Genomic DNA, 55,130 nt, shown 5'->3' on the forward strand with positions numbered 1-55,130 from the left:
TGCCATCCTGTCGAAGGCGGGCAGCTTCGACCAGTTGGGATTGGAGGCCATCTTCCGTTCGCGTTCGGGGCTTTCCAGCCCGGCAACCGCGGCGGGGCTGATGGATTGCCGGAAAAAGGGATCCCTGGTGATCGGATTGGGCGCGCCAAAGGCGTGGACGGCCTCTTCGCGGCTCAGCGTGGGCGCCACCTGCCAGGTGCCGTGGGCCTTCATCGCAGCGATCAGCCCGGCGTCGATCGGCTGATCGCGCACGCTGTGGACGAAGCCGTCTATGCCCTGCGCCACCAGCCGTTTTGCGTCCTCCAGATAGAAGACATGGGCCAGCACGCGCATGCCCCGCGCATGGCCTTCGTCGATGATCGTCTTCGAAAGCTCCGGCGGCATCTTGGGCATCGAATGCAGTTCGTCATCCAGCCACAGCTTGATGAAATCCACATGCTTGGCCACCTGCGCATCCACCTCCCGGCGCGCCTCCTCTGCGGTGGCGATCGGATGGTTGATGCCGGGAACCCCGCCATAGCCGCCCTTGAACACGAGGCCTTGGCCGGCGGTATAGACGCGCGCCATCGTCGGCCGCCCCGTGCGCTGCGCATCGCGGATCGCGAAGATCGCATCGCCATCCGTGCCCATCGATTGCACGGTGGTCACGCCATAGGAGGCGTAGGTCTTCAGATCCTTCTCGACATTGTCGGTCGTGAAGTTGGCGGCCTGCTGGTCCAGATCGCGCACCGTGCCGATATGGACGTGCAGGTCGATCAGGCCCGGCATCACATATTTGCCCGTCAGGTTGATGGCGGTGGCGCCGGCCTTCTTCGGCACGGCGCCGGCCTTGCCCAGCCAGATGATGCGGCCGTCGTCGATCACCATCACCATGCCGGGTCGGGGCGCCGCGCCGGTGCCGTCGATCAGCGTGAAGCCGCTGAGGATCGTCGTTTCGGCGTGCGCGGCCGGTGCCGTCGCGATGCCCGCCGCCAGCGCGGCCACGCCCGCCGCCAGGCTCCACCGCCGTGTCATGCGCCGCATCATCCACTCCCTTGTCATTGTATCAGTCCGCGCGAGACGAGGTTGCGCATCAGTGCTCCGATGCCCACGGTCCACGGCGGGGCATCCTCGCAGGCCACCACGCGATTGACGAGCGCGCCCAGCTTCGGCGTGGCGATGCGCACGATATCGCCCCTTTTGTGGGTGAAGCCGCGGCCGGCCTCCGAACGATCCTCGATCGGGGCGAACATCGTGCCCAGCAGCAGCACGAATCCGTCCGGATATTGATGGCTCGCGCCGATCGTCTGGCCGATCAGATCCAGTGGATCACGGCTGATCATGCCCATGCTGGATGAGCCTTCGAGCCGGAAATTGTCCGGCCCCTCTATCTCCAGCGAGATCACGGATCGGCGGATATCGTCCAGCGTGAACCGATCGTCGAACAGGCGAATGAACGGGCCGAGCGCGCAGGAGGCGTTATTGTCCTTGGCCTTGCCCAGCAGCAGGGCGCTGCGCCCCTCGATATCGCGCAGGTTCACGTCGTTGGCGAGCGTGGCGCCCCGCGCGTGCCCGCGCGGATCGCACATGATGGCCACTTCGGGTTCGGGATTGTTCCATTCGGAATCGCCGCGCACCCCGATGTCCGCGCCTGCGCCCACCGAGGAAAGGACGGGCGCCTTGGTGAAGATCTCCGCATCCTTGCCGATCGCCACCTCCAGATATTGCGACCACATGCCGTCCGCGATCAGGAGGGCCTTGAGCTGCATCGCGCTTTCGGAGCCGGGCTTCACGGCGCGGATGTCACCGCCCAGCCGCGCCTGGAAATCCTCGCGAATGCGGTCCGCCTCCAGCGCGTCGCCGCGCGCCCGCTCCTCGATCACGCGCTCGATGGCGGAAATGGCGAAGGTGACGCCCGATGCCTTGATGCATTGCAGATCGATGGGCGAAAGCAGGCGCGTTTCCATGCCTCCCTCCCAATCCGGGCGGAAGACGAGCGCGTCGATCGCGCCAAGCGATCGTCCGCGCGGGGGCAGTTCGCCGGGCGCGAGGCGATCGATCAGATCCGATATGGTTGGCGCGAAACGGGACAGATCCTCGATCTCGCCGTCCCGCAACACGATCGGCGTCGGCCCCTCCCGCGTCTCGATGCGGCCGAGAAGGATGGCATCGGCGTGGTCGACGGGAAGCAACTGGCGCATCGGCGATTCCGGCTCAACGGGGGCGGGAAGGGCGGCTGGCGGCGGCCTGCCGTCGCGCGCGGGCCGGCGGCCTGCGCACGGTGGCGCGGGGCGCCGGGCTCAACGGAAGCAATATGGCCCTCGCGCGCATCGCATCCCTCCTGTCGCACTCTCTTTTTGATTCATGCATACAATGTGTCGACATTGCATGCATTGAGCGGAGGGCCGCTTTTGTCAAGCCGGGCGCTGCGATTCCGGCATTTTACGGGGTGATCGGCCGGATGGCCTAACGAGCGGGATGATCGGGGCGTTCCGGGAGCCGCCGGCTCGCAGCCTTCGCATTCGGGGGAGGGGCGGTACGCCGTCTCAGGCGGCGCGCTCCTCGGCTGCCGGTTCGTCGCCCAGTATCGCCCGCGCCACGGCTTCGGCCACCTTGATGCCGTCCACGCCCGCCGAAAGGATGCCGCCCGCATAGCCGGCTCCTTCGCCCGCCGGAAACAGGCCGGCCGTGTTGAGGCTCTGGAAATCGCGGCCGCGCGTGATGCGTATGGGGGAGGAGGTGCGCGTCTCCACGCCCGTCAGCGTCGCATCGGGATGATCGTAATTCGCGATCTGCCGGCCGAAGACGGGCAAGGCCTCGCGAAAGGCGTCCAGCACGAAATCGGGCAGGCAGGCGGCCAGATCGGTGGGCGTCACGCCCGGCTTGTAGGAGGGCGTCACCTGGCCCAGCGCGGTCGAGGCGCGGCCCGCGAGCAGATCACCCACCAGTTGCACCGGCGCCGAATAACTGGAGCCGCCCGCCGTGAAGGCCAGGCTTTCCAGCCTGCGTTGCAGATCGATCCCCGCCAGAGGGTGGCCGGGATAATCGCGCTCCGGCTCGATCCCCACCACCAGCCCCGAATTGGCGTTGAATTCGGCGCGTGAATATTGGCTCATGCCATTGGTGACGACGCGCCCCGGCTCGGATGTGGCCGCCACCACGCGGCCGCCGGGGCACATGCAGAAGCTGTAGACGGTCCGCCCGTTCGCGCAGTGATGGGATAGGCTGTAGGCGGCCGCGCCCAGATCGGGGTGGCCCGCGCAAGAGCCGAAGCGCGCGCGATCGATCCAGCTTTGCGGATGCTCGATCCGCACGCCGATGGAGAAGGGCTTGGCCTCGATGTGCACGCCACGCTCGTAAAGCTTAGCGAAGGTATCGCGCGCGCTGTGCCCCACCGCCAGCACGACATGTGCGGCCTCCAGGAAGCTGCCGTCGCTCAGGTGCAGCCCGCGCAGGCGCCGCGTGCCGCCGGGGCCGCTTTCCACCTCGAAATCCTCGACGCGCGTGCCGAAGCGATATTCGCCGCCCAGTTCCTGGATGGTCTCGCGCATGCTTTCCACCATCGTCACGAGGCGGAAGGTGCCGATATGCGGATGTGCCTCGGTCAGGATTTCGGGGGGCGCGCCGGCCTTCACGAACTCGGTCAGCACCTTGCGGCCCAGAAAGCGCGGATCCTTGATCTGGCTGTAGAGCTTGCCATCGGAAAAGGTGCCCGCGCCGCCCTCGCCGAACTGCACGTTGCTCTCGGGCTCCAGCACGGCGCGGCGCCACAGGCCCCACGTATCCTTCGTGCGCTCGCGCACCACCTTGCCGCGCTCCAGGATGATCGGACGAAAGCCCATCTGCGCGAGGATCAGCCCTGCGAAGAGGCCGCAGGGTCCGGCGCCGATCACCACGGGGCTGGGGGTGTTTGCGGGCGCATGGCCGATCGGGCGGTAGGCGTCGTCCGGTGTCGGGCGGATGTGCGGCTGGCCGGCGAAGCGGGCGAGGGTCGCGGCCTCGTCGGCCAGCGTTACGTCGACCGAATAGACCATCTGGATCGCGGACTTGCGCCGCGCATCATTGGCGCGCCGCGCGATCTTCCAGTCGATCAGATCGGTGGGCGCGATCCCCAGCCGCGTGAGGATGGCCTCTGGCAGCGCCTCGGGCGGATGATCCAGCGGCAGCTTGATTTCGGACAGGCGAAGCATGGCGTTCCTCTAGGCCGAAACCATGCTTCTGCGAAGGTGCGGCCCAAAGCCGGGGGTGCCCCCCGCTTCGCGCCGCGCGCTTCGCCCGTGGCACCCGCGCCGGATTGCGCTTCCTCCCGAACATCGGAACCCGTAAGGCGGCGCGCGATGGGGCGCGGCGCGGTTTGCCGCACAACCCTGACATACGAGGCAAAGAATGAAGAACAGCGCGACCGACATCATGCAGGAGATCCTGTTCTCCGCCGTCATGGAAGCCGTCGCCGCGCTGAAGACGGCATCGAAGGGCATGCCCAATTCGCTGCTGCGCGATATCAACGCGATGGGCCCGAACACCGCCTTTGCCGATCTGCCAAAGGAAGTGCAGGCCAGCATCGCCGCCACCGTGCGCACCGCCTTCAACCGGCTGCTGAAGGAAGGCTATTCCGTGGCACCCACGGCGACCGCCGCGCCAGCGCGCCCGGCCGGCCCGCGCCCGGATGGGCCGCGCGGCCCCCGGCCGGATGGCCCGCGAGGCCCGCGCCCGTCGGGTCCGCGCTCCGATCGTCCGCGCGGTCCGCGTCCGCCCTCCGACGGGCCGCGTCCGGCATCGCCCGGCGGCCGCACCGGCCCGCGCCGCCCGCAGCGCTGAATCGGCGCAACGCAGCCAAGAACGCCGACGTGGCACTCCGGATTCCTGCGTAGGCGGGAAGGCTGGCCCTGTGCGGCGCCGCTATCCGGCATCCTTTGCATTTGCGCTTGTTCGCATAGGAAAAACTGCGCACACCCTCCGCCGTTCGCCAGAATGTGGGGGTGAAGAATGAATCGCGTGAAGAAAATCCGTTCCGGCCTCTTTCTCGGCATCGCCGCGCTTGCCGGCGGCGCTGCCGGCGCCCAGGCTGTCGATGTCGCCGCGTTGAAGACGCGCGCCGTGGCCGGCGTGGATGCGCGCGCCAAGCTCGCCCAGGTCATCACGGATAGCGTGTTCAGCTTTGCCGAGCTTGGCATGCACGAGGAGGAAACCTCCAAATATCTGACGGCCCTGCTGGAGAAGAACGGCTTCACGATCGAGCGTGGCGTGGCCGGCATGCCCACCGCCTGGGTCGCGAAATGGACGAACGGCACGGGTGGCCCGGAAATCGCGCTCGGCTCGGATCTCGATTGTATCCCCAAGGCATCGCAGAAGCCGGGCGTTCCCTATCGCGATCCGCTCGTCGCCGGCGCGCCGGGCCATGGCGAGGGGCATAATTCGGGGCAGGCCGTGAACATCGTCGCGGCCCTCGCCGTGAAGGAGATCATGACGAAGGAGAAGATCCCCGGCACGCTCGTCATGTGGCCGGGCGTCGCGGAGGAGCTTCTCGCGGGCAAGGCCTTCATGGTACGTGCGGGCGTGTTCAAGAATACCGACGCCGTTCTCTTCACGCATGTCGGCAGCAATCTCGGCACGCGCTGGGGCTATTCGGGGGGCACCGGCCTCGTCTCCGTCGAATATACGTTCACGGGCGAGGCGGCCCATTCCGCCGTGGCGCCGTGGCGCGGACGTTCGGCGCTGGACGGCGTCGAGCTGATGGATGTGGGCTGGAATTTCAAGCGCGAGCATCTCCGGCCGGAGCAGCGCTCGCATTATGTGATCAGCGATGGCGGCGATCAGCCGAACGTGGTGCCGCCCACGGCCTCCGTCTGGTATTATTTCCGCGAACAGACGTTCGACAATATCAAGAACTTGTACGAGACGGGCAACACGATCGCGCAGGGCGCGGCCACCATGTCCTTCACCACCGTCAGCCATCGCCTGCTCGGTTCGGCGGCGCCCGGCCATTTCAACCGGCCGATCGCGGAGGATGCGGAACAGAATATCAAGGCGGTCGGCCTGCCCAAGTGGACCGATGAGGAACAGGCCTTCGCCAAACTCGTCCAGAAGAATATCGGCGCGCCGCAGGATGGCCTCGATACCCAGCTGGGCGAGCTGCGCCCGCCGCCCGCCAATCCCGGCAGCGGGCCGTCCGACGATATTGGCGACGTTTCGTGGAACGTGCCGACGATCGTCGTCTCCTATCCCGCGAACATCCCGAACCTGCCCGGCCACAATTGGGCCAATGCGATCGCGATGGCCACGCCCATCGCGCACAAGGGCGTGGTTGCGGGTGCCAAGGTGATCGCGATGACGACGCTGGATCTGCTGACCAAGCCGGAGCTGCGCACCGCCGCGAAGGATTATTTCACCAATGTCCAGACCAAGACGCAGAAATATGTTCCGATGCTCGCCGCCACCGACAAGCCGCCGGTGGAGCTCAATGCGGATATCATGGCCCGCTACGCGCCGCAGCTGAAGCAATATTATTATAACCCGGCGAAATACGGCACCTATCTGGAGCAGCTCGGCATCAAGTGGCCGATGATGGACACGCCCCCGGGCAAGGGCCCAGCGCCCAAAAGCTGAGGCGCGGTTCCCGCACATATCCGTTCCGTCGTTCCTGCTCTCGCGGGGATGACGGGACATTACCTCCCACTATCCCCAGCATGCTTCGGGATAGCGGGAGAGGGATCGGTCTCCCGCATCCCCTCCGGGACTGTCCTAGCGCGGCCAACCTGTGCAAAGGGGCCGCGATGCGAATCCCCGCGCCCTTTGCTTTCGCCGCCGCGCCTTTGCCCGGGCCTCGCGCGCATGTGTGCCCGAACGCACGCGTGAGCGTTCGCGCCTGTGCCCGCGCGACGCGCGCCTGCCCCTATGAGGCGCGACGTTCGTGTGACTTTTGACGCCACCGCATTTCCGAGAAACGAGGTTCCTGCCATGCTGATTGCGCTCTTCCCCGGCGACGGGATCGGTCCCGAGGTCATCGCCCAGGCGCGGCGCGTGCTGGATGCGGTCGTCGGTGATCGCCTGTCCTATGAGGAAGGGCATGTCGGCTATGTCGCCTATGAAGCGGCCGGCCATCCGCTTCCGGAGGAGACGCTCGCCATCGCGCGCAAGGCCGATGCCGTGCTGTTCGGCGCGATCGGCGATCCGCGTGGCGATAGCCTCTCGCGCGATCTCCGCCCCGAGCAGGCGATCCTCGGGTTGCGCAAGGAGCTCACCCTCTTCGCCAATCTCCGCCCGGCCAAGCTTTTCCCGGAGCTGGCCGATGCCTCCGCGCTCCGCCCCGAAGTCGCCTCCGCGATCGATCTGGTGATCGTGCGCGAAACGAATGGCGACGTGTATTTCGGTGAGAAGGGCATGCGGAAGACAGCCACGGGCCGCCGCGAGGGCTATGACATCATGTCCTATGATGAGGACGAGGTCGCCCGCATCGCCCGCGTCGGCTTCGAAACGGCGCGCGCCCGGCGTGGCAAGCTGTGCTCGGTGGACAAGGCCAATGTGCTGGAGACCTCGCAATTGTGGCGCGATGTCGTGATCGAGGTTTCGGCCGAGTATCCGGACGTGTCGCTCAGCCACATGTATGTCGACAATGCCGCGATGCAGCTGGTGCGCAATCCCGGCCAGTTCGACGTGATCGTCACCGGCAATCTCTTCGGCGACATCCTTTCGGATCAGGCCAGCATGTGCGCGGGCTCGATCGGCATGCTGCCCTCCGCGACGCTCGATGTGAACAAGAAGGGCCTGTACGAGCCGATCCACGGCTCCGCGCCGGACATTGCCGGGCAGGGCAAGGCCAATCCGCTCGCGACGATCCTCTCGGCCGCGATGATGCTGCGTTACTCGCTGGGCCTCCCGGCCGAGGCGGACCGGATCGAGGCGGCGGTGGCGGCCGCGCTGGCCGCGGGCGCCCGATCGCCCGATCTCGGCGGCACGCACACCACGGTTCAGATGGGCGACGCGGTTCTCGCCGCGTTCTGATGGCGCAGGCGGCGGGCGCGGATCTGCCGCTGATGGCGGCATGGCTGGCGGCCCGTTCCCTTTCGCGCGGCCTGCCCGCGCCGGTGCCCGATCGGGGCGGCATCCGGGTTGATACCGGGCATGCGGACGAACGCCGTCGCTATGTGTTCGCCGCGCCCTGCGAAGGCCTGCGTGAGCTGGGGCGGGAGCTTGACGAGCCGTTCGTGCCGCTCAAGCTCTGCTGTCCGGCGGAAGAGTTGCTCGCGCTGCTGCCGCGGCGCTGGACGATCAGTTCGAACAGCTGGGTGATGGGACGGGGCGGCTTTCCGGGCGCTCCGCCCGCTTCCGCGATGGCGGCAGACCGGGATGGCGAGCCGGGCGCGGGCCTGCCGCCCGGCTACACGCTGATCGTGGAAGGGCAGGCCCCCGTCTGGTTCGCCCGCATCGTCGCGGAAGACGGTATGCTCGCCGCCAGCGGCTATGCCGCCCAAGCCGCCAGCGGCCTTGTCGCCGAAAGCGAAGCCGTTTTCATCTATGATCGCATCAAGGTCGATCCGGCCCATGGCCGGCGTGGTCTCGGCCGGGCGCTGATGGCGGCGCTGGCGCTCCGCCGCGATCCCGCCCTGCGCGAGGTGCTTACCGCCACCGCCGCCGGCCGCGCCCTCTATCTCCAGCTCGGCTGGCGTGATCTCGCGCCATATTCGACAGCGGTGATCGTTGCCTGATGGCGTGCCGCCATGCGCCCGCGTCGGCGGACGCTGAAAAGGCTCATTCGCTGGCGAATAATTCCTTCTCGATCGCGCTCACCAGCGCATCGTCATCCGGCGCCGTATCCGGCGCGAAGCGCGCGACCGGCTCGCCATCCCGGCCGATCACGAACTTCTCGAAATTCCATAGCACTTCGGGCTGCGGATTCGGCGTCATGCCATAGCCTTCCAGTCGCGCCCGCATGCCGGCATCGTTCCGCGCCGCCGGAATGGCGGCCGTCAGCTCGCGATACAGGGGATGCTTGTCCGGCCCCACCACGCCGATCTTCGAGAACATCGGAAAGGCCACGCCATAATTGGTCGTGCAGAAATCGAGGATCTCGCTGTCCGTGCCCGGTTCCTGCGCCGCGAAATCGTTGGCCGGAAAGCCCAGCACGGCGAAGCCTTCGTCCTTATATTTGGCGTAGAGCCTCTCCAGCCCGTCATATTGCGGCGTTAGCCCGCATTTGGAGGCGACGTTGACGATCAGCAGAACCTGGCCGGCATAATCGGCAAGGCTGGTCGTTTCGCCACTGATGGTCTTCAGCGGCACGTCCTGGATGGCGGTCATCGGCGGATCTCCTTCACTGCCCGCTTCTGCCCGCTGCCTGCTACAAGTCAACGTCACCAAGCATTGACGGCGGGGGCGCGCCCGCCGCAAAGGCTTGCTCCATGAAAAGGAAGACCGGTCAGGATCGTTCGATCACCAGCAACTGGCGCCCCGCCACGCAGGCGGTGCGCGGCGGCACCGCGCGTTCGGAATATGGCGAGACGAGCGAGGCGCTCTTCCTCACCTCGGGCTACACCTACGACAAGGCTGCCGATGCCGCCGCGCGCTTTGCCGGCGAACAGCAGGGGATGACCTATTCGCGTCTCCAGAATCCCACCGTGGAGATGCTGGAACAGCGCATCGCCCTGATCGAGGGTGCCGAGGCCTGCCGCACGATGGCGACAGGCATGGCCGCGATGACAGCCGCACTCCTGTGCCAGCTCAGCCAGGGCGATCATGTCGTCGCCGGTCGCGCCGCCTTCGGCTCGTGTCGCTGGCTCACGGATACGCTGTTGCCGCGCTTCGGCATCGAGACGACGATCATCGATGCGCGCGATCCGGATCAGTGGGCGGATGCGGTGCGGCCGAACACGAAGGTGTTCTTCTTCGAGACGCCGGCCAATCCCACTCTGGATATCGTGGATCTGGCGGCCGTATGCGGCATCGCCCGCGATCGCGGCATCACCTCGATCGTGGACAATGCCTTTGCCACCCCGCTGCTCCAGCGGCCGATGGATTATGGCGCGGATATCGTCGCTTATTCCGCCACCAAGATGATGGACGGGCAGGGCCGCGTGCTCGCCGGCGCCGTATGCGGCACGACGGAGTTCGTCGAGAACACGCTTCTCTCCTTCACCCGCAATACCGGGCCGACTCTCTCCGCCTTCAATGCCTGGGTGGTGCTGAAGGGGATGGAGACGCTCGACCTGCGCATCCGCCGCCAGAGCGAGAATGCGCTGAAGGTCGCGACCTTCCTCGACAAGCGCGTGCCCGAATGCCTCTATCCGGGGCTGGCCAGCCATCCGCAGCATGAGCTGGCCATGCGCCAGATGCAGGCGGGCGGCACGATCCTCGCCGTCAATCTCGATGGCGCGCGCGCGCAGGCGCATGGCCTGCTCGATGCGCTGGCCCTGATCGACATCTCCAACAATATCGGCGATTCCCGTTCGCTGATGACGCATCCCGCCTCCACCACCCATGCCGGCCTCAGTGCCGAGGTGCGCGAGGCGATGGGCGTTGGAGAGGGGATGTTGCGCCTGAACGTGGGTCTTGAGGATCCGGAGGATCTGATCGAGGATCTGGATCGCGCGCTGGAGACGATCGGCCTGTGACGACGCTCACGGATCTGCTTTTCCCCCATGTGGCGGAAACGCAGGGCGTGATCGTGCGCGTGTCCGTGAGCTTTCTCGCCGATCAGTCCCAGCCGGAGCGCGGCCGCTGGTTCTGGTCCTATCATATCCGCATCGAAAATGCGGGCGAGCAGCCGGTGCAGCTCGTCAGCCGTCGCTGGATCATCACCGATGGCCATGGTGCGCGCCATCGAGTGGAAGGCGATGGCGTGGTCGGCGCGCAGCCCGTCCTCGCGCCGGGCGAAAGCTATGATTATGTCTCGGGCTGCCCGCTCGATACCGCGACCGGATCGATGGAGGGCACCTACCGGATGGTCTGGGCGGATGGCGATACGTTCGATGCGCGTATCCCGCGTTTCGCGCTGGTCGGTTCGGTCGGCGCGGAATAAGGCCGCCTGCGATGAAGCGGACGCACCTGCCCCTTAACGCGCTGCGCGTGCTGGATGCCGCCGCGCGCCATCTTTCCTTCACCCGCGCGGCCGATGAGCTTGCGGTGACGCCGGCCGCCGTCGGCCAGCAGATCCGCGCGCTGGAGGAAACGCTGGGCGTTGTCCTCTTCCGCCGCACTGCCAAGGGACTGGAGCTGACGCCGGAAGGCGGCGCCGGGCTGGAGCCGCTGCGCCGTGGTTTCCTCGAATTCGAGGAAGCAGTGCGGGCGATGCAGGCGGGCCAGACCTCGAAGACGCTGACGATCGCGGCACCGCGCGATTTCACGGCGAAATGGCTGGCGCCACGCCTCGCCCTGTATGGCCGCACCGATCCCGAGCTGCGCTTCAAGCTCGTCGCGGCGGATGAGGGCCTCGATTTCACCGAAGCCAATCTCGATCTCGCCGTCTGCCTTGCCGTCACGAAGGGCGAGCATGAGGGCGTGACGGTGGGCGGCACCGATTATGTGACGGTCGCGGCGCCCGATGGCGGCATGGACGAGCCGATCGGCTGGCCGGGCTCGCCGGATGCCCAGGCAGAGCCGCTCCTGTCCGTCGCCGATGCGGGGCTCGCCATCGATGCCGCCACGGCGGGTTTCGGCCGGGCGACCGTTCCGGCCCTGCTGGCGGCGGCCGACATCGCCGCCGGCCGTGTGATCGAGGCGGGGCGCGTCACCTCGGATCAGGCCTACTGGCTTGTCGCGCCTGTGCCGCAGTGGCGCCAGAAGAAGGTCAAGGCGCTGGTCGCCGCGCTCACCGCGGCCTGATCCCGCCGGCCTTCCGACTGCGATCGTCTTCCGGCCGTCCGGGGCCTCTCAGGCGTCGATCGCTTCCTCGTCCAGCGCGCTGGCATTGGCCTGAATGAAGGCGAAGCGGTGCTCCGGATTCTTGCCCATCAGCCGATCGACCAGATCGCGCACCACCGCGCGCTCCTCATATTCCTGCGGCAGCGTGATGCGCACCAGCGTCCGCGTCCGCGTGTCCATCGTCGTCTCGCGCAGCTGCTGCGGATTCATCTCGCCCAGGCCCTTGAAGCGCGCGACTTCCACCTTCTTGCCCTTGAACTCCTTTGCCTCGATCTCGGCGCGCTGGGCGTCATCCTGTGCGTAGAGGCTCTTGCCGCCGGCCGTGAGCCGGTAGAGCGGCGGCTGGGCGAGGAAGATGCGGCCGTCCCGCACGATCGCCGCCATTTCCTGGAAGAAGAAGGTCATCAGCAGGGTGGCGATATGCGCGCCGTCCACGTCGGCGTCGGTCATGATGATGATGCGTTCGTAGCGGAGCGCCGCCGGATCGCATTTGTCGCGCGTGCCGCAGCCCAGCGCCAGCGTGAGATCCGCGATTTCCTGGTTGGCGGTCACCTTGGCGCTGGCGGCGGAAGCCACGTTCAGGATCTTGCCCCGGATCGGCAGGATCGCCTGCGTCTTGCGATCGCGCGCCTGCTTGGCGGAACCGCCCGCGCTATCGCCTTCGACGATGAACAGTTCGGTGCCGGCGGGATCGTCATTCGCGCAATCGGTGAGCTTGCCGGGCAGGCGTACCTTGCGGCCGGACGTGGCCGTCTTGCGCTTCACCTCGCGCTCGGCCTTGCGGCGGAGGCGATCGTCCATCCGATCCAGCACGAAGCCGAGCAGGGATTTACCCCGGTCCATATTGTCCGAAAGGAAATGGTCGACATGATCGCGCACGGCATTTTCCACGAGGCGCGCGGCCTCGGGGCTGGTCAGGCGATCCTTGGTCTGGCTCTGGAATTGCGGATCGCGGATGAAGACGGAGAGCATCAGTTCGATCTCGGAGGTCACGTCCTCCGGCGCGATATCCTTGGCCTTCTTGTTGCCGACGAGTTCGCCGAAGCTGCGCACCGCCTTCACCAGCGCCGCGCGCAACCCCTGTTCGTGCGTGCCGCCATCGGGGGTGGGGATGGTGTTGCAATAATAGCTGTAGCTGCCGTCCGAATGGAGCGGCCAGGCCACGGCCCATTCGACCGAGCCCTGCCCATCGGGAAATTCCTGCCGCCCCATGAAGGGCTCGGCCGTGGCGCAGGCACGCTCGCCCAGCTGCTCCTTCAGATGATCGGCCAGGCCGCCGGGGAACTGAAACACCGCTTCGGGCGGCGTATCGTCACCGATCAGGCTGGGATCGCAGCGCCAGCGTATTTCGACGCCCGCATAGAGATAGGCCTTGGAACGGGCGAGCCGATAGAGCCGCGTCGGCTTGAAGCGCATCGCCTCGCCGAAGATTTCGGTGTCCGGCGTGAAGGAAACGCTGGTGCCCCGCCGGTTCTGCGTCTGGCCGACCACCTCGAGGGCGGAGGTGGGGACGCCACGCGCATAGGTCTGGCGGTAGACCTGTTTTTCCCGTGCCACCTCGATCACGAGATCGGAAGACAGCGCGTTCACCACGCTGCTGCCCACGCCATGCAGGCCGCCGGACGTATTATACGCTTTGCCCGAAAATTTGCCGCCCGAATGGAGCGTCGTCAGGATCACCTCGAGCGCGGACTTGCCCGGATGCTTGGGATGTTCGTCAATGGGGATGCCGCGCCCATTGTCGACCACGGTGAAGCGATTGCCCGGCGCCAGCGTCACTTCGATGCGGTTGGCGTGGCCCGCGACCGCCTCGTCCATCGCATTGTCGAGCACTTCGGCTGCCAGATGGTGGAAGGCACGCTCGTCGATGCCGCCAATATACATGCCCGGCCGGCGGCGAACCGGCTCCAGCCCCTCCAGAACCTCGATCGAGGAGGCGTCGTAGGTGGCGGTCGTCCGGGAGGAGGATGCGAAGAGATCGTCGGCCATGTGCCCGATGATTAGCGTGTGCCGAGCGGCCTGTCAGCATGGGCGCGCATGGCCGGGGTCGCGGCCTCATGGAGATCCGTCCCACCCCTCATGTCGAGCTGGATGCGGGCCGGGGTGAGGTCCCCGATCTTAATCGGGCTTCCTGCCGAGCCCGGCTTTGGCCCGGCGGATTTCCTCCTGCCGCATCGGCATGGAATCGATCGTCGCCTGCAATCTCTTCTCGTCGAGCGGCGTGGGGGAATCGATTGCGATATGGCCGGATTTGCCGATCAGCAGCGCGCGGAAGCGTTCGGGGGCTGCCCGGAAGCGGCGGCGCAGCTTCAGATCCTGATCGTGCGCGCCGATCACTTTGCCTTCGGCCACCTGCACCAGCACGAGATCGCGCGCTGCGGCACCCGCTGCGAAACGCGCCATGATCCGGCGTTGCGTCTCCAACTGGCCATCACGCATCGAAGGGGCGAAGACGAGCAGCACGCGATTATGCTGGCTCATCCCCGCGACCGAGCGGAGATCCTCCTCGGCCGCGACGGCTGGCGCGCCGATCGCGAGCGCCGCCACAAGGATCAGGATCGGGCCAGAAAAACGGCGCATCCCGGCGGAACGCCGGAATGCCTCCATATATCCGCCGTCCCGCCGCCCGCGCATGTCCAGCACGAGCGGGAGGCGGTCGGCAGCTGTCTCAGCGGACGCGCGGGCCGCCATAGGGGAGCGGCGGCGGCGGGCGACGGTCACGACGCGGCAACTGTGCCTGATAGGCGACCGAGCAATGATCGAGGCAATAAGGGAAGCCAGGGTTCACCGCATTGCCGCAGAAATGGAAATCGGGCTCGCCGGGGTGGCCGAGCGGCCACTTGCAGATCCGGTCGTTCAGATCGAGCAAAGATGTCTTGTCCGCCATCTCCGCCGAAGGCTTGGCGGGGACGAGGCGGCGCGGCGGCGCGGGCGGGATGGGGGCCTGCTGCTCATGCGGATTCTGGCGGGTGAAGCCGCCGGGGCCGATCGAACGGAGGACAGGCTCATCGCGTGCTGGCGCCGCGGGCGGCACGATCGGCGCCATCGGAGCCGCGGTCGGCGCCGGCGCGGCTGGAGCGGGGGCTGTGGGTGCCGCGACCGTCACGGGCGGCGGCGGGGGCGCGGGCGGCGCCTCGCGCACGACAGGATCCGGCGTGGGAGCGGCAGCGGCGGGCGCCGGCGCGGCATCGGTGGGCTTCACCGGCGACGGGCGCGATTGCAGGCCCAGGCGGTGGGCCTTTCCGATCACGGCATTGCGGCTCACGCCGCCGAGGCTTTCGGCGATCTGGCTGGCCGTCATCCCGGCCTCCCACATCTGCTTCAGCCGGTCGATACGCTCGTCGGTCCACGACATGGCACTCAGTTCCTCATCACGTCATTCACGGGGCGCTTGCCGCGCCGCGGCGCGGGGACTAGGCGAAAGCCATGGCCACCCCGCTGGATAAAAGTCATCACGCCCCCGGAGAACCGGTGATCCCGACGATCAACTGGGGGGGATTGCGCGCGCTGTATGTGAAGGAGGTGCGCCGGTTCTTCAAGGTGCAACTGCAGACGATCTGGGCGCCGGCCTTTTCCGCGCTGCTTTTGCTGATGGTTTTCTCCATCGCGTTCGGGCGCGGCGGCAATGCCGTGATGGGCTTTCCCTTCGCTACCTTCGCCGCGCCGGGCCTCATCATGATGGCGATGCTGCAGAACAGCTTCGCCAATGCCAGCTTCTCGCTGATGGTGGGCAAGATGCAGGGCACCATCATCGATTATCTGATGCCGCCGCTCTCCAATGCGGAATTGCTGGCGGCGCTGGCCGGAGCCGCGATCACGCGCGCGCTGCTGGTGGGGGTGGTCGTGTGGCTGGCGATGCTGCTTTGGCCGGGCGGCGCGGTCTTCCCGATCCACCCGCTCGCGGTGATCTGGTTCGCGGTTGGCGGCGCTGCGATGATGGCCTTTTTCGGCGTAATCGTTTCGATCTGGGCGGAGAAGTTCGATCACAACGCCACGATCACCAATTTTGTGGTCCAGCCGCTGTCGCTGCTCTCCGGCACCTTCTATTCGATCGAGGGGCTGCACGGCATCTTCCGGGCGATCAGCCACGCCAACCCCTTTTTCTATGTCATTTCGGGTTTCCGTTACGGTTTTCTCGGCCAGACGGATTCGCCCGTGCTGACGGGCGGCATCCTGCTGCTGGTGATCGATATCGTGCTGGCGGCCATCTGCTATGCGATGCTTCGATCCGGCTACAAGCTGAAGAACTGAACGGCGCTTCCGACGGGATGGTCAGGCGCCGGCCCACGAAGCCCGCTCATGAAAAAGCCCGGAGCGCTCCTGCGCCCCGGGCTCTGCGACATCAGAATGTCATCGTCCGATTCTAGGTCAGTCGGGCAATGGCTTCTTTCAGCTTGAGCTTCTGTTTCTTGAGCGCGTGAATGACGATCTCATCCGGCCGGGGCCTACTGGTCTCCGACGTGATCCGTGCGTCGAGCAGGGCATGCTTGGCGATCAGGGCTTGGGAATGGGAATCGGTCATCGACTCACTCCTCCTTCACTGGGGGGATGGGAAGTTAATCACGGATCGGGCCGCCTGTCTTGATGGCAATGCGTTAACCGGCGGAGCGTGCAGGGATCGCCTTGAGCGAAGCCCGTGGACGTCCTAACGTCCGGCTGCCGCAGGGCGGCTTCGGGGGATTGCGTGCATATGGACGAAGCCGACATCATCCGGCGGATCGGCGAACTCCGGCAGGAGCATCGCGATCTGGATGCGGCGATCGATGCGCTCGCTTTCTCGTCCTCCACTGATCAGATGCAGATTGCGCGCCTCAAGAAGCGCAAGCTGAGACTGAAGGATGAGGTGGCGGCGCTCGAGGATCTGCTGATCCCCGATATCATCGCCTGAGCGATCGGAACCTTTCGTCCGTGGCGCGGCCCTCAGCTTGCCGGAGACGCGGGTGTCTTCTTCGCCTGGCCGAATTTGTCGAGCAGCCCGCCGGCCGCCGTCTTCAGCTTTTCGCGCCGTGCGGGGCTGGCGAGCACGGCTGCCGCCGTCGCGCCGAGCGCGAGCCATCCGAACGTGGTGAGGCCGGGTTTCTGGGATGCGTTGCTGGCCATGATCATCGTCTCCTTCATGGGTTCGAACCGGCCGCCGCCTCGTCCGTTCCCCGCTTCGTCGCATGGATGCGGCGGTTCGTTGGAGACACCCGAAAGGCATTCGGCCGAAAGGAGCCCGGCGTTCCTTCAATCCGCAGAGGGATCGCCTTGAGCAAAAGGCCATGAGCAGCGCCACGCCCGTCGATGAAACCGGCATCCTGATCCGCGAGGGCGGCAGCTTCTGGCTGCGTCGCGATGCGGGTGGGCGCTATCTGCTGGAATTGCCCCGCATGCCGGTGGATGAGGTGGAAAAGCGCGTGCGTGTGATCGGCATCCTGTCGGCGGAGGGGCTAGTGATGGTCGAGGGCGTCAGCCTCGCGGACAGGTAGCAACCGGCGCGAAACGAGTTTAGCCTGCCGCCGCGTGCCGCGCCCGCGCATGGGGAAGGGCGCCGGGAGGTTCGCATGACGCTCATCCTTGCCCTGCTCATCGGAATCGTGGCCGGCCTTCGCGCGATGACCGCGCCCGCCGCCGTCGCTCTCGCAGCACGCTTTCACGGCTGGCCGATCGAAGGTTCGCCGCTCGCCTTCATGGCCTATCGCTTCACGCCGTGGATTTTCCTCGTCGCGGCGCTCGGAGAATTGGTGACGGACCAGCTTCCCTCGACGCCCAGCCGAAAGGTGCCCCAGCAATTCGGTGCGCGCCTCGTCACGGGGGCGCTGGCGGGCGGTACGATCGGCGCCGCGCATGCCATGCTGTGGGGTGGAGTATTGGCCGGCATTGTCGGCGCGATCATCGGCACGCTCGGCGGGGCGGCCGCGCGTGGCGCGCTGGCGCGGCGCTTCGGCAGCGATCGGCCGGCAGCTCTGATAGAGGATGCGGTGGCGATCGTCGGCGCTTTCCTGATCGTCGCGGCGGTATGAGCCGTTCGTTCGACGCGATCATCGTCGGCGCCGGCCAGGCCGGCCCGGCGCTGGCCGCGCGCCTGACGGGCGCGGGCATGAAGGTCGCGCTTGTCGAGCGGCATCATGTCGGTGGCACCTGCGTCAATACCGGGTGCAAGCCCACCAAGACGATGGTCGCCAGCGCCTATGCCGCGCATCTCGCCCGAAGGGGTGCCGATTATGGCGTGGGCATCGGCGCTCCGATCACGATCGACATGGGCAAGGTCCACGCCCGCGCGGAAAAGATCATCCTTGATAGCCGGAAGGGCAATGAGGATTGGCTCGTCGCGATGGAGGGGCTCACTTTCCTTCGCGGCCATGCCCGCTTCATCGGCCCGCGCATGCTTGCGGTGGGCGACGAGACGATCACGGCGCCGCGCATCTTTCTCAATGTCGGCGGCCGGCCGGCCATCCCCGATCTGCCGGGCGTGGCCGATGTGCCGTTCCTCACCAACAAGGGGATGATCGCGCTCAAGGAAGCGCCCGCGCATCTCGTGGTGGTCGGCGGCTCCTATATCGGGCTGGAATTCGCGCAGATGTTTCGCCGGTTCGGCTCGAAGGTCTCCATCGTCGAGATGGGGCCACGCCTGATCGGGCGCGAGGATGAGGATGTATCGGAGGAGATTCGCGGCATCCTCACGGGCGAGGGCATCGAGGTTCGCACCTCGGCCACCTGCATCACGATGAAGCGGGGCGATGCCGGCGTGATCGTCGGCGTCGATTGCGGGGAGGGCGCGCCGGAGATTGCGGGCAGCCATGTGCTGCTCGCCACGGGCCGCAGGCCCAATACGGACGATCTCGGCCTGGATGCCGCCGGCATCGCCACGGACAAGCGCGGCTACGTCACGGTGGATGATGGCCTCGCCACCTCGGCGGAAGGCGTCTGGGCGCTTGGCGATTGCAACGGTAAGGGCGCTTTCACGCACACCGCCTGGAACGATCACGAAATCGTCGCCGCCAATCTGATCGATGGCGAGAGCCGCAGGGTGTCAGATCGTATCCCCGGCTATGCGCTCTATATCGATCCCCCGCTCGGCCGGGTGGGGATGACGCTGGCCCAGGCCCGGGCGACCGGCCGGCCGCTGCTTCATGCCAAAAGGCCCATGAAGCGTGTCGGGCGCGCGGTGGAGAAGGACGAGACGCTGGGTTTCATGAGCCTGACGGCCGATGCGGAGACAAGGAAGATCCTGGGTGCCGCGATCCTTGGCACGGGGGGTGACGAGGCCATCCACGCCATTCTCAACCTGATGAACGCCGGCGCCACGGTGGATAGGCTGCGCTGGGCGGTGCCGATCCATCCGACCGTTTCAGAATTGCTGCCCACGCTCGCGGGGGATCTCGCGCCGGTTTGACAGGGCTATCCCGCGTGCCCCGGACGCGTGGCCCGATGACGGACCGTTAATCTTCGCCTGCTACAGGCGGAATTATGCGTTTTCTCTGTTTTCTCGGACTGCATCGGTGGCGGACCAGGCCCACGGCCCGGCCGGGGACGAGCGTGTCGCGCTGTCGCCTTTGCGATCGCGTGAAGGTGCGGCGGAAGCGGATCTGCCCGGCCGAACAGGCCGCAAAGGAAAGCGCCCCGCCGGCGTGAGGTCGGCGGGGCGCTGCGGCAACTCTCGCAGTTGCCGCCCCGTCGATTTATCCGGAAATCCTTATCATATTCTTTGCCGGCGCAGCTCTGTGCCATCGCGGCGGCGCTGAAGGCGCAGTTCGCCGCTGATCGATCGCTGGAATGCCTGCAACTGGGCGATGCGGGCCGTATCCGGCGCCGGCCTCGCCATTTCCGTTTCGATCGCTCGCTGCACCCGCTTGTGCTGCTCGATCAGAAACGTGTGAAGATTATGCGGCAAAAGCAGGCTCCCTGATTTCGGGTCTTTCGTGCCAGCTACGTCAGCAATTGCGGGTCGGTTTCGCGGGACGTGCGGATAGTCTCCTCAGCGGAGTCGCGAAAAATCGCCGAAATCATCCCGTACGGGGCGGCTGCCAATGCGCTCCACAGCGATGATATCGCGTCGCCCGGCGGCCATGCCCGCCCACGCCGTTCAGCATATACTGGCGCGGGCGGAAGAAGGGGCGCTCCGGTCGATCGGGGCACCGGGGGCGATCAGGGCACCAGGGTCGATCAGTAGGGCGTCGTCGATCAGTGCACCGGCATGGGCCGTTCCACCTTCATCGCGCCGTTGCGGACGGCGGCGAAAGTGGCGGCGGGGATGGGAGGGGCCTTGTTGCCCCAGCTGGAGCGGACGAAGCTGACGGTCGCCGCCAGTTCGTCATCCTTCAGCGAATCCCGGAAGGCGGGCATGCCGCCCCGCCCGTTGAGTACCGTCGCGGCGACCAGCTTGGGATCGCCGACGACGAACTTGTTCTTCGCCAGCGCGGGAAAGGCCCCCGCTATGCCTTCGCCCGCCGCCTGATGGCAGGCAGAGCAGTTTTCCGCGAACAGGGCCTTGCCGTCGGGAGCGGCGAATGCGGGGGCTGCCAGAGAGGATGCGACGAGAAAGATACCGAACGTCTTCATGATGGATCCTGTCATGTCGTGGGCAGGGTGAGGGGATCAGGCGGCGGCAGATGCGCGCTTGTGGAGCGCATCGATCTGCATCCAGGCGCTCTCGATGCCGCCGGCCTGCCATCCGCCGATATGGCTGAGATGCTCGCCGGCCAGATAGACGCGGCCCTCCGGCTTCAGCAGCACCGGATAATCGCGCGCGCGCGCCTCATCGCTCCACATGCCCCAGCCGCCCAGATTATATTGCACGCGGTGCCAGGCGACGGAGAAGGCGCTTTCGAAGCTTTCGCGATAGGCCGGGAAGATCTTCTGGCCGAAATCCACGGCGAATTTGGCGCGCTCGGCCGGCGAAAGCGCGCTCACCTTCGCGGCATCGCCCATGAACTGATAATAGCCGAGCAACGTGCCCTTCTTGCCCATCCAGTCGGTGGACGGGAGCGAGATGGAGCCGATCTCCGCGAAATCCGTGTAAACGTGGCCGCCATAGATCCAGTGATCCTCTTCCCAGAAGCGGCGCTTCATCTGCAGGCCGATCTTGCCGACCGGGGCATAGGCGCAGCCGTTCATCGCCGCCTTGAAGGCGGGCGAGAAGCCGGTGTCGATCGTCTTCAGCACGGAGAGCGGGATGGTGCAGATGCAATAGTCGCCCTTCACGACGCTGCGCTGCCCCTTGCCGTCCACCACCGAGACCTCGACGCCCTTGGCATTCTGCCGGATCTTTTCGACCACGGTGGAATAGACGATCTTTTCGCCCACGCCGCCCTTCGTCACGAAGCCGGTGGGCAGCATGTACATTCCGCCCTTGGGCTGGAACATCGTGCGCTGCTGATCCCATTCCGACACGGACGACAACACCTTCCACGCCTGCGAATGGAGCAGATCGGTGAGGGCATAAGGCTTGGATTCCTCGCCGGCGACTAGGCCGGCGCCCGGCTTCACGATCCAGCCGCGCCCCTCTGTGCCGTGATAATCGTGGGCGGCGCCCTTCAGATAGCCTTCGGCGGAAAGATATTCGAGGAACTGTTCCCGATCGGCCGCATCGAACTGCTTGTCGAGCGCGCCGCTCTGGGTGAGCTTCGCGAAGATCTCGGCCGAATGGCCGCGCATGTCGGCCGCGATCTCGGACTTGCGGATCGGCTTGTTGGCCAGCGGCCCGCTGCCCTTGGTGAAATACATGAAGCTGTTGTCATTGTCGTTGTTGAACAGCTCGATGTCGACACCGAACTCCTTGATATAGTGGAGCGTCGAGCGGTGATGGAACGGGATCCGCCAGGGCCCGTGATTGATATATTGCCCCTCGTCGAACGTGCAGGTCTGCGTCTCGCCGCCAAGTTCGGTCAGCTGGAAGCCCTTGCGCGCCGTCTGCGATCGGCCGCCCGCGAAGGATCGCGCCTCGATCACCGTCACGTCATAGCCGGCCTTGCCCAGTTCGTAGGCGGATGTGAGCCCGGCCACGCCGGCGCCCAGGATGATGATCCTCTTGCCGCCGCCGCCGCCCTGCAACGGGGGCGGGGCCGTCTGGGCGGAAGCGATTCCCATGCCGAAGGCTTCGAGGCCCATCAGCATCAGGGTCGTGCCGCCGACGGCGCTGAGCCGCTCTAGGAAGGCGCGGCGCGTCATCGTCATTGTAATTCCCCTCATCCCCGGAAGCCGGTTGGCCGGTCCCGCCGGGCATCATTGATCGATCGGCGCAGGCCCGAGTCAAGCGCCGAAATGACAGGGGGCGCCGAACCGTTCGGCGCCCCCCGCTTCATGAAGTCGCGTCAGAAATCGAAGGTCACGCGACCATAATAATAGCCGCCGTTGATGCCGTAGGGCGAATAGGTGAGCGGCTGGTTGTAAACCACGCCGCCGCCGGCCGTTTCGCCATAGGCCGCCAGGTAGGGCTCGGCCTCCGGATTTTTGTCGAACAGGTTGTTCGCGCCGGCCGCGAGCGTGAGCTTCGGCGTCAGCTTGTAGCCGATTTCCAGATCGGTGATCCCGGCCGCCTTGATACGGGTTGGCGTGTAGAGGCCGCCGCCGTCATTGTAGATCGCGCTCGTCTTGGAATAATAGGTTTCGCGCGCGGTGACGTTGAACTTGCCCAGGTTCCAGTTCACGCCGCCGATCAGTTTCAGCTTGGGCGTCGCATCGGTCAGATAGCTCTGCTGCGAAACGTCGAACACCGACTGGCCAAGCGCCGCGATCGGCGCCGGGTTCGCACCTTCGCTGCGCAGCGTCGTCTTGTTGTAGGCGCCCGACAGCGTGAAGCTGGCGCGGCCATAGGAGCCGAAGTCCGCATCGTAGCTGGCAACGATGTCGACGCCGCGCGTGCGCGTCGTCGGGCCGTTCACGAAGGCGACGATACCGGAATTGGCGAAGGTCTCCAGCACATAGCCGGAAGCCTGCGCCGCGCGGAACACCGCGTCACCCACCGACAGGCTGTTGATCTGCGAGCTGCCGACGATCCGGTTCTTCAGCTTGATCTGGAAGGCGTCGATCGTGACGGTCAGGCGCGAAACGGGCCGGAAGACGAAGCCGCCGGAGAAGTTGGTCGAGGTTTCAGGCTTCAGATCGGGGATGCCGAGGATCTTCGCCGCCGCCGAATTGGCCGCCAACTGCACGAAGGAGGAATTCGGCGAGACGTTGACCTGGGTGTAATAGGATTCGGCCAGCGTCGGCGCGCGGAAGCCGGTCGAAACAGTGCCGCGGATCGCGATCGCGTCGTTGAAGTCGTAACGGCTCGTGATCTTCCAGGTCGTCTTGTTGCCGAAGTCCGAATAATCCTCGTAGCGGACGGCGCCGTCCAGCTTGAGCCCTTCGACCGGCGTCAGCGCGAGATCGCCATAGATCGCCCAGTTATGCCGGCGATGGCCGCCCGATGCCGCCGGGCTGTAGCCCGGGAAGGATTGGGCACCCGTCTTGTAATAGGAGAAGGGGTCGCCGGGGGAGATGGTGTAGCTGTTCAGCCGATATTCGGCGCCCGCCGCGAGCAGGGCGATATCGCCGAAGCTGTGGGTGACGTCGAGGTTCGATGTCCACTCGAAATTCTCGAACTTGCCATCGTAGAAATCGGTGGGGGTGGAGCCCGTGTCGATGAACAGGTTACGGTTGGCGGAGTTCAGCGTGTAGACCCGCGCCTGATCGAGGCCGAAGGTCGTGCTCAGATCCCAGTTCCAGCCCGCGACCGAGCCCTTGGTGCCCCCCGTCGCCGAATAATCGGTTTCCTTGAACGCTTCCTGCGGACGGAAGCCCGTACGCGAGAAGATGTAGCTGGGATTGGCGGCGACGGTCGCATTGTAGACCGCGGCTGAAACCGTGCCCGGATCGACGCCGAGTACGGAGGTGCGGACGAGGCGGTTCGGCAGGCGCACATTCTCATAGGCCTTGGCGTCGCGATAGCCGACGGTGCCGAAGGCGTAGAAGGAGAGATTGTCGGTCGCATCGAAGCCGGCGTTGAACGAGCCGACCGCGAAGTGCGAGCGCGCATCACCGACGATCGGATTCACGCGCGGATAGTTCAGCATCGCCTGGTAATCGGAGGCGAGGGCGCCGCTGCCGCCGACCGCGCCGGTCAGCGGATCCTGCACGCGAATATCCTGCTGGCCGCGCTGGGTGTAATTGTGGAAGCGGTAGAAGGCGGTCAGGTTGAGGTAGCCGCGATCATTGACGATGCCGTAGTTGATCGAGGTCGACGCGGTTTCACCATCACCGTCATAGGTCTGGCCGCCGGTTGCGGAGATCGAACCGCCTTCCTTCTTCTTCAGGATGATGTTGACGACGCCGGCGATCGCGTCCGAGCCATATTGGGCCGACGCGCCATCGGTCAGCACTTCGACATGATCGATCGAGGCAGGCGTGATGAAATCGAGATCGGGGGCGGCGCCGCCCTGGAAGGCGCTCGACAGGACCTGGAGGTTGGCGGTGCCGTGGCGGCGCTTGCCGTTGACGAGCACGAGGGTCTGGTTGGGATTGAGGCCGCGAAGGGCTGCGGAGAGCGTCAGGTTCGCCGCGTCGCCGCCGAAGGCCTGCGCCGTGAAGCTGGGAACGAGCTGGGTCAGGACCTGATTGAGGTTGGGCTGGCCCACATGCGTCATGGCATCGGCGCTGACGAGCTTGATCGGCGCGGCGCTCTCCGCGGCGGTAATGCCGATGGCGCGGGTGCCGGTGACGATGATCGCATCATCGGGTGCGCTCTGCGCCGGATCTGCCGGCGCGGGATCGGCGGCAAAGGCCGGAGCGGAGCCGGCAAGCGCGATCGCAAGCGCGATCAGGGACGTGGATCGGGAAATGGACATGGAAGATCCCCAGTATTGCGGAACCAATACCGCTCAGGAGCCTCTCCCAATGTCTGGCCGGGGCTGGCCTGCTTTATGCCCCGATCGTTCCGGGCGCAGAAAAGCATTCGCTGAATCCCCGTTTTGCGAGGATCAACGTCCGATTTCTGCGTTCCATGTTCCTGCGACGCGTAAAATGAGCCTATGCGGCCTTGGGAGCCTGTTATTCTGCTCCGGCACCGATGCTTCAGTTTCATGACCGCCTTGGCAAGCGGTCACGCGGTCGGAAGGCCCGATTGCGTTAACGTAGGCGGCGGATAGTTGCGTTCCGGCAACAGTCGGGCAATGTCGGCGCGACGCTCGTCTTGCGCCGGAATATATCGCTCAGCGGTGGCAGGCGCTCGCCGCGACCCTCTTCAGGCACGTTCCATCGACAGGTGGCGCTGGAACGTGCGCGATTGCGGCGAGGGTGGGGGCGATGTCGACCGTCTCGGCGGCAGCCGACGGAGTCGCCGCGACGATGCCCGGCCACCAGAACAGGATCGGCACGCGGCGATCATAATCCCACACGCTGCCATGGCCGGCGACCGAGTCTCCGAACTTCGCCGGCATGCCGATGCTGGCGCGCGGGCGGAAGGCGATGAAGAGATCGCCGCTGCGCGCGGGATCGAAGCTTTCGCGATAGCGCTGGGGGATGGTCAGCCGGCGCGGGGCGCCGCGCGGCATCGCGACGGCGGCGATTTCGGCGCGCGTCCGCACGTCGGCCACTTCGGGGCGTGCCTTCAGCCAGGGGAGGGCGGCGGCCATCGCGGACGAGGCGGTCGCCGCATCGAGGCCCGGACGGAGATAAAGTTCGTTAGCATCCGCGAAGACGAACGGATCGGCGTTCAGCGAGAGTTTGGAACGCAGGTTCGCGTTCAGCGCCTTCACCACACCCTTGGCGTCGATGCGCTGCGCCGGCACGCCATTTTCGGTGGAGCGCTCGGCGGCGTCGGTCGCGCCATGATCGGCGGTCAGCGCGACGACATAAGGCACGCCCAACCCGTCCAGCCTGGCGAGCAGCCGGCCAATCGTGGCATCGATCACCTGCATCTGTACGCACATTTCGGCGCCGCCATTGCCGTAGCGGTGGCCGATATAATCGGTGGCGGAAAAGGAGACGGCGAGCAGATCCGTGCCCGCGCCGTGGCCGAGATGCATCCCATCGATCACCTTGTCCGTGAAATCCATGACGGTGGGATCGAAGAGCGCGCTGCTCCGAAACTGGAGCTGAAAGGCGGGCGAGGCGGCGAAATCCGGCCCGTCCGTCACGCCCTGCGCGAATTCCGGCGGTATCCTTCCGGATTCCGCGAAGGTGCCGAAACGGTGGGGCCTGGCGAGCGCCGCGCAGGATGCGGGCGCCTCGGCCGGCCACAATGCGGGCGGCGCCTGCCGCCAGCGGGCGATCAGATCGGCGTTGAAGGCGGCAGCCGGGCCGGTGACGGCGGGCGTCGCCGGGCCGGCGAGAGGGGAGGTGATGAAGCCTTCGCCGTCATTCCACCAATAGACAGCGTCCGCCTTGTGCCCGGCCAGCATGATCGCCGCGCGATCCTTGCCCGAAATCGTCACGACGCGATTGGCCGGGTTCGCCGTCTTCATCCAGTCGCCCAGCGTCTCGGCGCGCAGATTCTGGGGGCCGCGCACGGTCGCACCCGGCTGGCCGGGGACGGAGACGCAATAGATGCTCTCGCCCGTCGCGCGATCCAGCCAGTCATTGGCGACGATGCCGGTGCCGGCGGGGTGGCGCCCGGTGAGCATCGTCGAGTGGCCGGGGCAGGTCTCCGTCGCGGCGTGGCTCTGATAGCCGCGCGCATAGGCGATGCCTTCGCCCAGCCGCTTGAGGCCACCCGTATAGTTCGCCTTGTATCGATCCCACAGTTCGGCCGAAAATTGATCGACCGCGATCATCACGATCAGCTTCGGCTGTTTCGGCGGCGGGGCCGCTTCGGCAATGGCGGGCGTGAAGACGGTGGCGAGGAGGGCGAGCAGGAATTTGGACATCAGCCGCCCGTGCCCGCTGATGGTTGCGACTTGATGACGGTCCTGGCGTTTACGCAACGATCCATCCCGCCAGCGCATCCCGCGCCCGCGCCGTGATAAGCGCCTTGCGCTCATTCTTGCGCGGCTTGCCCTCCAGCGGCGGAAAAAGGCCGAAATTGACGTTCATCGGCTGGAATGTCTCCACCTCGGCACCGCCGGTTACATGGCCGAGGAGAGCGCCCAGCGCCGTTTCGCCCGGCGGCGGGGCGAGATCCGCGCCCGCCAGTTCCGCGGCGGCGAAGCGGCCCGCGAGAAGCCCGATCGCGGCGCTTTCCACATAGCCCTCGCATCCGGTGATCTGGCCCGCGAAGCGGATGTTGGGCCGCTTGCGCAGCCGCAGCGTGCGATCCAGCAGCTTGGGGCTCTGGATGAAGGTGTTGCGGTGCAGGCCGCCCAGCCGCGCGAATTCCGCATTTTGCAGGCCGGGGATCAAGCGGAAGATGCGCACCTGCTCGGCATGCTTCAACTTGGTCTGGAAGCCGACGATGTTCCAGAGCGTGCCCAGCGCATTATCCTGCCGCAGCTGGACAACCGCATAGGGCCAGCGCCCGGTGCGCGGATCATCGAGGCCCACAGGCTTCATCGGGCCATAGCGCAGCGTATCGGTGCCGCGCTCGGCCATCACCTCGATCGGCATGCAGCCCTCGAAATAGGGCGTGTTCTTCTCCCATTCGCGAAACTCGCCTTTCTCGCCGGCCAGCAGCGCCGCGTGGAAGGCGAGATATTCGTCCTTGTTCATCGCGCAGTTGATGTAATCGTGGCCGTCACCCTTGTTCCAGCGCGACTGGAACCAGGCGGTTTCCATATCGATGCTCTCGCGATGCACGATCGGCGCGATCGCATCGAAGAAGGCGAGCGCATCCTCGCCCGTTTCGGTGCGGATCGCCTCCGCCAGCGGTGCGGCGGTGAGCGGGCCGGTCGCAAGGATCGCGGGGCCTTCGGGCAGGCCGTCAACACGCTCTCGCACCAGTTCGATATTCGGATGCGCCTCGATCGCGGCGGTGACGCCCGCCGAGAAACCGTCGCGATCCACGGCCAGCGCCGAGCCCGCAGGCACGCGATGCGCGTCCGCCGTCTTCAGGATCAGCGATCCCAGCGCACGCATCTCGGCATGGAGCAGGCCCACCGCATTGTTGGCGGCATCGTCCGATCGGAAGCTGTTCGAGCAGACCAGCTCGGCCAGCGAATCCGTGTGGTGGGCCGGGGTCCCCTCCACGCCGCGCATTTCCGACAGGCGGACTTTCACGCCCGCCTCGGCGAGCTGCCAGGCGGCTTCCGAGCCGGCGAGCCCGCCGCCGATGATATGAATCTGGTGCGTCATGGCGTGCGCGCCTAGAACAGGATGCGGCACAAGCCAAACGGACGGAGCGGATCGATGATGCTGACCGGCGGACTGGCCTTCCTGATCTTCCTTGTCGTGCTGCTGGTGCCGACGCTTCTGAAGTCGTTCGGCGTGAACCAGGAATATGAGCGAGCCGTTCTCTTTCGGCTCGGCCGGCTGGGCGATGCGAAGGGCCCGGGCTGGTATTGGCTGATCCCGTGGATCGATCGCGTTCAGAGGGTGGACCTGCGCACCGTGACGCGCGCGCTGGATACGCAGGAGACCGTCACGCGCGATGGCGTGCCGGTGCGGGTGAATGCCGTTCTGTGGTTTCGCGCGCAGGATGCGACGCGGGTCATCACCACCGTGGACAATTGGCAGGGTGCTGTGATGCAGGCGGCGGAAACGGCGATGCGCGACGCGATCGGCCAATCCGATCTCGATCAGTTGCTGAAGGAACGCGCCGTCATCAACGATCGCCTTCAGGAAATGCTGGCGCGCGCCTGCGGCCATTGGGGCGTGATCGTCGATTCGATCGAGATGAAGGATCTCGACATTCCCGAAGCGATGCAGCGCGCCATCGCCCGCGAAGCGGAGGCGGTGCGTGAAAAGCGCGCGCGGATCATCAAGGCGGAGGGCGAGCGCGAGGCGGCGCAGACGCTGGCGGATGCGGCGAAGGTGGTGGGCGCCACGCCTGGTGCTCTGGAGATGCGCCGGTTGCAGGCCCTCACCGAGATCGGCGTGGAGCATAACAGCACGATCATCGCGATGATGCCGGTGGAACTGATCGAGGCCGCGAAGAAGATTGCGGAGAAATAGCTCGCTTCCTGGCCCGGCGACCGCGCGCCCCGTCGTCTCGCGCGTTGCGCCGGGCAGGGGGCGGGCTAAGGTCGCGTCATGACCGAAAAGCTGCCCGTCCTCGTCACGCCCGGCGTGCCCGATAATCTGATCCGTCTGCTGGAGAGCGATTTTACGCTCGTCCGCGAGCCGGGACCCGGCATCGCCATTCTTGTGACGACGGGAGGAGACGGGGCGGATGCGGCCGCGATGGATGCCTGCCCCGATCTCAGGCTGATTTCGGTGATGGCGGTCGGCTACGACAAGGTGGATGTCGCTTATGCCAAAGCGCGCGGCATCGCGGTGACCAATACGCCCGATGTGCTGACCGATGATGTCGCCGATCTGGCACTGGCGCTGATGCTGTCCGTCTTCCGGCGATTGCCCGCGCAGGATCTGTATGTGCGCCAGGGGCGTTGGGCGAGGGATGGCAATCCTCCGCTCAGCCGGAGCCTCAGTGGCCGCCGGATCGGAATCCTCGGCCTCGGCCGTATCGGTCGCGCCATTGCCGAGCGCGTGCAGCCCATCGCGGGCGAGATCGCTTATTATGCACGCGGCGCGAGGGCCGATGCGCCATGGCGTTTCGAGCCGGATCCCGTCGAGCTGGGGCGCTGGTCGGATGTGATGGTGGTCGCGGTCGCGGGCGGCGGGCCGACGAAGGGGCTCGTGAGCCGCGAGGTGATCGGGGCGCTCGGCCCCGATGGTGTGCTCGTCAATATCGCCCGGGGTTCGGTGGTGGACGAACCCGCTCTGGTGGAGGCGCTCGTGTCCGGTCGGCTGGGTGGGGCGGGGCTGGATGTGTTCGCCGATGAGCCGAACGTGCCGGAAGCGCTGCTGGGGCTGGAGACGGTGGTGCTGTTGCCGCATCAGGGCAGCGCCACGATCGAGACGCGCGGCGCGATGGCGAAGCTGGCGGCGGACAATGTCATCGCCTTTGCGGGCGGCGGACCGCTGTTGACGCCGGTGTGAAATTGGATCGCGCGGGCCACCGTGGCCACGTCTGCAATATCCGGGAAATTTCGGTGCAATCACGCCGGTGAATGAAGATGGCGCCCGCTACGAGTGGGTGCGGATGCGCGCTGTGCCGGGCGCGTGTGACGGGTCCCTACCCCGTCGGCCCCTGGGATGGCTCCCCAGTCCCCGCTCGGCCCTCCCGCCGGCGGACATGGCCAAAACTACGCGAGGCTGTTGACGAGCATCGAGGTCGTGCTGCCGGATGCGGTGCTGCTGCCCGTGGAGGTGTAGGGCGAAGTCGAGGTCATCGAATCCTCGAGCTTCTTGAGGAAGGCCACGAGCTGTTCGATCGCCGATTTGGTGGTATCCGTCGCGTCGGTCGACGAAGTGCTCGTATCGTCGCTGCTGTCCGACGTTTCGGATGAAGGCGGAGGGGGAGGAGGGCCGCCCGCGCCACCGGGGCCGCCGGGACCACCCGGACCCTGCATCGAATCCGCGGCGTCCGCGAAGACCTGCTTGAGTTCGGTCGCCTGATCGTCGGTCAGTTTTCCGTTCGACACTTCCTGATCGATCAGAGATTCGATCTTGCTCTTCATCGCGTCCGCGCTGGTGCCCGCGGTCGGCGGGCCGGACGATTTCATCGCGGCATCGATATCGTCGAGGGCGCTCGAAAGCGTGCTCTGATCGGTGGACTTCACCGTGCCGGTCGAAACGGCGGATTGCAGCGCGAGCTTCATCCGGTCGTTCGGCGACATCATCTGTGCCGCGGACATGCTTCCCGAAATGGATGTCATGATCCTTGCTCCTGGGCAGGATTGCCCGTGCCTGCGATGCCGGCCACATGGTTAGCGAAGATTTACCAAGAACTCGGCTCATCGCATTTCCGCGGATCTTGCAGCTCCACTTGCGGTGGGCTGATGCCTGCTGTCGATGCGCTCGGCTATTCGTGCTCCGTTCGCAATGATCCTCTCATCACAGGCCATCGGCATCGGCCGGTAAAGACCAGCATAACGTTGTGGAAACAATGACGTTGGGAGAATTAGTTAGGGGTGTAACGCCCCCTCGCGGGCGCAGTCCATCGATCGCATGGTCAACATGCGATCAAGATTAACGGAATGTTTCTGGCAGGCCCATCTTGGAAATTGATGCGGTGCAAGGTCTCGATTTGGCGAGATCGGCTGAAATCTCTCACCAATTTGAAGTCTGTTCGGATCTTTGCAGGGATGGAGATTGAAGATACAGGATGGCGAATGGTGAGCCAGCGTAGCGGAGAGCAGAGTCGATGCAAAGCGACCTGACCGATCTTGCAAGTGCAGGGGAGGGCGGGGCGGCGGCCGCGCTCGCCGCGCGCTGGGCCGCCGCCGCGCGGGCCATCGAGCATCTCGCCCAGGTGCGATCCCTGAACGATCTCGTCGCTGTCCTGCGGACCTACGCCCGCCGCGTCGTGGGCGCGGATGGGATCGCCGTCGTGCTGCGCGACGGGGATCTCTGTCATTATGTGGCGGAGGATGCGCAGGAGCCGCTCTGGGCCGGGCAGCGCTTTCCGGCGGAAACCTGCGTATCCGGCTGGGCGATGGCGCATCGGCAGACCGTCCCGATACCCGACGTTCTGCTGGATCCGCGCGTGCCGCAGGACGCTTATCGCGCGACATTCGTTCGCAGCATGCTGATGGTGCCGATCGGCCGGCGGGAGCCGGTGGCCGCGATCGGCGCCTATTGGTCGGTCGCCGGCCAGCCGAGCCACAATGAGATCGCCCTGCTGGAGGCGCTGGCGCGCTCCGCCTCCACCGCACTGGAAAATGGGCGGCTCCTCTCCTCGCTGGAGCAGCTCAATACGGAGCTGGAGGATCGGGTCAGCGCGCGCACGGCGGAACTGGAGCGCGCGCAGGAGATATTGCGCCAGACCCAGAAGATGGAGGTGATCGGCCAGCTCACCGGCAATGTGGCGCATGATTTCAACAATCTGCTGTCGCCGATCATGTCGAGCCTCGATCTCGTCCTGGCCGGCCGCGCCAGCGGCGAACGGTTGAGCAGGAGCGCCACCGTCGCGATGGAGGCGGCCGAAACGGCGAAGATGCTCGTCCAGCGGCTTCTGGCGTTCGCGCGCCGCCAGCCGCTCTCGATGAGCGCTGTCGATCTGCCGGCCCTCGTCGAGGGGATGCGCAGCCTGCTGGGGAGCACGATCGGAGCATCGATCACTCTTGATGTGCGGATCGCGCCCGATCTGCCCGCGATCCGCGGCGATGGGCATCAGCTGGAAATGGCGATCCTCAATCTGGTGGTGAATGCGCGCGATGCGATGCCGGACGGCGGCGCGCTGACCATCTCGATCGATCCCGCACCCGGCGGCGGATCCCCGACCCCGAATTATGTTCGTCTGGCGGTGCGCGACACCGGCTGCGGCATGGATATGCGGACCCGCGCCCTGGCGACGGAGCCCTTCTTCACGACGAAGGCCCCCGGCCATGGCACCGGCCTCGGCCTCTCCATGGTGGAGGGGCTGGCGGGCCAGCTTGGCGGATCGCTTTCGATCGACAGCGCGCCGGGCGAGGGAACGGAGGTGAGCGTGATCCTGCCGGTGGCGACGGATGGAGCCGTCACCGCCGAGCGCGATGATCCGGCGGATATGCTGATCGGCGGTCGCGGTCGCGTGCTCCTCGTCGATGACGAGGCGCTCGTCCGCATGGGCACGCGCGAGATGCTGGAAGACCTCGGTTACGAGGTGAGTGACGTCGATGATGCGGCGGAGGCACTCGTCGCGATCGAGGAGGGGCCGATCCCGGCCATCATCGTGACGGATCATATCATGCCGGGCATGACGGGCGCCGAGCTGGCCCTGCGCGTCCGCGCGGACCATCCCGAGATCGCGGTGATGATCGTGTCCGGCTATCAGGGCATCGATCTGATCGCGCCGGATGTCGTGCGCTTGTCGAAACCGTTTCGGCAGGCGCATCTGGATGCCAGCATCGCGGCGGCGCTCGCGCAGGTGAAGGCGGCGGCCTGATCGCGCCCGCCGCATTGCCAATCCCGGCCGGGGCGGCGAAGACGCGCTCATGAAGGCAAATGAATTGCAGGACATCATCCTGCGCAGGATCATCCGGCTGCGGGGCGGCACCGCCCGCCACTGGCGCGGCGTGATCGGGCCGATCAGGATTTATGATCCGGAGACGCATGCCCATTGCAACTGGTCCGTCTCGCCTTCCGGCGAACCGCGCGAGGTTCTCCAGGTCGAGACCCTGCTCGACGCGCTGCGGCTTGAGCATCCGATTGTGGAGGCGGGCTGAGCCGGGGCGCCGGGATCGTCCGCTTTCGGCCTTGAGCGGCAAGCCCGGTGCGGTCCGAACGGGCGGGGATCATGGGGAGCGAGCGGGTTCGACCCAACAAAAAGGGGGCCGTGAGGCCCCCTTTCCGTTTCAGCGTCTGAAGCTGGCGACGATCAGTCGTTGTCGCGGTTCAGGAAGGCCGGGGCGAAATCGGGGGCGGGGCCCTCGTCGCCATTGCTGCGCTCGCGGCGCGGGCGATCGCCGCCCTCTCCACGCTCGCGACGGGGGCCGCGATCGCCACGGTCGCCGCCTTCGCGACGGGGGCCACGATCGCCACCCTCGCGGCGACGGTCGCCACGCGGACGATCACCGCCCTCGCGCGGCTCGCGGGCCGGGCGGGTGTCCTCCAACTCGGCGCCGGTTTCCTGATCGACGACGCGCATCGACAGGCGAACCTTGCCGCGGCCGTCAATCTCGAGAACCTTGACCTTCACTTCCTGGCCTTCGGTCAGGACGTCGGAAACCTTGGCGACGCGCTCGTTCTTGATCTCGGAGATGTGAACGAGGCCGTCCTTGCCCGGCATGAAGGTGACGAAGGCGCCGAAATCCACCATCGAGGCGACCTTGCCGGTGTAGATCTTGCCGACCTCGGCTTCCATCGTGATGCCCTCGATCCACTTGCGGGCAGCAGCGATCTTTTCCGGATCCGACGACGAGATCTTGACCGTGCCGTCATCCTCGATGTCGACCTTGGCGCCGGTGGTGGCCACGATCTCGCGGATCACCTTGCCGCCCGTGCCGATCACGTCGCGGATCTTGTCCTTGGGCACCGACATCGTCTCGATGCGGGGCGCGTGGGCGGAGAGTTCACCGACCGAGGTGAGGGCCTTGGCCATCTCGCCCAGGATGTGCGCGCGGCCTTCCTTGGCCTGCTCGAGAGCGACGCGCATGATCTCTTCGGTGATGCCCGCCACCTTGATGTCCATCTGCATCGTGGTGATGCCTTCGGACGTGCCGGCCACCTTGAAATCCATGTCGCCGAGGTGATCCTCGTCGCCCAGGATGTCGGACAGGATCGCGAAATCCTTGCCTTCCAGGATCAGGCCCATCGCGATGCCCGAAACCGGGCGCTTCAGCGGCACGCCGGCATCCATCATCGAGAGCGAACCGCCGCAGACGGTGGCCATCGAGGAGGAGCCGTTGCTCTCCGTGATGTCGGACAGGACGCGGATCGTGTAGGGGAATTCCTCCGCCGTCGGCAGCACCGGGTGGAGGGCGCGCCACGCCAGCTTGCCGTGGCCCACTTCGCGGCGGCCCGGCGCACCGAAGCGGCCCACTTCGCCGACCGAATAGGGCGGGAAGTTATAGTGGAGCATGAAGCGCTCGTACGACAGGCCGGACAGGCCATCGATCATCTGCTCGGCATCCTTGGTGCCCAGCGTCGTGGAGCAGATGGACTGCGTCTCGCCACGCGTGAACAGGGCCGAACCGTGGGCGCGCGGCAGGAAGTGCACCATCGCCTCGATCGGGCGGATCTGCGTGGTGGTGCGGCCATCGATGCGCGAGCCATTCTTGAGGATGGCGCCACGGACGATTTCGGCTTCCAGCTTCTTCATCAGCTTGCCGGCCGCCATCTGATCCTGCGGGGTGGCATCGGCGAAGGCGGCCTTCGCCTTGGCGCGGGCCTCGTTCAGCAGGTTCGAGCGCTTGGACTTGTCCGTCACCTTGTAGGCGGCGGTGATGTCCTTGCCGACGAGCTTCTTAAGCTTGTCCTTGGCCTTCGAGAGATCGGCCTGCTCGGCCATTTCCCAAGGCTCCTTCGCGGCCTTTTCCGCCAGATCGATGATGCCGTTGACGGCTTCACGGCACGCCTTGTGGGCGAACTGGACGGCGCCGAGCATGACTTCTTCCGAAAGCTCCTTGGCTTCGGATTCAACCATCATCACGGCATTGCCGGTGGCGGCGACGACGAGATCGAGATCGCTCGTCTTGGTCACTTCGGCCGACGGATTCAGCACATATTCGCCGTCGATATAGCCGACGCGCGCGGCGCCGATCGGGCCCATGAAGGGCACGCCGGAAATGGTGAGCGCGGCGGAGGCGGCAACCATCGCCAGGATATCCGGCTCATTCTCGCCATCATAGCTCAGCACCTGGGCGATGACGTTGATCTCGTTGTAGAAACCCTCGGGGAAGAGGGGGCGGATCGGGCGGTCGATGAGGCGGGAGACGAGCGTCTCCTTCTCGGTGGCGCCGCGCTCGCGCTTGAAGAAGCCGCCGGGAATGCGGCCGGCCGCGCTATATTTTTCCTGATAGTGGACGGTGAGCGGGAAGAAGTCCTGCCCTTCCTTGACGGTCTTGGCGGCGGTCACCGCGCAGAGCACCACCGTCTCGCCCAGCGTCGCGAGCACCGCGCCGTTGGCCTGGCGGGCAACGCGGCCCGTTTCCAGGGTGAGGGTCTTGCCGCCCCACTGGATTTCCGTCTTCTTGATATCGAACATTTCGTTTCCTTCACTCCGGCGCGCCCTATGCGGCCGGGGCCAATGGCGACCCCCCGGGATGTCGGCGGGGTCTGTCGGGCTGCCGGCCCGTGCGGTTCGGGACATCTATGCCCCTCAGACGTCGGCCGTATTGCCTCGGTCCCTGTCTTTTCCCGTCATACCGGCGAAGGCCGGGATCGCGGGAGATATTCGCTGCCGCACGAATTCCGGACCGTGCCGGGATGGCGGCAGATATGAGAAGGGCGCCCGGAGGCGCCCTTCAGATTACTTGCGGAGGCCGAGCTTCGCGATCAGTGCGCTGTAGCGGGCGGCGTCCTTCTTCTTGAGATAATCGAGCAGGCTGCGACGGTTGTTCACCATCGTCAGCAGACCGCGGCGCGAATGATTGTCCTTCGCGTGGGTCTTGAAATGCTCGGTCAGGTTGACGATGCGCTCGGTGAGGATCGCGACCTGCACCTCGGGGGAGCCGGTGTCGCCCTCGCTCTGGGCGTTGTCCTTGATGATCTCGGCCTTGCGCTCTGCGGTAATCGTCATCGTCTTTTCACTCCGACATCAGGTTGAAGCCGCGCACCACCTTCACGTCCTGTTCCATTTCGACGAGGGCGACGGGCGTGGTGCCGTCGATCGCGAGATGGAGACCCGGTGGCGCTGCGATCCCGACGAGCCTGCGTCCCTGGCGGAGCGCGATGGCCTGATCGGGGGAGACGGCGAGGACCGGGATGTCGTCCAGTCCAGCCGTCAGCGGCAGGAGCAGCTCCTGCAGCGACGCCCCCTTAGCGGCCTCGTCCAATTTGTCCAGCGATATCGCGTGGGCGAGGGTGAAGGGGCCGGCCTTGGTGCGGCGGAGCATCGTGACGTGGCCGACCGTGCCGAGCGCCAGCGCGATATCGCGCGCCAGGCTGCGGATATAGGTGCCCTTGGAGACGGAGGCGGAGAGGGTGATCTCCTCCAATCGGCCCCCGCCGCCGACGGGTACGATTGCAAGGGAATGGATCGTCACCGCCCTTGTCGCCAGCACCACGTCTTCGCCCGCACGCGCCAGCGCATAGGCCCGCTTTCCATCCACCTTCAGCGCCGAATAGGCAGGCGGCACCTGCTCGATCGGCCCGGTGAAGCGGGGCAGGATCGCCTCGATGTCGGCCAGTGAGGGGCGCGCGTCGCTTTCCGCCACGGCCTCACCCTCGGCATCCAGCGTCGAGGTCTGCACGCCGAAGCGGATCGTGAAATCATAAACCTTGTCGCTGTCGAGCATCCGGCCGGCGAGCTTGGTCGCCTCGCCGATCGCGATGGGGAGCACACCCGTCGCCAGCGGATCCAGCGTGCCGCCATGGCCCACGCGCGCCTTGGGGTGGCCGGCGGTGCGCAGCGCCCGCTTGGCGGCGGATACGCCCTGCGTCGAACCCAGGCCGAGCGGCTTGTCGAGGATCAGCCAGCCATGAAGCGGCATCTTGTTCGCACTCACCGGCGATCCTGCAGGAAGCCGAGGAGCGCGTTGGCGAGTGCTATGCGATGATCGGAGAAGCTGTGATCGGTGGGCATCACGACAAGCCGCGCGGCTGGGCCGGCGGCCGCCGCGACGGTGCGTGCGGTGGGCGCGAGAGCCCGTTCCGCCCCGATCACCAGCAGCGGGCGCTTGCCGATATTCTTCGCGGTTTCGGCCAGATCGAGATCGGCGCCCGCCGTTTCGATCTCCGTCACCAGAGCGGCCTCGCTCGTGCCGGCGAGAGGCGGCAGATCGCCGCGCAATTCACCCTCGATGAACTCCTTCTTCGCGGCGGGATCGGCGAAGGAACGACCGGTCGCGGCGATGTCCCAAGGGTCGATCAGTACGGTGCCCATCACATCGGGATCGCGCGCGGCCGCGAAGGCCGCCATCATGCCTCCCATGGAATGACCGGCGACGACGATGCGGGAGGTGGCGATGCCCCCGGCCGCGCCCTGCGCGCGCAGCCATGCGAGGGCGGCTTGGGCATCCTCCGCACAATGGTGGAAGGAGAAGTCGCCCCGGCTGCCCCAGCTTCCCCGATAATGGAGCGTCAGCACATGCCAGCCGGCGCGGCGCGCGGCCTGCGCCAGATCGAGATTCTGTTCGTTGCCGGGAAAGCCGTGCAGCAGCAGCAGGGTTGGGTGCGGGCCGGCGCCGCTGGCCTTGTAGAAAACGGCGTTCAGGCCGCTGCCGTGGCTGGGCAGAACGAAGGCCTTCATCGAAGCGGGTGCGGCCGGATCCGGCGTGGGATCGAAGACGATCGCGGCCGGCGGCAGCGAGGCGGCGAGCGGGCTTGCGCCCAGAAGGGCGAGGGCGGGGACGGCGGCTTTGAACATGGCGGGGCTTATGCGCGATCCGGGCGCGCCACTCCAGAGGCCGGCCATTCGCGCGCGAGGATCGAAAAGACGCACGTATCCCGCACGAAGCCCGTCCAGGTGATGCGCTCCTCGCGCAATATCCCGTCCAGCACGCCACCAACCTTGACGATCGCCGCGCAGGATCGGGCATTGCGAACATCCGCGCGCAGTTCCACCCGGCGCATGCCGCAGGCGAAGGCGTGATCGATCATGAGCCGCTTGAGCCGGCCGTTGAGCCCCGTGCCGCGCGCTGAGGGGCGGATATAGGAATTGCCGATCTCCACCGTCTGGCTGGCGAGGCGATCGATGATGTAGCCGGTCATGCCGATCAGCGTATCGCCATCGTGAATCGCGAAGATCATGCGATCGGCGCGGGCGAAGAGCGCGTCGAAAGATGCATCGAAGCCGTCCGGCCCGAAATTGACCGGATAGATCTCCCAGATATCGAGATCCTCGGCGCAGACCGCCTTCAATGCTTCGCGATGCTCTTCCGCGAGCGGTGCCAGGGTGATTCCGTCACGCGCGGGCGGGAGAGCCAGCGTTGCGCTCAATACATCCAGCTCCCCCACTGGGCCGTCACCTTCCAGTCGCCCTTGCCGTCCGGCTCGAGCGCGTAGAGCGTGCCCCAGTGATAGACGCGCACCGCTACGAAGGCGATGTGATCGTTGCGCTTCACGCCGGAGAGCACGAACTGCGCGGTGCAGCCGACGGAGGCATCCTTGCCCGGCCACCAGCGCGCATGGACGTTCTTCGGTGCCCAGCTGTCCTTGATCATGGCCACATGGGTGGCGACAGCCGCTTCGGAAATGGCGAAGGCCTGCCCATCGATCAGCGAGCGCTGGTCGCGCGGCAGCATGTCCTTGCGCACAGGCGGCTCGGGTATGTCCGCGCGGCGCTCGGCAGCGACATCTTCGCGCAGTTCCGCCTGGGTGGGCATGGCGGGCGGGCGGAAAGGCGTCGGCGGATACCATTCCAGCGCATAATAACGTTCCAGCCGGCCGCGCCGCGCCACGCGATACTGGACGAGCGGACTGCCATAGGTGATGCGCTCCACGCACAGCGGCTTGCCGTCCGATGCCAGCAGCGTGAGCACCGAGCGGACGATCTTGCCATCCGTATCCAGCTCGCCTCCCTTGGCGCCGCCGCAGCCCGACAGCATGAGCGCGAGCAGGGGGGCGGCGAGAGCGGCGCGCTTAAGCATCATCGTCTTCATCCAGATCCCGCTTCACGGTTGGCGAATTGAGCAACGCGTCGATACGGGCACCCTCGTCGAAGCTCTCGTCCAGCTCGAAGCGCAGCTTCGCCGCATATTTGAGGTTCACCGCCTTGGCGATCTCGCTCTGCAGATAAGCGGTGTTGGTGCGCAGCGCCTTGAGCACGATCGCCTCGTCGCGGCCCAGCATCGGCTTCACGAACACCATTGCGTGGCGCAGATCGGGAGACATCCGAACTTCGGTGACGGAAACGGGATGGCTCGCGAGCACATCGTCATGCACGTCGCCGCGCATCAATATATCCGCCAATTTGTGGCGCACCTGTTCGCCCACGCGAAGCAGGCGCACGGAGCGGCCCTCGCCGGTCTGGTTCGTACGCATGACGGACTTCCTAGAGATGCCGGCGCCCCTTGGCGAGGGGGTGCTGCATGCGGTTACATTGCGATACGATGGCGGCGACATCTGCCGTCCCGCAGCCTGTTCCATGCAGAGCCCGGCCCGTCGCAACGGCCGCTCGCGCCCAGCAGCAAGAGGAACAAGCCACCCGCCTCGGAGGTTCTTTCCCCACGACGCAGGCAGATCGAGACCGGCGCTTCGTGGAGAGAAAATCCAGGAGGATAGAATGGGTTACGAGCGTAACGATCGTCGCTACGGCGGCGGCTACGGCACCTATGGCGAGGATCGCGGCCGCTATGGCCCGACCCAGGGCCGAACCTATCAGACCCGCAGCGATGACAGCGATTATCGGCAGAATCGTTTCGACGACCGGAGCGATTACGGCCGCAGCCACCATGGGCGCGATCCACGCGGTTACGACTATCAGGATCGCGGGTTCTTCGATCGCGCGGGTGACGAAGTTCGCTCCTGGTTCGGCGATGAGGATGCGGAGCGCCGCCGCCGCGCCGACGAGCGGAATGACGTGCGCTACGAAAACCGGGCCGATGCGCGTTATCGTGAGGGCGGCCGCTATGCACCCTATGGATCTGGTTATTCCGGTCCGGCCTATGGCTTCTCCCCCTATGGCGATATCGGTGGTGGCTATTCGCCCAGCGATTATGGGGCGGGCCGTGGTGCCGGCGCGACCGGCAACTGGGGCCTGGGCGCGGGCCATGATCGTGAGGATTGGGCCCGGGATCCCGGCTACAATTCGTGGCGGGATCGCCAGATCGGCCAGTTTGACCGCGACTATGATGAATATCGGCGCGAGCATCAGCAGAAATTCGACAATGAATTTCATAGCTGGCGCACCGCACGGCAGGGCCAGCGCGATCTTCTCTCCAAGGCGGAGGAGCATCAGGAGGTGGTCGGGTCCGATGGCCAGCATGTCGGCGTCGTCGATCATGTGCGCGGCGATCGCATCAAGCTGACCAAGAGCGATCAGAATGCGCGCGGCCATCACCACTCGATCCCGTCTTCGTGGATCCAGTCGGTCGACGACAAGATCACGATCAGCAAGACGGCGGATCAGGCCAAGGCCCATTGGCGTGATGAGGATCGGAACGCCGGCGTCCTGTTCGGCGGCCGCGACGACGATCGCGATGTCAATCTCAACCGGAGCTTTTCGGGCACCTATTGAGGCTCCGATGCCCCGGTAAGGAGGAAAGGCTCGGCCGCAAGGCCGGGCCTTTTTTTCGTGGCCGGACCGGCTACGCAATATCCCGGCTGGCGCAAAACGGGGGAATCTGTGGCATCATCCTCAAAAGAGGTGCGGGATTTGTCGCACCACTGAAATATTTCGCGCGATTTCGAGGGTGAATAACGCCACGGTGTCGCTATTGTGCGTTCGTCATTCGGGAGGAAGAAATGCTCATCGGGAAAGCCGTACGTTACGCTCTCATCGCATCGGGAGCATTGGTTTCCTTCTCCGTCGCGGCGGCACCCGCCGATATCATCACCACGCGCCAGCAGGGCCTGAAGCAGATGGGCAAGGCCTTCAAGGCGATCAGCGACAATCTGAAGGCGACGCCGGACGTCGGCCTGATCCGCACCAATGCGGCGGTGATCGCGATGCAGGCCCCCAAGGTGGGCGGCTGGTTCCCCAAGGGCTCTGGCAAGGAAGTGGGCGTGAAGACCGGCGCGCTGCCGACGATCTGGCAGCAGCGCGCCGAATTCGATGCGGACAGCAAGAAGCTGGCCGATGCCGCCAAGGCCTTCAGCGCGGCCGCCACGAAGGGCAATGTCGATGAGATCAAGGCTTCGGCCGGCGCCCTCGGCCAGACCTGCAAGGGCTGCCACCAGACCTTCCGCGAGCGCGAATCGTGAGCGACGGTTCCGGAGCCGGCCTGCGCGTCCGGCTCTGGGACTGGCCCGTCCGCATCTGCCACTGGGCGTTCGTGATCCTGCTGCCGTTGCAGTGGTGGACTTTCAAGAAGGGCGCGATGGACTGGCACATGCGGCTGGGCCTCGTGCTGCTGGCGTTGGTGGCCTTCCGCATCCTCTGGGGCTTCATCGGGCCGGATACGGCGCGCTTCACGCGGTTCGTGAAGGGGCCTGGCGCGATCCTGGCCTATGCGCGGGGCAAAGCGGGGCCGGCTGTCGGGCATAATCCGGTCGGTGCGCTCAGCGTGATCGCGCTGCTGGGTCTGCTTGCGGCGCAGGTCTGCGTCGGGCTCGTGACGCAGGATGTGGACGGGCTGGAGTCCGGGCCGCTCGCCATCTGGGTTTCCTACGAAACGGCGGATAAGGCGCGGCACTGGCACGGGCTGATCTTCAATCTGCTGCTCGGCTTCGTGGCGCTGCACATTCTGGCGGTGCTCTTCTATCTCGTCGTGAAGCGGGATAATCTGATCGCGCCGATGGTGACGGGCTATCGCCGGTTCACCGGCGCGGTGCGTCAGCCGCGTTTCGCGCCGCTCTGGCGGCTGTCGCTGGCGATCCTGCTGGCGGCGGCGCTGGCCTGGTGGGTGAGCAAGGGCGCCCCCATTCCCGGCGTGAAGCCGCCCCCGCCCAGCGATCCCTTCGCCTTTGCTATGCCGGATCTGCGGCGGGCCTGAGCCTCCGTCCCGGCGGTAAAGCGGCAGAGGGGGGTAAGGGGGGCGTGATTGGCAGGCCCGGCCGACGCAAAAGCTTGACGAGCATCGCCCCCTGCGTCAGAGGCGCGGTCCTCCTTGGGGAGTAGCCGCCCGACGATACGGGGCGCGCGTCAACAAACTTGGGCTCCGGCCCATGGCGCGTGCGGCATCAGCTTGGCGAGACCATGGATCGGCGGGCGTCCGGGGTCGGGCGACGGCCGGTTCATGTGCGTCTCCGGCCCCTGGAATATTCGATGCCGAGCCTGATCCTGCCGATCCTCCTGCTTCTCGGTTCCGCGATCATCATCTATCTGTCGTGCGAGTATTTCGTGAACGGCGTCGAATGGGCGGGGCGCAAGCTTTCCGTCGGCACGCAGGCGACGGGCACGGTGCTCGCGGCCTTCGGCACGGCGCTGCCCGAAAGCGTGGTGACCCTCGTCGCCGTCGCGTTCGGCGCGAGCGCGGCATCGAAGGATCTCGGCGTCGGCGCCGCTCTGGGCGGCCCGCTCGCGCTTTCAACCATCGCTTACGCCACGGTGGGCGTCGTCCTGCTGCTGACCCGGCAGCGCTTTCCGCACACCGACGGGGTCCGCGCCGATTTTCGCGGGCTGCGGGACGATCAGGCCTGGTTTCTCGTGCTGTTCGCGATCAAGGTCGCTCTCGGCATCCTGCTGTTCGCCGGCAAGGGCTGGACCGGCCTGTTCTTTCTCGCCGCCTACGGTGTCTATGTCCTGCGCGAGATGCGCGGCGAGAGCAGCTTCGAGGAAGAGGAGATGGAGCCGCTTCGCTTCCAGCCGGGGGCGGAGACGCCGCACACGTCGCTGGCGCTGTTGCAGACCGGCTTGGCGCTGATCGTGATCTTCCTCGCCTCGCGTACCTTCGTAGGCCAGCTGGAGGTGATTGGCCCGGCCTTGGGCCTCAGGCCGCAGCTGGTCGCCCTGCTGCTCAGCCCGATCGCGACGGAACTGCCCGAAACGATGAACGCGATCATCTGGGTGCGGCAGGGCAAATATCGCCTGGCGCTCGCCAACATATCCGGCGCGATGATGATCCAGGCGACGATCCCGACCGCCTTCGGCCTGTTCTTCACACCCTGGCTGCTGGGGCACGAACTGCTGCTTTCCGCGGGCGTGACGGCGGCGGCGATCCTGACGATGCTGATCGCCTTCTCGCGTGGGGTGATATCCCGGCGGATGCTGGCCGGGATGGCGCTGTTCTACGTGGCGTTCGTGGGGCTGCTGCTGCTGGCGTGAGCCAGCCGGCAGCCTCGCGGAAAGGCGGGGGTCGGCCGATCAGCGATCGATCGATCCCGTGAACGTATCGCACTGGGCGGGATCGCCGCTGTCCAGCCCGCGCTTAAGCCAGGCCATCCGCTCGGCGGACGTGCCGTGGGTGAAGCTGTCGGGCATCGGCGTGCGGCCGGCCGAGCGCTGGAGCGTATCGTCGCCGATCGCCTGCGCCGCGCGCATGCCTTCCTCGATATCGCCGGGCTCCAGCCTGTCGCGATTGTTCGCCGCCCAGACCCCGGCATAGCAATCCGCCTGCAATTCCATGCGCACCTGTAGCGCGTTGCCGCCGGCCTCGTTGGTCTGCTGCTGTCCGGAGCGCACCTTGGCCGCGATGCCCGTGAGGTTCTGCACATGGTGACCCACTTCGTGCGCGATCACATAGGCCTGGGCGAAATCGCCGGCCGCCTTGAAGCGGTTGCTCAGTTCATCGAAGAAGCTGGTGTCGAGATAGACCTTGCGATCGGTGGGGCAGTAAAAGGGGCCCATCGCCGATTGGGCCGCGCCGCAGCCCGAAGAGCCGCTGCCGTCATAGAAGCTGAGGATGGTGGGCGTATATTTCTCGCCTTGCGCGGCAAAGAGCTTCGCCCATGTATCCTCGGTGCTGGCGAGCACGCGGCACGAGAAGCGGTGCGCGGGATCGGCGGAGCAGACCTGCGCCGCGCTCTTCTGTTCGATCCGCGCCTGTTGCGGTGCGCCACCGCCCCCCAGAAGGGACAGCGGGTTCATGCCGAACAGCATCATGCCCACGGCAAGGACGAGGATGCCGCCGATGCCGAATCGGCTGCCGATCAGGCCGAACAGCAGACCCAGCCCGCCGCCTCCGCCACCACCAAAGCCGCCGCCGCCGCCTCCGCCGCTCTGCTGCTCGACATTGTCGCTATCCCGATAATCGTCGAGGCGCATCACATCTTCCTGACTGGATCGTTTGGGCATGAATGCGTCCGGAGGCGTCGTGGTTGCAAGCCTTGCGCTTCACGGCGCCGAAAGCATCGTCTAGCTACACCGCCATGGCTGAAGCAGACCCCGTCGCCCGCCCGCTGCCGCTGCCCGAAAAGGTGGCACTCGTTCTGCAGGGAGGCGGCGCACTCGGCTCCTTTCAGGTCGGCGTGTTCGAAGGGCTGGAAGAGCGTGGCATCGGCATCGATTGGGTCGCGGGCATTTCGATCGGCGCGATCAACGCTGCGCTGATCGCGGGCAATCCGCCTGGCCGGCGGATGGCGGCGCTGGAAGCCTTTTGGGAGGAAACCTCCTCCAGCCTGCCGATGTTTCCGCTGATGGATGGGGATAGCAGTCGGGAGGCCCTGCACGAATGGTCGGCCGCCGTCGTCGCGACGACGGGCGTGCCGGGCATGTTCGCGCCGCGCTGGCTGCCGCCCTTCCTCGCGCTGCCGGGTTCGTGCGAGGCGCTGAGCTTCTATGACAGCGCTCCGCTCCGCCGCACGCTGGACCGGCTGGTCGACTGGGATTTGCTGAACCATGGGCCGGTGCGGCTGTCGGTAGGCGCGGTCGAGATGGAGAGCGGCAATTTCAGCTTCTTCGATACGACGGAGATGCGGATCGACGCGCGCCATATCATGGCCTCCGGCGCGCTGCCGCCCGGCCTGCCGCCGGTGGAGATTGACGGCAAATGGTGGTGGGATGGCGGCCTCGTTTCCAATACGCCGCTGACGCACATTCTGGATCATCAGGAGGAAGACATGCTCGTCTTCCAGGTGGACCTGTTCTCCGCCGCCAATCCCGCCCGGCCGAAGACGATCACGGATGTGCTCGCCCGCGCCAAGGAGATCCAGTTTTCCAGCCGCACCCGGCAGGTTTCGGACATGGTGCTGCGGCTGCGGCGTGAGCGCGAGGCGATCCGCAACGTGCTGGCCAAGCTGCCGCCCGCCCTGAGGGACGATCCCGATGTCGCGAAGCTCGATGCCCTCGCCAACGAATGCGCGCTGAGCCTCGTCCAGCTCATCTACCGCGCCAATGCCTGGGAAGGCGGATCGCGCGATTATGAATTTTCGGCGCGGACGATGCGGGAGCATTGGGCGGCCGGCCGGGCGGCCGTGGCCGATACGATGACCCAATCGGCCGTGCTGGCGCGCAACATCCTCGACGGCAGGACCGCCGCCTTCGATCTGGCCCCCCGCTAACCCGACATCGTTTCGCACAGGAGAGACAGACCCATGTTCCTCAAGGGCAAGACCGCGCTCGTCACCGGCTCCACCTCCGGCATCGGCCTCGCTTATGCCAAGGCGCTGGCGGCGGAAGGTGCCGCGGTGATGATCAACGGCTTTGGCGAGGCCGACGCGATCGAAACCGAGCGCGCGGCGCTGGCCGCCGCAAGCGGCGCGGCGGCGCTCTACGATGCGGCCGACATGTCCAAGCCGGAGCAGATCGCCGCCATGGTCGCGCGGTGCGCGGCGGAACTGGGCGGCCCTGATATCGTGATCGCCAATGCGGGCGTGCAGTTCGTTTCCCCGATCGAGGATTTTCCGATCGAGAAATGGGATCAGATCATCGCGATCAATCTCTCCTCTGCTTTCCACCTGACGCGCGCGGCGATCCCCGGCATGAAGGCGAAGAAGTGGGGGCGGCTGATCTTCACCGCCTCGGCCCATTCGCTCGTCGCCTCGCCCTTCAAGAGCGCCTATGTGAGCGCCAAGCACGGCATTGCCGGCTTCACCAAGACGGCCGCGCTGGAACTCGCGACCTTCGGCATCACCGCCAATTGCATCTCGCCCGGCTATGTGTGGACCCCGCTCGTCGAAAAGCAGATCCCCGATACGATGAAGGCGCGGGGAATGACGCGCGAGCAGGTGATGAACGATGTGCTGCTCGCCGGGCAGCCGACCAAGCAATTCGTGACGGTGGAGCAGGTGGCGGCGATGGCGCTGCATCTGTGCAGGGACGAATCAGCCCAGATCACCGGCAGCAACATGTCGATCGACGGCGGCTGGACGGCGGGCTGATCTCCGCCGATTTCCGGTCCTTGCAAGTGTAGTATAAGAACAATACACTTGAGCCTCTGTGGAGGCGGGCATGTTCGTGAAGGCCATCATTGGCGTCTGGGCCTTGTGGGGTGTGGTCTGGATCGCGCTTGGCCTGTGGGCGGATCGCACGTGCCGCGCGGCGGCGGTCCGCCGGCAGGCGCCTTATCGGCTCATCAACATCCTCGCTTTCGCCTGCATGTTCGTTGATGGCGCTTTCCGGCGGACGGCTCACGGATTGAGCTGGACGCCTTTCGTGCGGCCTCTTTGGCGGGTGCCGCCTTCGCTCGGCTGGCTGCTGGTCGCGCTGGCGGCGGGGGGGCTTACCTTGGCCATCTGGGCGCGGATCACGCTCGGGCGGCTATGGTCTGCGGCCGTGGTGCGCAAGGAGGGGCATCGCCTCGTCGAAACCGGACCCTACGCCCTTGTGCGTCACCCCATCTACACCGCATTGTTGATGGCCTCCGCCGCGATTGCGATCGCCAAGGGCTCGCCGATCGCGCTGGCGGGCTTCGCGCTGATGATCCTGGGCTATTCGCTGAAGGCCCGGCTGGAGGAGCACTTTCTCACCGAGGAACTCGGCGAGCAGGCCTATTCCGCCTATCGCCGTCGCGTGCCGATGCTGGTGCCGTTCGCGCCACCCGCGCGATAGCGGGCTTTCCGGCCGCAGATCGCCGCAAGGCCATTGTAAAGCCGCGCGTGGCGGTTAGGCTGGAGGGGTGCGGGCCGCCACTCTTCTCGCTGCTGTCGTCCTGGCCCCGCTTACGGTGGGGGCGCCTGTCGCGCTTGCGGCCGGGATGGCTGCCGGTGCCGATGCGTGGCGCGTCGTCATCACACGCCCGGATCGCATCCGCCTGCGCAACTGGCGGGATGCCTGGGTGCTGGGGCTCGATCAGGCGAAAGCGGCGGGAAACGCCGCTGCCATCGCGAAAGAGGGCGTGCTTCTGGATCCCGATGCGGGGCTGGAAAATCCGATCATTCCCGATGGCGACTATGATTGCCGGATGATCAAGCTGGGCAGGAAGGGGCCGATCGGCCCGGCTTATGCTTCCTATCCCGCCGGCTCATGCCGGATTTCGGCGGGCCGCATCGCCAAGCTGGATGGTCCCCAGCGTCCGAACGGGCTGCTCTGGCCCTTCGATGCGACACGGCTGATCTTTCTGGGCGCCATGTCGCTCAGCGATGAGCCGCGCGCGCTGGATTATGGTCGTGACGATGATCGTAACATGGTGGGGCTGCTCGAGCGGATCGGGCCGCAACGGTGGCGGATGATATTGCCCCAGCCCGAATGGGAATCCCAATGCGACATCGTCGAGCTTGTCCCGAAGGCAAGCAGATCGGTGCCACAACCGGGATAGGGCGGCAGAGGCTCGAGCAAGACGGAAGCCAGGGAGTGGCTCCGGACGTTCGACCAGTTCCCGGACGGGCAGACGGACGGGGCCACCGGAATGTCCCCCGCCCGCCATGGTCTCAGCCTTCGAGTGCCGCCTTGACCGCGGTGAAGCGGTCCAGCGTGATATGCCCTTCACGCTTTAGCGCTTCGATCGCGCGCTTCACGTCCTGGCTCGATCCGCGTGGCAGGATCAGCACGGCATCGCCTGTCGCGATCACGATCAGATCCTTGATGCCGACGGCGGCCATCAGGGGCCCATCCGTGCGGAGCAGGCACCCCGATGTATCGATGGCGATCACCTCGCCATGGCGCGCATTGTTCGCCGCATCGCGCGGGGCGATGGCATGGAGCGCATCCCAGCTGCCGAGGTCCGACCAGCCCATGTTGACGGGGACGACAGCCACCCGATCGACCTTCTCCATCACCGCATAGTCGACCGACTCGCTGGGCGAGGCGCCGAAAGCCAGGGCGTCCGGATAAATGAGGCCGCCCTCGCGCCGGGCTTTTCCCATGCCCTCTGTCGCGGCGGCGAGCATCGCCGGCTCCAGCCGGCCGAGCGCACCGAGATAGGAGCCGGCGGTGAAGAGGAAGATTCCGCCATTCCAGCTATAATCGCCCGATGCCAGATAGGAGCGCGCCGTCTCGACATCCGGCTTCTCGACGAAACGCTCCACCCTGTTGACCCCGGGAGCCAGTTCCTCGCCACGCCGGATATAGCCATAGCCCGTTTCCGGGGCATCGGGCGTGATGCCGAATGTGGCGAACCAGCCCTGCGCGCACAGCGGTATCGCAGCGGCGACGGCTGCCATGAAGGCATCCACATTCTCGATCACATGATCGCTGGGCATCACCAACAGCATGTCCGCCGGATCAGCGGCGAGCGCCGCCAGCGCGATGGCGGGCGCGGTGTTGCGCGCGGCCGGCTCCAGAACGATTTCCGCATCGATAATGCCGATCTGGCCCAGCTGGCGCTCGATCTCCCCCGCATGCGCCGCGTTGGCGACCACGATCGGGCTGGCATAGCCCGGCCGCGTCATCGTGCGGCGTGCGGTCAGTTGCAGCATGGTTTCCGAATCCGTGAGGGAAAGCAGCTGCTTCGGCCGCTCGGATCGGGACATCGGCCACAGCCGCGTCCCGGACCCTCCCGAAAGGATCACGGGTCTTATCATGCTTAATTTCTCCCGAAGGCGCATTGGTAAACAGGGCAAACCTGTTCTCCGTACAACGTTAATGCGGCCGGCCCGTTGCACAAGGTGCGATCGGCTTTCAGGGCGCGATCCGCCCGATACGATCGATGACTTTCGATATTTACAAATTTTGAGTATGATGCGGCTACGCACAGTCTATATTTGACTGCGACTGTGTTGCGAAAGGCTTGTGGGAATGGCTGACACGATACCGATGCTGCGCCGCGAACAGCGCCGCCATCTGCTGATGAATGGCTGGCTCATCGCCGGCTTCATCGTCGTGGGCACGGCCGTTACCAACGAGCGCGGCATTTTCCGTCCGGTTGGCCTGGATGGCCTGTCGGCCACCGCGAAGGCCTTCATCGCCGTCACGTCGCCGGCCGGCCTGCAGAATCTCGGGCCGCGCCTGCGCGATGTCCGCTCTGTTTCCTCGCTCAGTCCGTTCGATGTCACCGCGCCTTCGCGAGATGTCCGCCGCCGCCTGATCGACGCGATCGACTGGGAGCCTGGCGAGGGTGAGGGGCCTGCCCAGGAGCCATTGAGCTTCGGCAATGCGCTTCCGCCCGTGACGGTCGCGGACGCCAGCGATTCGACGGGTAGCAATCCGCTGAGCCAATCGGCGCCGGCATTCATCACGCCGCCGGAGCAACTGGGCGTCAGCACGCCGACGACGCCGAACCTTCAGGATACGTTCCCAACGACGCCGCCCATCGATGCGGGCGTGGTGCCGGAGCCAGCGACCTGGGCGATGCTGATCCTCGGCTTCGGTGCGGTGGGTGGTCTGCTGCGGCAGGTGGAACGTCGCCGCCGGCTCCAGCTCAAGCCGGTTATCCGTCGCCGTCGCGGCCAGCGACCGGCCAAGACGGCCTGACCGGCCGGGCCTGCACTCTCCAGGGCGGGAGTTTGGGCCTCAGATTGAGGCAATCACGTATATAGGTCCCTCTTGCGAGGGGCAGAATCGGCAGGTTTTCGGATATGCGCTGGAAGCCGGGGTGCGCACCCTGCGCCCAAGGCGGCTGTCCGATTGCCGGGCTGAAGATCGTGGCGCACGCCGAAGCGGCGTGGATCGGGTTCAGCCGTTTGCCGCGCGCGCCATCGTCTGGCGCACGCCCCGCATTGTCAGTCGATCGTGTCCGCGCGTTCGAATTCGAGGCGATCGCCGTCGATATGCAGCCCGCCCAGCTTCGAGAGAAGATTCTGGCCCAGCAGCGAGACACCCGGGCCGCCATTGACGACGGCTGCGGTAACGCCGCGCACGTCATGGCCCGCGATGCGCACATGGCCGAGCTTCGTCCACGCCATGGGCCGGCTGCCGCCCGCCGTGGACATGCGGGCATTATAGCCGCCGGATGCCGGCATCGCGCCCACCGCGCGCGCATCGGCGGCGCTGAGAACGACCACACTGGCGCCAGTATCGACGAGGAAGCGCACGCGCTGCCCGTTGACCATGGCATGAACGTAGAAAAGGCCGTCGCTGGAACGCGCGATATGGCGGCTTCCGGCTTCCTCCGGCTCGATGATGAGCGCCTCGTTGGCGTCGTTCACCACGCCTACGTCGCGTGCCATGGCGGCCTGCATCGGGGCCTGCGCGCGCTCCGCCAGATCCGGTGTATGCGGATATACCGATGGGGCGACATTCGCATAATAGCCGCCGGCAAAGGCAGCGATGGCGATCGGAACGGAAAGCACCTGATACATCATGAGGCGGCTTATGCTGTGCCGCCTTCAAACATTCGGTATCCCGGCAAAGTTAACGGGGCTGTAACCCTGTTTCTTCCAACTCCTCCCATTCCGCCGACCGATAATAATCGAGATCGTCACGCAGCTTGCGGACGTGCCGCCATTGGCCGAGCCCGGTCGCGGCGAACAGGAGGCCGCCCAGCAGGAATTGCGCGGCGATGATGTAATAGGGCCAGCGGATCGTCGCGGCCGACGCGTAGAGCACGTAATAATGCTCGACAGGATGATAGCCGAGATAGCGATAGAGGCGGACGAGCGCGCCCGGCAGATCGGACCGGACGAGAATGCCGGTGCGGTGGCTGATCGTCGCGCCCTCGCTGATATCCGGCCGTTCCACGGGCAGGAATTCGACGAAGTAGCGAACATGCCCGTCGCCACCCTTCGGCGGGATGATCGGGGCGAACAGTGCCGTGCGATTGAAGAACAGGATGCCGCGGTTGAAGGAGGCGATGCGCCCGTAGCGAACGGCGCCCTCGATCCGGGCGGAGCCTTCCTCGGGTTCCGGCGCGTTCAGCATCGATGGGGTGAAGCTTCGCGCAGGCTCCTTGCCGTTGGGCAGGGTGAAGGTCCAGAGCAGGGCGATCAGCGCGGCGATGCCCAAGGCAGCGCCGAAGCCCAGCAGGAAATGCATGTAATCCTGGGCCGAAAAGAGCGCGAGCTGGGCTTCACGCTCCCATTCCTCGTCGTCCAGATCTTCGTCGGTTGCGTTGGATGCGCGTTCATTCCCGCCGGCTTCATCGCGCGAAACATGGCGGCGGCGTAGGATCAGCAGGGCCGGCCAGGAAAGGGCCATCGTCAGCAGGCAGAAATTGAAGGTCGGAAGGTCCTGGCCGAGGCGATCGAACTGCCATTCGGCGAGCCGCGCGAAGAATCCGCGATAGGCGGCCGCTTCCCACGCGAAATACAGGACGACGACGAGCACCCACAGCCAAAGAATTACAAGCCGGAACGATATCCGGCGGCGCCGTGCGGGAGGGGTGCGGGTCGCTGGAGCCGGAAAATTCGCGATGGATGTCACCGGGCAGTTCCCGCCCGTGCCTCAGAGGCGGGGATCCATCCGGATGCGTCTTCGCGGAAACGGCCCATATTCACTCCCCCGCGACAGACGGACGATCGTTCCCCATGATCGTCCCGGATCGCGCACCCGACAGGCGCCGTTCCAATAGATCATTCTGCAACGATGTGTTGTAAGAAATGGTTACCTCGCCAGACTATGGAATTTACGGGAAATCATCACCAAGCAATGTTGGATTCCCGTCCTCCGTTGCGCCGGGCCGCCCGTCTTTCGCGATGAATGCGGCGGCCCGGAGCAGTCGGTTCAGCTTTGGGCGGACGCCGCCGCACTCAGCAAGGCCCGGACGGACGCGGTTGCCACGTCGGCATCGACGCCCACGCCGAAGACGGTGCCGCCGGCAGGCGTGCGTACCTCCACATAGGCCGCGGCCTGCACATTGCCGCCCGCGCCGATCGCGTGCTCCGAATAGTCGACGATATCGAGATCCAGCGAGAAGCCCTCACGCAACGCCGCCAGCACGCCGGACAAAAGGCCGTTGCCGCGCCCACTGATCGATTTTTCCTCACCCTGATGCCGTACCCGGCCGACGAAGATGCGATCGCGGCCAGCATGCTGCTCCTCATAGGAGACAAGCTCGTAGGGCTGCGGGCCCACGAGGCGATAATGCGATTCGAACGCTCCCCAGATATCGCCGGCATCCAGTTCACTGCTCGTCCTGTCGGCCAGGGCCTGGACGACGCGGCTGAAATCGGCCTGCAGGCGCTTGGGCAGCTTCAGGCCCTTGTCCTGTTCGATCACCCAGGCGACGCCACCCTTGCCCGATTGCGAATTGACGCGGATCACCGCCTCGTAGCTGCGCCCCAGATCGGCGGGATCGATCGGCAGATAGGGGACGTTCCACAGCCCGTCATTGCGCTTTTCCTGCGCGGCGAAGCCCTTCTTGATCGCGTCCTGATGGCTGCCCGAGAAGGCGGTGAACACCAGATCGCCCGCATAGGGCGTGCGCGGGTGAACCGGAATGTTGGTGCAATAGTTCACGGTGTTCACGATCTCGTCGATGTCCGAGAGATCGAGACCGGGGTGAACGCCCTGCGTGTACATGTTGAGCGCAACCGTCACGAGATCGCAATTGCCCGTCCGCTCGCCATTGCCGAGCAGACAGCCCTCGACGCGGTCGGCACCCGCCATCAGCCCCAGTTCGGCCGCCGCGACGCCGGTGCCGCGATCATTATGCGTGTGGAGTGAGATGACGACGCTGTCGCGGTTCGGCACGTTGCGGCAGAACCACTCGATCTGATCGGCATAGATGTTGGGCGTTGCAGCTTCCACCGTGGCGGGCAGGTTCAGGATCAGCGGATTTTCAGGCGTCGGGCGCAGCACGTCCATCACGGCTGCGCAGACTTCGACGCTGAAATCCAGCTCGGCGGTGGAGAAGGTCTCCGGGCTATATTCGAAATGCCATTCCGTATTCGGCTGCTTCGCGGCCTCGTCGCGCAGGATCTTCGCGCCATTGACGGCGATGTCGCGAATCTGGCCACGCGACATGTCGAACACGATCTGTCGCCATGCCGGCGATACGGCATTGTAGAGGTGCACGATCGCGGCGCGCGCGCCCTGAAGGCTCTCGAAGCTCTTTTCGATCAGGTCGCGGCGCGATTGCGTGAGCACCTGGATGGTCACGTCGTCAGGGATCGCGCCCTTGCGGATCAGGCCGGAGATGAAATCAAATTCGGTGGCTCCGGCAGAGGGGAAGCCGACCTCGATCTCCTTCACGCCCACCTTCACGAGCAGTTCGAAGAAGCGGCTCTTCTTCTCCTCGTTCATCGGATCGATCAGCGCCTGATTGCCGTCGCGCATGTCGGTGGAAAGCCAGCGCGGCGCCCTGGTGATGGTCCGGGAGGGCCATTGGCGATCGGGCAGGTCGATCTGGGGGAAGGGGCGATACTTGGTCGAAGGGTCACTCAGCAAAGGCATTGATGGTCTCGACGTCAAACGGGCGTGATGGCGCATGGACTCCGCATCCGGCGCGGCGATGATCCCCTTAGGCGGTCGAAGGCGGCGCGATGGCCTGCCCAGCGATAGACGCGCCTAAGGGCGCGTAAGTCGAAGCGTAAGCAGGAGGGCGCGGGCAGCCATCATATCGGATCGGGCGCATAATGCGCTTGGGGGGCGCCGTCCAGCCCCGACGCAAGGGATGGAGGCGGGAAGCGTGGCCGCCCGGCGGACGTTCCGTTACCGCCTTGGTCGCCCGCGATGATATTTTCGTCGCTTCGGACGGGCAATGGCGCACCGCGTCGCATAGCTTCGACTCGCTAGGGGGCGAAGGTCGCGCTATTGTGCGTTGCCGAAGGGGGCTGGGCGAATGGTTTTCACGATGGCGAACCTGTTGTTCGGTTCGGCGCTGTTGCTGGCGCTGACGTCCATCCCGCGCACCACCCTCTATCTGCGTGGGGCGCTTGCCGTGGTGGGCGCCGCCGGGCTCGCTTACGTGATCCTGCACGGGCGCGGTTTCGGCGCCGCGATGGTATGCGGCGCGCTGATGACGATCAGCGCGGCCAAGACGCTCTTCTCGATCAACTGGGGCAGCAAGGTGCGGCTTTCGGCCGAGGAGGTGGCGATGGTGGAACGCTGCTTTTCTTCCATCCCGCGGACGACCGTGCGCCATCTGCTGGATCAGGGGCTGTGGATGTCCGGAAAGGCCGGGGAATCCCTGCTGCAGGAAGGCGCGCCGGCGACTCATCTTTTCTATCTGAGCGAGGGCGAGGTTTCGGTCTCCTCGGGCGGGCGTGAACTGGCGACGAGCGGGCCGGGCCATTTCTTCGGTGAGATCACCGTGCTGGCCGGTGGACCCGCCACGGCGAGCGTCTCGCTCAAGACGCCTGCGCGCTTCTGGTGCGCCACGGCGGATTCGCTTCATTCCTTCCTGGCGCTCTATCCCGATTATCGGGCGATCCTGGAGGCGGCCTTCGCGGGCGACCTGCGCGACAAGCTGAGGCTGGCGAATCAGCGCATGGTATCGATGGAAGCGGCGCTGCACGCAGCGGTGTGAGCCAGGGGCGATCGGGCCTCCTGAGTGTCGCCCTGGTTGCCGCAAGGACGCTATCGTCCCTCTATCAGGCTGCGGGGCACGAAATCGAAGGCCTCGGCCGGAAGCCAGCCCATCACATAATTGAGATAGAACAGCCCGAACAGCACGGCGGCGACGATCGTCGTCCAGAAACTCGTGCGGCCGAAGCTGAAGCTGGGGGGCGCGCCATGCATCTCGCCGGGGATCGTCGGCGCCGGCGGGGCATCCTTGCGCTGGAGGCGGAAGGGCAGAACGAAGAAGAAGCTCAGCGCCCAGAACAGCGAATAGATGGCGATGATCGAGCTGAAACGCATGGGGCGG

The 55,130-nt window shown here is 66.0% G+C and carries 55 protein-coding genes and 1 riboswitch (1 of these 56 only partly in view); of the genes, 27 read left to right on the top strand and 28 right to left on the bottom strand.

All coding sequences use genetic code 11. The features are described 5' to 3' along the window. The 3 genes from DI605_RS10175 to DI605_RS10185 form a co-directional block, all read right to left on the bottom strand. On the bottom strand, nucleotides 1-1,023 hold the 5' portion of the coding sequence (locus DI605_RS10175) for an amidohydrolase family protein (RefSeq protein WP_293972882.1). The gene continues 327 nt to the left of window position 1, outside the view; only the first 1,023 of its 1,350 coding nucleotides appear in the window; it begins with the start codon at nucleotides 1,021-1,023; the stop codon falls past the left edge of the window. A 14-nt stretch (nucleotides 1,024-1,037) separates the two neighbouring features. After that, nucleotides 1,038-2,180, bottom strand: coding sequence for a fumarylacetoacetate hydrolase family protein (locus DI605_RS10180; RefSeq protein WP_293972885.1), 1,143 nt, complete (start codon nucleotides 2,178-2,180; stop codon nucleotides 1,038-1,040). 345 nt (nucleotides 2,181-2,525) lie between these two features. Further along, the gene (locus DI605_RS10185) at nucleotides 2,526-4,169 is read right to left on the bottom strand and encodes an NAD(P)/FAD-dependent oxidoreductase (RefSeq protein WP_293972888.1); all 1,644 of its coding nucleotides are present in this window, start codon (nucleotides 4,167-4,169) and stop codon (nucleotides 2,526-2,528) included. Nucleotides 4,170-4,365: 196 nt separating this feature from the next. Here DI605_RS10185 and DI605_RS10190 point away from each other — a divergent pair, with 196 nt between their 5' ends. From DI605_RS10190 to DI605_RS10205, 4 genes are all read left to right on the top strand, one after another. After that, on the top strand, nucleotides 4,366-4,797 hold the full coding sequence (locus DI605_RS10190; RefSeq protein ID WP_293972891.1) for a hypothetical protein: 432 nt from the start codon (nucleotides 4,366-4,368) through the stop codon (nucleotides 4,795-4,797). 177 nt (nucleotides 4,798-4,974) lie between these two features. Further along, nucleotides 4,975-6,585: a peptidase dimerization domain-containing protein gene (locus DI605_RS10195; protein WP_293972894.1), complete on the top strand. Its 1,611-nt coding sequence runs from the start codon at nucleotides 4,975-4,977 to the stop codon at nucleotides 6,583-6,585. Nucleotides 6,586-6,936: 351 nt separating this feature from the next. Then, entirely contained in the window at nucleotides 6,937-7,980 is a 1,044-nt protein-coding gene (gene leuB / locus DI605_RS10200; RefSeq protein WP_293972897.1) for a 3-isopropylmalate dehydrogenase, read from the top strand. Then, on the top strand, nucleotides 7,980-8,684 hold the full coding sequence (locus DI605_RS10205; protein WP_293972899.1) for a GNAT family N-acetyltransferase: 705 nt from the start codon (nucleotides 7,980-7,982) through the stop codon (nucleotides 8,682-8,684). Before leuB ends, DI605_RS10205 begins: the two co-directional genes overlap by 1 nt. A gap of 43 nt (nucleotides 8,685-8,727) precedes the next feature. Here DI605_RS10205 and DI605_RS10210 read toward each other — a convergent pair whose 3' ends face one another. After that, entirely contained in the window at nucleotides 8,728-9,276 is a 549-nt protein-coding gene (locus DI605_RS10210) for a glutathione peroxidase (protein ID WP_293972902.1), read from the bottom strand. 101 nt (nucleotides 9,277-9,377) lie between these two features. Here DI605_RS10210 and metZ point away from each other — a divergent pair, with 101 nt between their 5' ends. Genes metZ through DI605_RS10225 form a run of 3 tightly spaced genes read left to right on the top strand, consistent with a single transcriptional unit; the run spans nucleotide 9,378 to nucleotide 11,796 of the window. Continuing rightward, entirely contained in the window at nucleotides 9,378-10,586 is a 1,209-nt protein-coding gene (gene metZ / locus DI605_RS10215) for an O-succinylhomoserine sulfhydrylase (RefSeq protein WP_293972904.1), read from the top strand. Beyond that, the gene (apaG, locus tag DI605_RS10220) at nucleotides 10,583-10,993 is read left to right on the top strand and encodes a Co2+/Mg2+ efflux protein ApaG (RefSeq protein ID WP_293972906.1); all 411 of its coding nucleotides are present in this window, start codon (nucleotides 10,583-10,585) and stop codon (nucleotides 10,991-10,993) included. Before metZ ends, apaG begins: the two co-directional genes overlap by 4 nt. An 11-nt stretch (nucleotides 10,994-11,004) precedes the next feature. Beyond that, nucleotides 11,005-11,796: a LysR family transcriptional regulator gene (locus DI605_RS10225; RefSeq protein ID WP_293972909.1), complete on the top strand. Its 792-nt coding sequence runs from the start codon at nucleotides 11,005-11,007 to the stop codon at nucleotides 11,794-11,796. Between the two features lie 48 nt (nucleotides 11,797-11,844). On the opposite strand, the gene parE is transcribed toward DI605_RS10225, so the two are convergent. The 3 genes from parE to DI605_RS10240 form a co-directional block, all read right to left on the bottom strand. Then, complete coding sequence (gene parE, locus DI605_RS10230) at nucleotides 11,845-13,824, bottom strand: DNA topoisomerase IV subunit B (protein WP_293972912.1); 1,980 nt, start codon at nucleotides 13,822-13,824, stop codon at nucleotides 11,845-11,847. A 129-nt stretch (nucleotides 13,825-13,953) separates the two neighbouring features. Further along, the gene (locus DI605_RS10235) at nucleotides 13,954-14,415 is read right to left on the bottom strand and encodes a DUF4174 domain-containing protein (RefSeq protein ID WP_293972915.1); all 462 of its coding nucleotides are present in this window, start codon (nucleotides 14,413-14,415) and stop codon (nucleotides 13,954-13,956) included. Between the two features lie 88 nt (nucleotides 14,416-14,503). After that, the gene (locus tag DI605_RS10240; protein WP_293972918.1) at nucleotides 14,504-15,190 is read right to left on the bottom strand and encodes a GcrA family cell cycle regulator; all 687 of its coding nucleotides are present in this window, start codon (nucleotides 15,188-15,190) and stop codon (nucleotides 14,504-14,506) included. Between the two features lie 71 nt (nucleotides 15,191-15,261). Here DI605_RS10240 and DI605_RS10245 point away from each other — a divergent pair, with 71 nt between their 5' ends. Beyond that, nucleotides 15,262-16,086 carry an ABC transporter permease gene (locus DI605_RS10245; protein WP_293972921.1) on the top strand — a complete coding sequence of 275 codons (825 nt, stop codon included), beginning with the start codon at nucleotides 15,262-15,264 and terminating at the stop codon, nucleotides 16,084-16,086. Nucleotides 16,087-16,198: 112 nt separating this feature from the next. On the opposite strand, the gene DI605_RS10250 is transcribed toward DI605_RS10245, so the two are convergent. Continuing rightward, on the bottom strand, nucleotides 16,199-16,357 hold the full coding sequence (locus DI605_RS10250) for a DUF465 domain-containing protein (RefSeq protein ID WP_293972924.1): 159 nt from the start codon (nucleotides 16,355-16,357) through the stop codon (nucleotides 16,199-16,201). Between the two features lie 168 nt (nucleotides 16,358-16,525). Here DI605_RS10250 and DI605_RS10255 point away from each other — a divergent pair, with 168 nt between their 5' ends. Beyond that, nucleotides 16,526-16,723 (top strand): DUF465 domain-containing protein, encoded by a 198-nt coding sequence (locus DI605_RS10255; protein WP_293972927.1) that lies wholly within the window; start codon nucleotides 16,526-16,528, stop codon nucleotides 16,721-16,723. Nucleotides 16,724-16,755: 32 nt separating this feature from the next. On the opposite strand, the gene DI605_RS10260 is transcribed toward DI605_RS10255, so the two are convergent. Continuing rightward, nucleotides 16,756-16,935: a hypothetical protein gene (locus DI605_RS10260; RefSeq protein WP_293972930.1), complete on the bottom strand. Its 180-nt coding sequence runs from the start codon at nucleotides 16,933-16,935 to the stop codon at nucleotides 16,756-16,758. Between the two features lie 161 nt (nucleotides 16,936-17,096). Between DI605_RS10260 and DI605_RS10265 the strand changes: the two genes are divergently transcribed. The 4 genes from DI605_RS10265 (at nucleotide 17,097) to DI605_RS10280 (ending at nucleotide 19,723) form a co-directional block, all read left to right on the top strand. Further along, a complete protein-coding gene (locus DI605_RS10265; RefSeq protein WP_293972933.1) occupies nucleotides 17,097-17,303 on the top strand; it encodes a DUF5818 domain-containing protein in 207 nt (68 codons plus the stop codon). Nucleotides 17,304-17,378: 75 nt separating this feature from the next. Then, complete coding sequence (locus DI605_RS10270; protein WP_293972935.1) at nucleotides 17,379-17,837, top strand: DUF4126 domain-containing protein; 459 nt, start codon at nucleotides 17,379-17,381, stop codon at nucleotides 17,835-17,837. Further along, nucleotides 17,834-19,210: an FAD-containing oxidoreductase gene (locus tag DI605_RS10275; RefSeq protein ID WP_293972937.1), complete on the top strand. Its 1,377-nt coding sequence runs from the start codon at nucleotides 17,834-17,836 to the stop codon at nucleotides 19,208-19,210. Before DI605_RS10270 ends, DI605_RS10275 begins: the two co-directional genes overlap by 4 nt. 312 nt (nucleotides 19,211-19,522) lie before the next feature. Then, nucleotides 19,523-19,723 carry a hypothetical protein gene (locus DI605_RS10280; RefSeq protein ID WP_293972940.1) on the top strand — a complete coding sequence of 67 codons (201 nt, stop codon included), beginning with the start codon at nucleotides 19,523-19,525 and terminating at the stop codon, nucleotides 19,721-19,723. Between the two features lie 275 nt (nucleotides 19,724-19,998). Here the strand turns inward: DI605_RS10280 and DI605_RS10285 are convergent, their stop codons facing one another. The 5 genes from DI605_RS10285 to trmFO all read right to left on the bottom strand — a co-directional run bounded on the left by DI605_RS10285 (nucleotide 19,999) and on the right by trmFO (nucleotide 28,020). Then, on the bottom strand, nucleotides 19,999-20,376 hold the full coding sequence (locus DI605_RS10285) for a cytochrome c (RefSeq protein ID WP_293972943.1): 378 nt from the start codon (nucleotides 20,374-20,376) through the stop codon (nucleotides 19,999-20,001). Between the two features lie 36 nt (nucleotides 20,377-20,412). Continuing rightward, entirely contained in the window at nucleotides 20,413-21,990 is a 1,578-nt protein-coding gene (locus DI605_RS10290; RefSeq protein ID WP_293972946.1) for a flavin monoamine oxidase family protein, read from the bottom strand. Between the two features lie 137 nt (nucleotides 21,991-22,127). Then, on the bottom strand, nucleotides 22,128-24,641 hold the full coding sequence (locus DI605_RS10295) for a TonB-dependent receptor (RefSeq protein WP_293972949.1): 2,514 nt from the start codon (nucleotides 24,639-24,641) through the stop codon (nucleotides 22,128-22,130). A gap of 363 nt (nucleotides 24,642-25,004) precedes the next feature. Further along, entirely contained in the window at nucleotides 25,005-26,660 is a 1,656-nt protein-coding gene (locus tag DI605_RS10300) for an alkaline phosphatase family protein (protein ID WP_293972952.1), read from the bottom strand. Nucleotides 26,661-26,709: 49 nt separating this feature from the next. Continuing rightward, nucleotides 26,710-28,020, bottom strand: a complete 1,311-nt coding sequence (trmFO, locus tag DI605_RS10305; protein WP_293972954.1) for a methylenetetrahydrofolate--tRNA-(uracil(54)-C(5))-methyltransferase (FADH(2)-oxidizing) TrmFO — start codon at nucleotides 28,018-28,020, stop codon at nucleotides 26,710-26,712. A 54-nt stretch (nucleotides 28,021-28,074) separates the two neighbouring features. Here trmFO and DI605_RS10310 point away from each other — a divergent pair, with 54 nt between their 5' ends. Together DI605_RS10310 and DI605_RS10315 are read left to right on the top strand one after the other, a co-directional pair. Beyond that, entirely contained in the window at nucleotides 28,075-28,839 is a 765-nt protein-coding gene (locus DI605_RS10310; protein ID WP_293972956.1) for an SPFH domain-containing protein, read from the top strand. Nucleotides 28,840-28,917: 78 nt separating this feature from the next. Continuing rightward, nucleotides 28,918-29,826, top strand: a complete 909-nt coding sequence (locus DI605_RS10315) for a 2-hydroxyacid dehydrogenase (RefSeq protein WP_293972959.1) — start codon at nucleotides 28,918-28,920, stop codon at nucleotides 29,824-29,826. Between the two features lie 206 nt (nucleotides 29,827-30,032). Here the strand turns inward: DI605_RS10315 and DI605_RS10320 are convergent, their stop codons facing one another. Continuing rightward, on the bottom strand, nucleotides 30,033-30,605 hold the full coding sequence (locus DI605_RS10320) for a hypothetical protein (RefSeq protein WP_293972962.1): 573 nt from the start codon (nucleotides 30,603-30,605) through the stop codon (nucleotides 30,033-30,035). Between the two features lie 488 nt (nucleotides 30,606-31,093). Between DI605_RS10320 and DI605_RS10325 the strand changes: the two genes are divergently transcribed. Both DI605_RS10325 and DI605_RS10330 read left to right on the top strand, forming a co-directional pair. After that, the gene (locus DI605_RS10325; protein ID WP_293972965.1) at nucleotides 31,094-32,815 is read left to right on the top strand and encodes an ATP-binding protein; all 1,722 of its coding nucleotides are present in this window, start codon (nucleotides 31,094-31,096) and stop codon (nucleotides 32,813-32,815) included. Between the two features lie 49 nt (nucleotides 32,816-32,864). Then, entirely contained in the window at nucleotides 32,865-33,095 is a 231-nt protein-coding gene (locus DI605_RS10330; protein WP_293972968.1) for a hypothetical protein, read from the top strand. Between the two features lie 152 nt (nucleotides 33,096-33,247). Here the strand turns inward: DI605_RS10330 and pnp are convergent, their stop codons facing one another. The 7 genes from pnp to rbfA all read right to left on the bottom strand — a co-directional run bounded on the left by pnp (nucleotide 33,248) and on the right by rbfA (nucleotide 39,513). Then, entirely contained in the window at nucleotides 33,248-35,575 is a 2,328-nt protein-coding gene (gene pnp, locus DI605_RS10335) for a polyribonucleotide nucleotidyltransferase (protein WP_293972971.1), read from the bottom strand. A gap of 264 nt (nucleotides 35,576-35,839) precedes the next feature. Then, on the bottom strand, nucleotides 35,840-36,109 hold the full coding sequence (gene rpsO, locus DI605_RS10340) for a 30S ribosomal protein S15 (protein WP_293972974.1): 270 nt from the start codon (nucleotides 36,107-36,109) through the stop codon (nucleotides 35,840-35,842). A gap of 7 nt (nucleotides 36,110-36,116) precedes the next feature. Next, nucleotides 36,117-37,022, bottom strand: a complete 906-nt coding sequence (truB, locus tag DI605_RS10345) for a tRNA pseudouridine(55) synthase TruB (RefSeq protein WP_293973392.1) — start codon at nucleotides 37,020-37,022, stop codon at nucleotides 36,117-36,119. 11 nt (nucleotides 37,023-37,033) lie between these two features. Beyond that, entirely contained in the window at nucleotides 37,034-37,897 is an 864-nt protein-coding gene (locus DI605_RS10350; RefSeq protein WP_293972976.1) for an alpha/beta fold hydrolase, read from the bottom strand. 8 nt (nucleotides 37,898-37,905) lie between these two features. Further along, complete coding sequence (locus DI605_RS10355; protein WP_293972978.1) at nucleotides 37,906-38,469, bottom strand: GNAT family protein; 564 nt, start codon at nucleotides 38,467-38,469, stop codon at nucleotides 37,906-37,908. Further along, nucleotides 38,466-39,122 carry a hypothetical protein gene (locus DI605_RS10360; RefSeq protein WP_293972981.1) on the bottom strand — a complete coding sequence of 219 codons (657 nt, stop codon included), beginning with the start codon at nucleotides 39,120-39,122 and terminating at the stop codon, nucleotides 38,466-38,468. Before DI605_RS10360 ends, DI605_RS10355 begins: the two co-directional genes overlap by 4 nt. Continuing rightward, complete coding sequence (gene rbfA, locus DI605_RS10365; protein ID WP_293972984.1) at nucleotides 39,112-39,513, bottom strand: 30S ribosome-binding factor RbfA; 402 nt, start codon at nucleotides 39,511-39,513, stop codon at nucleotides 39,112-39,114. Before rbfA ends, DI605_RS10360 begins: the two co-directional genes overlap by 11 nt. A 241-nt stretch (nucleotides 39,514-39,754) precedes the next feature. Between rbfA and DI605_RS10370 the strand changes: the two genes are divergently transcribed. From DI605_RS10370 to DI605_RS10385, 4 genes are all read left to right on the top strand, one after another. After that, nucleotides 39,755-40,708, top strand: coding sequence for a DUF2171 domain-containing protein (locus DI605_RS10370; RefSeq protein WP_293972986.1), 954 nt, complete (start codon nucleotides 39,755-39,757; stop codon nucleotides 40,706-40,708). A gap of 227 nt (nucleotides 40,709-40,935) precedes the next feature. Further along, entirely contained in the window at nucleotides 40,936-41,394 is a 459-nt protein-coding gene (locus DI605_RS10375) for a cytochrome c (protein WP_293972988.1), read from the top strand. Further along, on the top strand, nucleotides 41,391-42,125 hold the full coding sequence (locus tag DI605_RS10380; protein WP_293972991.1) for a cytochrome b/b6 domain-containing protein: 735 nt from the start codon (nucleotides 41,391-41,393) through the stop codon (nucleotides 42,123-42,125). The genes DI605_RS10375 and DI605_RS10380 overlap by 4 nt, the downstream gene beginning before the upstream one ends. A gap of 109 nt (nucleotides 42,126-42,234) precedes the next feature. Beyond that, nucleotides 42,235-42,395: riboswitch (yybP-ykoY riboswitch) on the top strand. A 2-nt stretch (nucleotides 42,396-42,397) separates the two neighbouring features. Beyond that, nucleotides 42,398-43,396, top strand: coding sequence for a sodium:calcium antiporter (locus DI605_RS10385; RefSeq protein WP_293972994.1), 999 nt, complete (start codon nucleotides 42,398-42,400; stop codon nucleotides 43,394-43,396). A gap of 39 nt (nucleotides 43,397-43,435) precedes the next feature. On the opposite strand, the gene DI605_RS10390 is transcribed toward DI605_RS10385, so the two are convergent. Continuing rightward, the gene (locus tag DI605_RS10390; RefSeq protein WP_293972997.1) at nucleotides 43,436-44,335 is read right to left on the bottom strand and encodes a neutral zinc metallopeptidase; all 900 of its coding nucleotides are present in this window, start codon (nucleotides 44,333-44,335) and stop codon (nucleotides 43,436-43,438) included. Between the two features lie 104 nt (nucleotides 44,336-44,439). On the opposite strand from DI605_RS10390, the gene DI605_RS10395 reads away from it, so the two are divergent. From DI605_RS10395 to DI605_RS10410, 4 genes are all read left to right on the top strand, one after another. Further along, nucleotides 44,440-45,570, top strand: a complete 1,131-nt coding sequence (locus DI605_RS10395; protein WP_293973000.1) for a patatin-like phospholipase family protein — start codon at nucleotides 44,440-44,442, stop codon at nucleotides 45,568-45,570. A gap of 33 nt (nucleotides 45,571-45,603) precedes the next feature. Then, nucleotides 45,604-46,389, top strand: a complete 786-nt coding sequence (locus DI605_RS10400; RefSeq protein ID WP_293973003.1) for a 3-hydroxybutyrate dehydrogenase — start codon at nucleotides 45,604-45,606, stop codon at nucleotides 46,387-46,389. 70 nt (nucleotides 46,390-46,459) lie between these two features. Then, nucleotides 46,460-47,059, top strand: coding sequence for an isoprenylcysteine carboxylmethyltransferase family protein (locus DI605_RS10405; RefSeq protein WP_293973005.1), 600 nt, complete (start codon nucleotides 46,460-46,462; stop codon nucleotides 47,057-47,059). Between the two features lie 67 nt (nucleotides 47,060-47,126). Next, the gene (locus tag DI605_RS10410; RefSeq protein WP_293973008.1) at nucleotides 47,127-47,765 is read left to right on the top strand and encodes a DUF4893 domain-containing protein; all 639 of its coding nucleotides are present in this window, start codon (nucleotides 47,127-47,129) and stop codon (nucleotides 47,763-47,765) included. Between the two features lie 112 nt (nucleotides 47,766-47,877). On the opposite strand, the gene DI605_RS10415 is transcribed toward DI605_RS10410, so the two are convergent. Continuing rightward, nucleotides 47,878-48,993 carry a mannose-1-phosphate guanylyltransferase/mannose-6-phosphate isomerase gene (locus DI605_RS10415; protein ID WP_293973395.1) on the bottom strand — a complete coding sequence of 372 codons (1,116 nt, stop codon included), beginning with the start codon at nucleotides 48,991-48,993 and terminating at the stop codon, nucleotides 47,878-47,880. 190 nt (nucleotides 48,994-49,183) lie between these two features. On the opposite strand from DI605_RS10415, the gene DI605_RS10420 reads away from it, so the two are divergent. Then, entirely contained in the window at nucleotides 49,184-49,858 is a 675-nt protein-coding gene (locus DI605_RS10420; RefSeq protein WP_293973011.1) for a PEPxxWA-CTERM sorting domain-containing protein, read from the top strand. 248 nt (nucleotides 49,859-50,106) lie between these two features. Here the strand turns inward: DI605_RS10420 and DI605_RS10425 are convergent, their stop codons facing one another. The 3 genes from DI605_RS10425 to leuA form a co-directional block, all read right to left on the bottom strand. Further along, nucleotides 50,107-50,688 carry a TIGR02281 family clan AA aspartic protease gene (locus DI605_RS10425; RefSeq protein WP_293973014.1) on the bottom strand — a complete coding sequence of 194 codons (582 nt, stop codon included), beginning with the start codon at nucleotides 50,686-50,688 and terminating at the stop codon, nucleotides 50,107-50,109. 49 nt (nucleotides 50,689-50,737) lie between these two features. Continuing rightward, nucleotides 50,738-51,649, bottom strand: a complete 912-nt coding sequence (locus tag DI605_RS10430; RefSeq protein ID WP_293973017.1) for a hypothetical protein — start codon at nucleotides 51,647-51,649, stop codon at nucleotides 50,738-50,740. A 396-nt stretch (nucleotides 51,650-52,045) separates the two neighbouring features. Then, nucleotides 52,046-53,716 (bottom strand): 2-isopropylmalate synthase, encoded by a 1,671-nt coding sequence (leuA, locus tag DI605_RS10435; RefSeq protein ID WP_293973020.1) that lies wholly within the window; start codon nucleotides 53,714-53,716, stop codon nucleotides 52,046-52,048. A 388-nt stretch (nucleotides 53,717-54,104) separates the two neighbouring features. Between leuA and DI605_RS10440 the strand changes: the two genes are divergently transcribed. Continuing rightward, nucleotides 54,105-54,791: a cyclic nucleotide-binding domain-containing protein gene (locus tag DI605_RS10440; RefSeq protein WP_293973023.1), complete on the top strand. Its 687-nt coding sequence runs from the start codon at nucleotides 54,105-54,107 to the stop codon at nucleotides 54,789-54,791. 50 nt (nucleotides 54,792-54,841) lie between these two features. Here the strand turns inward: DI605_RS10440 and DI605_RS10445 are convergent, their stop codons facing one another. Next, entirely contained in the window at nucleotides 54,842-55,123 is a 282-nt protein-coding gene (locus DI605_RS10445) for a DUF1467 family protein (RefSeq protein ID WP_293973026.1), read from the bottom strand. Nucleotides 55,124-55,130 lie beyond the last annotated feature (7 nt).

Source organism: Sphingomonas sp. (assembly GCF_003248515.1).
Lineage (GTDB): Bacteria > Pseudomonadota > Alphaproteobacteria > Sphingomonadales > Sphingomonadaceae > Sphingomonas_I.

Bases quoted from the DNA above. Each gene is read 5' to 3' on its own strand.
- DI605_RS10210 (WP_293972902.1), bottom strand. From the start codon at position 9,276: ATGACCGCCATCCAGGACGTGCCGCTGAAGACCATCAGTGGCGAAACG.
- DI605_RS10325 (WP_293972965.1), top strand. From the start codon at position 31,094: ATGCAAAGCGACCTGACCGATCTTGCAAGTGCAGGGGAGGGCGGGGCG.
- DI605_RS10385 (WP_293972994.1), top strand. From the start codon at position 42,398: ATGCCGAGCCTGATCCTGCCGATCCTCCTGCTTCTCGGTTCCGCGATC.
- DI605_RS10400 (WP_293973003.1), top strand. From the start codon at position 45,604: ATGTTCCTCAAGGGCAAGACCGCGCTCGTCACCGGCTCCACCTCCGGC.
- DI605_RS10370 (WP_293972986.1), top strand. From the start codon at position 39,755: ATGGGTTACGAGCGTAACGATCGTCGCTACGGCGGCGGCTACGGCACC.
- leuB (WP_293972897.1), top strand. From the start codon at position 6,937: ATGCTGATTGCGCTCTTCCCCGGCGACGGGATCGGTCCCGAGGTCATC.
- DI605_RS10395 (WP_293973000.1), top strand. From the start codon at position 44,440: ATGGCTGAAGCAGACCCCGTCGCCCGCCCGCTGCCGCTGCCCGAAAAG.
- DI605_RS10190 (WP_293972891.1), top strand. From the start codon at position 4,366: ATGAAGAACAGCGCGACCGACATCATGCAGGAGATCCTGTTCTCCGCC.
- DI605_RS10300 (WP_293972952.1), bottom strand. From the start codon at position 26,660: ATGTCCAAATTCCTGCTCGCCCTCCTCGCCACCGTCTTCACGCCCGCC.
- DI605_RS10185 (WP_293972888.1), bottom strand. From the start codon at position 4,169: ATGCTTCGCCTGTCCGAAATCAAGCTGCCGCTGGATCATCCGCCCGAG.
- DI605_RS10405 (WP_293973005.1), top strand. From the start codon at position 46,460: ATGTTCGTGAAGGCCATCATTGGCGTCTGGGCCTTGTGGGGTGTGGTC.
- DI605_RS10295 (WP_293972949.1), bottom strand. From the start codon at position 24,641: ATGTCCATTTCCCGATCCACGTCCCTGATCGCGCTTGCGATCGCGCTT.
- rbfA (WP_293972984.1), bottom strand. From the start codon at position 39,513: ATGCGTACGAACCAGACCGGCGAGGGCCGCTCCGTGCGCCTGCTTCGC.
- DI605_RS10265 (WP_293972933.1), top strand. From the start codon at position 17,097: ATGAGCAGCGCCACGCCCGTCGATGAAACCGGCATCCTGATCCGCGAG.
- DI605_RS10285 (WP_293972943.1), bottom strand. From the start codon at position 20,376: ATGAAGACGTTCGGTATCTTTCTCGTCGCATCCTCTCTGGCAGCCCCC.
- DI605_RS10290 (WP_293972946.1), bottom strand. From the start codon at position 21,990: ATGACGATGACGCGCCGCGCCTTCCTAGAGCGGCTCAGCGCCGTCGGC.
- DI605_RS10225 (WP_293972909.1), top strand. From the start codon at position 11,005: ATGAAGCGGACGCACCTGCCCCTTAACGCGCTGCGCGTGCTGGATGCC.
- DI605_RS10260 (WP_293972930.1), bottom strand. From the start codon at position 16,935: ATGGCCAGCAACGCATCCCAGAAACCCGGCCTCACCACGTTCGGATGG.
- DI605_RS10445 (WP_293973026.1), bottom strand. From the start codon at position 55,123: ATGCGTTTCAGCTCGATCATCGCCATCTATTCGCTGTTCTGGGCGCTG.
- DI605_RS10315 (WP_293972959.1), top strand. From the start codon at position 28,918: ATGACCGAAAAGCTGCCCGTCCTCGTCACGCCCGGCGTGCCCGATAAT.
- DI605_RS10440 (WP_293973023.1), top strand. From the start codon at position 54,105: ATGGTTTTCACGATGGCGAACCTGTTGTTCGGTTCGGCGCTGTTGCTG.
- DI605_RS10275 (WP_293972937.1), top strand. From the start codon at position 17,834: ATGAGCCGTTCGTTCGACGCGATCATCGTCGGCGCCGGCCAGGCCGGC.
- truB (WP_293973392.1), bottom strand. From the start codon at position 37,022: ATGCCGCTTCATGGCTGGCTGATCCTCGACAAGCCGCTCGGCCTGGGT.
- DI605_RS10310 (WP_293972956.1), top strand. From the start codon at position 28,075: ATGATGCTGACCGGCGGACTGGCCTTCCTGATCTTCCTTGTCGTGCTG.
- rpsO (WP_293972974.1), bottom strand. From the start codon at position 36,109: ATGACGATTACCGCAGAGCGCAAGGCCGAGATCATCAAGGACAACGCC.
- pnp (WP_293972971.1), bottom strand. From the start codon at position 35,575: ATGTTCGATATCAAGAAGACGGAAATCCAGTGGGGCGGCAAGACCCTC.
- DI605_RS10330 (WP_293972968.1), top strand. From the start codon at position 32,865: ATGAAGGCAAATGAATTGCAGGACATCATCCTGCGCAGGATCATCCGG.
- DI605_RS10320 (WP_293972962.1), bottom strand. From the start codon at position 30,605: ATGACATCCATTTCGGGAAGCATGTCCGCGGCACAGATGATGTCGCCG.
- trmFO (WP_293972954.1), bottom strand. From the start codon at position 28,020: ATGACGCACCAGATTCATATCATCGGCGGCGGGCTCGCCGGCTCGGAA.
- DI605_RS10425 (WP_293973014.1), bottom strand. From the start codon at position 50,688: ATGATGTATCAGGTGCTTTCCGTTCCGATCGCCATCGCTGCCTTTGCC.
- DI605_RS10375 (WP_293972988.1), top strand. From the start codon at position 40,936: ATGCTCATCGGGAAAGCCGTACGTTACGCTCTCATCGCATCGGGAGCA.
- DI605_RS10350 (WP_293972976.1), bottom strand. From the start codon at position 37,897: ATGTTCAAAGCCGCCGTCCCCGCCCTCGCCCTTCTGGGCGCAAGCCCG.
- DI605_RS10360 (WP_293972981.1), bottom strand. From the start codon at position 39,122: ATGATGCTTAAGCGCGCCGCTCTCGCCGCCCCCCTGCTCGCGCTCATG.
- DI605_RS10240 (WP_293972918.1), bottom strand. From the start codon at position 15,190: ATGTCGTGGACCGACGAGCGTATCGACCGGCTGAAGCAGATGTGGGAG.
- DI605_RS10390 (WP_293972997.1), bottom strand. From the start codon at position 44,335: ATGCGCCTCGACGATTATCGGGATAGCGACAATGTCGAGCAGCAGAGC.
- DI605_RS10180 (WP_293972885.1), bottom strand. From the start codon at position 2,180: ATGCGCCAGTTGCTTCCCGTCGACCACGCCGATGCCATCCTTCTCGGC.
- DI605_RS10205 (WP_293972899.1), top strand. From the start codon at position 7,980: ATGGCGCAGGCGGCGGGCGCGGATCTGCCGCTGATGGCGGCATGGCTG.
- DI605_RS10255 (WP_293972927.1), top strand. From the start codon at position 16,526: ATGGACGAAGCCGACATCATCCGGCGGATCGGCGAACTCCGGCAGGAG.
- DI605_RS10235 (WP_293972915.1), bottom strand. From the start codon at position 14,415: ATGCGCCGTTTTTCTGGCCCGATCCTGATCCTTGTGGCGGCGCTCGCG.
- DI605_RS10415 (WP_293973395.1), bottom strand. From the start codon at position 48,993: ATGCGCCTTCGGGAGAAATTAAGCATGATAAGACCCGTGATCCTTTCG.
- DI605_RS10420 (WP_293973011.1), top strand. From the start codon at position 49,184: ATGGCTGACACGATACCGATGCTGCGCCGCGAACAGCGCCGCCATCTG.
- DI605_RS10245 (WP_293972921.1), top strand. From the start codon at position 15,262: ATGGCCACCCCGCTGGATAAAAGTCATCACGCCCCCGGAGAACCGGTG.
- DI605_RS10270 (WP_293972935.1), top strand. From the start codon at position 17,379: ATGACGCTCATCCTTGCCCTGCTCATCGGAATCGTGGCCGGCCTTCGC.
- DI605_RS10250 (WP_293972924.1), bottom strand. From the start codon at position 16,357: ATGACCGATTCCCATTCCCAAGCCCTGATCGCCAAGCATGCCCTGCTC.
- parE (WP_293972912.1), bottom strand. From the start codon at position 13,824: ATGGCCGACGATCTCTTCGCATCCTCCTCCCGGACGACCGCCACCTAC.
- metZ (WP_293972904.1), top strand. From the start codon at position 9,378: ATGAAAAGGAAGACCGGTCAGGATCGTTCGATCACCAGCAACTGGCGC.
- leuA (WP_293973020.1), bottom strand. From the start codon at position 53,716: ATGCCTTTGCTGAGTGACCCTTCGACCAAGTATCGCCCCTTCCCCCAG.